The organism is Candidatus Omnitrophota bacterium (genome assembly GCA_028712255.1).
Classification (GTDB): Bacteria; Omnitrophota; Gorgyraeia; order Gygaellales; family Profunditerraquicolaceae; genus UBA6249.
In genome coordinates, this window is the sequence record JAQTQJ010000014.1 from 1 (window position 1) to 43,156 (window position 43,156).

Annotated in this window: 40 protein-coding genes; all 40 read right to left on the reverse strand. The window is 39.1% G+C overall.

Annotation, left to right across the window (positions count from 1 at the left end; genetic code table 11):
• On the reverse strand, positions 1–559 hold a 559-nt coding region (locus PHC29_06770), incomplete at its 3' end, for a Gfo/Idh/MocA family oxidoreductase (protein ID MDD5109187.1).
• On the reverse strand, positions 544–1,413 hold the full coding sequence (locus PHC29_06775; protein ID MDD5109188.1) for an SDR family NAD(P)-dependent oxidoreductase: 870 nt from the start codon (positions 1,411–1,413) through the stop codon (positions 544–546). The genes PHC29_06775 and PHC29_06770, both read right to left, overlap by 16 nt.
• Positions 1,410–1,907: a UDP binding domain-containing protein gene (locus PHC29_06780; protein MDD5109189.1), complete on the reverse strand. Its 498-nt coding sequence runs from the start codon at positions 1,905–1,907 to the stop codon at positions 1,410–1,412. Before PHC29_06780 ends, PHC29_06775 begins: the two co-directional genes overlap by 4 nt.
• A 36-nt stretch (positions 1,908–1,943) precedes the next feature.
• Entirely contained in the window at positions 1,944–2,717 is a 774-nt protein-coding gene (locus tag PHC29_06785; GenBank protein ID MDD5109190.1) for a nucleotide sugar dehydrogenase, read from the reverse strand.
• Complete coding sequence (locus PHC29_06790) at positions 2,714–3,670, reverse strand: NAD-dependent epimerase/dehydratase family protein (GenBank protein ID MDD5109191.1); 957 nt, start codon at positions 3,668–3,670, stop codon at positions 2,714–2,716. Before PHC29_06790 ends, PHC29_06785 begins: the two co-directional genes overlap by 4 nt.
• A 22-nt stretch (positions 3,671–3,692) precedes the next feature.
• Positions 3,693–5,228, reverse strand: coding sequence for a hypothetical protein (locus tag PHC29_06795; GenBank protein ID MDD5109192.1), 1,536 nt, complete (start codon positions 5,226–5,228; stop codon positions 3,693–3,695).
• A gap of 5 nt (positions 5,229–5,233) precedes the next feature.
• Positions 5,234–5,827: a hypothetical protein gene (locus PHC29_06800; protein ID MDD5109193.1), complete on the reverse strand. Its 594-nt coding sequence runs from the start codon at positions 5,825–5,827 to the stop codon at positions 5,234–5,236.
• A 17-nt stretch (positions 5,828–5,844) separates the two neighbouring features.
• Positions 5,845–6,336 carry a hypothetical protein gene (locus PHC29_06805; protein ID MDD5109194.1) on the reverse strand — a complete coding sequence of 164 codons (492 nt, stop codon included), beginning with the start codon at positions 6,334–6,336 and terminating at the stop codon, positions 5,845–5,847.
• Between the two features lie 31 nt (positions 6,337–6,367).
• Positions 6,368–7,351, reverse strand: coding sequence for an NAD-dependent epimerase/dehydratase family protein (locus PHC29_06810; protein ID MDD5109195.1), 984 nt, complete (start codon positions 7,349–7,351; stop codon positions 6,368–6,370).
• Positions 7,352–7,353: 2 nt separating this feature from the next.
• A complete protein-coding gene (locus PHC29_06815; protein MDD5109196.1) occupies positions 7,354–8,403 on the reverse strand; it encodes a radical SAM protein in 1,050 nt (349 codons plus the stop codon).
• 27 nt (positions 8,404–8,430) lie between these two features.
• Positions 8,431–9,354 carry a class I SAM-dependent methyltransferase gene (locus tag PHC29_06820; GenBank protein MDD5109197.1) on the reverse strand — a complete coding sequence of 308 codons (924 nt, stop codon included), beginning with the start codon at positions 9,352–9,354 and terminating at the stop codon, positions 8,431–8,433.
• On the reverse strand, positions 9,332–10,282 hold the full coding sequence (locus tag PHC29_06825; protein ID MDD5109198.1) for a glycosyltransferase family 2 protein: 951 nt from the start codon (positions 10,280–10,282) through the stop codon (positions 9,332–9,334). Before PHC29_06825 ends, PHC29_06820 begins: the two co-directional genes overlap by 23 nt.
• 17 nt (positions 10,283–10,299) lie before the next feature.
• Positions 10,300–11,367, reverse strand: a complete 1,068-nt coding sequence (locus PHC29_06830) for a glycosyltransferase family 39 protein (GenBank protein ID MDD5109199.1) — start codon at positions 11,365–11,367, stop codon at positions 10,300–10,302.
• A 215-nt stretch (positions 11,368–11,582) separates the two neighbouring features.
• A complete protein-coding gene (locus PHC29_06835) occupies positions 11,583–13,634 on the reverse strand; it encodes a glycosyltransferase (GenBank protein MDD5109200.1) in 2,052 nt (683 codons plus the stop codon).
• Positions 13,635–13,660: 26 nt separating this feature from the next.
• On the reverse strand, positions 13,661–14,572 hold the full coding sequence (locus PHC29_06840) for a glycosyltransferase family 2 protein (GenBank protein MDD5109201.1): 912 nt from the start codon (positions 14,570–14,572) through the stop codon (positions 13,661–13,663).
• Between the two features lie 115 nt (positions 14,573–14,687).
• Entirely contained in the window at positions 14,688–15,470 is a 783-nt protein-coding gene (locus PHC29_06845; protein ID MDD5109202.1) for a class I SAM-dependent methyltransferase, read from the reverse strand.
• Positions 15,471–15,556: 86 nt separating this feature from the next.
• Positions 15,557–16,609 (reverse strand): radical SAM protein, encoded by a 1,053-nt coding sequence (locus PHC29_06850; protein MDD5109203.1) that lies wholly within the window; start codon positions 16,607–16,609, stop codon positions 15,557–15,559.
• Positions 16,606–17,892 carry a radical SAM protein gene (locus tag PHC29_06855; GenBank protein ID MDD5109204.1) on the reverse strand — a complete coding sequence of 429 codons (1,287 nt, stop codon included), beginning with the start codon at positions 17,890–17,892 and terminating at the stop codon, positions 16,606–16,608. Before PHC29_06855 ends, PHC29_06850 begins: the two co-directional genes overlap by 4 nt.
• Positions 17,893–17,917: 25 nt before the next feature.
• Entirely contained in the window at positions 17,918–19,072 is a 1,155-nt protein-coding gene (locus PHC29_06860) for a radical SAM protein (GenBank protein MDD5109205.1), read from the reverse strand.
• A gap of 117 nt (positions 19,073–19,189) precedes the next feature.
• Positions 19,190–20,155: a glycosyltransferase gene (locus PHC29_06865; protein ID MDD5109206.1), complete on the reverse strand. Its 966-nt coding sequence runs from the start codon at positions 20,153–20,155 to the stop codon at positions 19,190–19,192.
• Between the two features lie 18 nt (positions 20,156–20,173).
• Positions 20,174–21,505 carry a flippase gene (locus PHC29_06870; GenBank protein ID MDD5109207.1) on the reverse strand — a complete coding sequence of 444 codons (1,332 nt, stop codon included), beginning with the start codon at positions 21,503–21,505 and terminating at the stop codon, positions 20,174–20,176.
• A 1-nt stretch (position 21,506) separates the two neighbouring features.
• Entirely contained in the window at positions 21,507–23,777 is a 2,271-nt protein-coding gene (locus tag PHC29_06875; protein MDD5109208.1) for a glycosyltransferase, read from the reverse strand.
• Positions 23,774–25,369, reverse strand: coding sequence for a hypothetical protein (locus tag PHC29_06880; GenBank protein MDD5109209.1), 1,596 nt, complete (start codon positions 25,367–25,369; stop codon positions 23,774–23,776). Before PHC29_06880 ends, PHC29_06875 begins: the two co-directional genes overlap by 4 nt.
• Positions 25,370–25,371: 2 nt before the next feature.
• Entirely contained in the window at positions 25,372–26,439 is a 1,068-nt protein-coding gene (locus PHC29_06885) for a glycosyltransferase (protein ID MDD5109210.1), read from the reverse strand.
• Positions 26,440–26,447: 8 nt separating this feature from the next.
• Entirely contained in the window at positions 26,448–27,605 is a 1,158-nt protein-coding gene (locus PHC29_06890; GenBank protein ID MDD5109211.1) for a class I SAM-dependent methyltransferase, read from the reverse strand.
• Position 27,606: 1 nt separating this feature from the next.
• Positions 27,607–28,503, reverse strand: a complete 897-nt coding sequence (locus PHC29_06895; protein ID MDD5109212.1) for an NAD(P)-dependent oxidoreductase — start codon at positions 28,501–28,503, stop codon at positions 27,607–27,609.
• A gap of 3 nt (positions 28,504–28,506) precedes the next feature.
• Positions 28,507–29,037 carry a dTDP-4-dehydrorhamnose 3,5-epimerase gene (rfbC, locus tag PHC29_06900; GenBank protein MDD5109213.1) on the reverse strand — a complete coding sequence of 177 codons (531 nt, stop codon included), beginning with the start codon at positions 29,035–29,037 and terminating at the stop codon, positions 28,507–28,509.
• Positions 29,034–30,260: a class I SAM-dependent methyltransferase gene (locus tag PHC29_06905; GenBank protein MDD5109214.1), complete on the reverse strand. Its 1,227-nt coding sequence runs from the start codon at positions 30,258–30,260 to the stop codon at positions 29,034–29,036. Before PHC29_06905 ends, rfbC begins: the two co-directional genes overlap by 4 nt.
• Positions 30,261–30,265: 5 nt before the next feature.
• Positions 30,266–31,822, reverse strand: coding sequence for a lipopolysaccharide biosynthesis protein (locus PHC29_06910; protein ID MDD5109215.1), 1,557 nt, complete (start codon positions 31,820–31,822; stop codon positions 30,266–30,268).
• A 2-nt stretch (positions 31,823–31,824) separates the two neighbouring features.
• A complete protein-coding gene (locus PHC29_06915) occupies positions 31,825–33,624 on the reverse strand; it encodes an LIC12162 family protein (protein ID MDD5109216.1) in 1,800 nt (599 codons plus the stop codon).
• A 1-nt stretch (position 33,625) separates the two neighbouring features.
• The gene (locus PHC29_06920) at positions 33,626–35,224 is read right to left on the reverse strand and encodes a radical SAM protein (protein ID MDD5109217.1); all 1,599 of its coding nucleotides are present in this window, start codon (positions 35,222–35,224) and stop codon (positions 33,626–33,628) included.
• Positions 35,221–36,507 (reverse strand): DUF4910 domain-containing protein, encoded by a 1,287-nt coding sequence (locus tag PHC29_06925; protein MDD5109218.1) that lies wholly within the window; start codon positions 36,505–36,507, stop codon positions 35,221–35,223. The genes PHC29_06920 and PHC29_06925 overlap by 4 nt, the downstream gene beginning before the upstream one ends.
• The gene (locus PHC29_06930; GenBank protein ID MDD5109219.1) at positions 36,504–37,298 is read right to left on the reverse strand and encodes an AAC(3) family N-acetyltransferase; all 795 of its coding nucleotides are present in this window, start codon (positions 37,296–37,298) and stop codon (positions 36,504–36,506) included. The genes PHC29_06925 and PHC29_06930 overlap by 4 nt, the downstream gene beginning before the upstream one ends.
• Before the next feature lie 59 nt (positions 37,299–37,357).
• Positions 37,358–38,560, reverse strand: coding sequence for a DegT/DnrJ/EryC1/StrS family aminotransferase (locus tag PHC29_06935; GenBank protein ID MDD5109220.1), 1,203 nt, complete (start codon positions 38,558–38,560; stop codon positions 37,358–37,360).
• Positions 38,544–39,314: a glycosyltransferase family protein gene (locus tag PHC29_06940; GenBank protein MDD5109221.1), complete on the reverse strand. Its 771-nt coding sequence runs from the start codon at positions 39,312–39,314 to the stop codon at positions 38,544–38,546. Before PHC29_06940 ends, PHC29_06935 begins: the two co-directional genes overlap by 17 nt.
• Entirely contained in the window at positions 39,311–40,318 is a 1,008-nt protein-coding gene (locus PHC29_06945) for an SPASM domain-containing protein (GenBank protein ID MDD5109222.1), read from the reverse strand. The genes PHC29_06940 and PHC29_06945 overlap by 4 nt, the downstream gene beginning before the upstream one ends.
• A 2-nt stretch (positions 40,319–40,320) precedes the next feature.
• A complete protein-coding gene (locus PHC29_06950; protein MDD5109223.1) occupies positions 40,321–41,034 on the reverse strand; it encodes an N-acetylneuraminate synthase family protein in 714 nt (237 codons plus the stop codon).
• Between the two features lie 11 nt (positions 41,035–41,045).
• The gene (locus tag PHC29_06955; protein MDD5109224.1) at positions 41,046–41,756 is read right to left on the reverse strand and encodes a glycosyltransferase family A protein; all 711 of its coding nucleotides are present in this window, start codon (positions 41,754–41,756) and stop codon (positions 41,046–41,048) included.
• A 6-nt stretch (positions 41,757–41,762) separates the two neighbouring features.
• Entirely contained in the window at positions 41,763–42,707 is a 945-nt protein-coding gene (locus tag PHC29_06960) for a GDP-L-fucose synthase (protein MDD5109225.1), read from the reverse strand.
• 1 nt (position 42,708) lies between these two features.
• Positions 42,709–43,156, reverse strand: a 448-nt coding sequence (locus PHC29_06965) for a GDP-mannose 4,6-dehydratase (GenBank protein MDD5109226.1), incomplete at its 5' end; no start/stop codon positions are given.

Here is a 43,156-nt window from a genome sequence, read left to right on the forward strand (position 1 = left end):
GCGCAAGATCAATCAGGTGTACTCCCTGGTCGATCAATTCCCCTCCACCGGAGATCTTAAAATTAGCCCTCCATTCTTTTTCGTAGCCTAATCTGCCTCCGTGGCCGTAACGGCCGCGCATAAACATGAGTTCACCTATCTTACCAGAATCTATGATTTCCCTGGCTTTTTTCACCGCCGGATGATAGCGTAGGTTAAAACCCACTTTAACCATAACTTTCTTCTTCTTAGCGGCTTTTATGACGCTTTCTACCTCTTTAAAATTTCTAGCTGCCGGCTTCTCAACCAATATATGCTTACCGGCCTCTGCTGCCATAAGGGCTATCGGAGAGAGCATATCATTAGTTGTAGAAATGATAATAATATCAATGCGGGGGTCCGTTATTGCATCATGAAAATCAGTAGAAACCTGCACTTGGCTTTTTAAAGCCGCCAGGGTTTCTGCGCGCTTAATATCAGAATCAACGGCCAGCAAAAGTTTATGCTGGCCAAGACCAAGCGCCCGTTTCTTACCAATCACACCGCAACCGATAATTCCAACGTTCATAGTGATTTCCATTCTTTCCCGCGGTCTCCGGGGACAATACGACGTAGCGTATAAATATCACTTTTTGTTAATTCCTTCCGCCGGTTGGGTAAAGACTCCCAGGGGTCCCATTTCGCGCTGATAAGACGCCCGCTAATCCCATCGCTCTCAGAAGAAGCCAGAAAAACAGCCAGCTTGACCCCCACTTCTAAAGGAACTCCTCCGCTTATCTTCTGTCTTTGGGCCTTTTCGTAAAAATCCTTTCCCACAACCTTAGGGCCGGCAGATAATACCTCGTCAAGTAATCTGGTATTAAGCGCACCGGGAGCCATAGAATTTACATCGATCTTAAAACCGGTACATTCAACCGCCAAGGTTTCAGTAAACCTGACCACCCCGGCTTTGGATGCCGCGTAAGCACTGACAAAAGGAAGCGGGGATGTTGCGCCTCCCCCGGAAAGATTTATTATCTTTCCGTAATTATTTTTTTTCATATGGCCAATAATGTGTTTGCAGCAATAAAATACCCCGAATAAATTAATTTCAACAGCCTTAACCCAATCTCCGGGCTTAACTTCTTCAATCGGGCCCAGCGGACCATAAATTCCGGCATTATTTACAAGAATGCCTACATGATTAAATTCAACTATGGCTGCATTGATTAATCTCTTGACCTGGGCTTCTTTGGAGACATCTGCTACCACAGCAAAAACCTTCTGGCCCTTGACGGCAACATGTTTTAACTTCTCCTTAACCATTAATAAACTTTCTTTTTCGCGAGCACAAATAAAAACGTCCGCGCCCTGCCTGACAAATTCCATGGCAATGGCTTTTCCCAATCCTTGGCTGGCTCCGGTAATTATAGCGGTGCGGCCTTTTAGCTTCAAACTCTGCTCCCTTCCTTGTAATTTCTTCCGACACAAATATAGTTAAACTTCTTAAATCCGGATAGGTTCGCAATAAAACCGTTTGGATCGATAATAAACTTCTTCTTTATTAAATTCATTATTTCTGAATCGAAATGCAGGAATTCCGGGCAATCAGCGGCAATTACAACTACTTCGGCATCAATTACGGCTTCTTTAACGCTCTTCTTTAACCCTATCACCTTAGAGATATCTCGCGGAACGCTTTTTATTATAGGATCAAATCCCTTCACCGTTGCCCCTTTGGCATGAAGTGATTTAGCCAACTCCAGAGCAGGAGACCTACGTAAAGTATCAATCCCGGGCTTATAAGCCAACCCAAGGATAGCTACATTCTTTTTTCTGAAGTTTTTCAAAACCTGATGGCATTTTTTCTCGGTCCATTTTTTATGAAAAGAATTACTGCTATTGACAGCCTTGATAAGGTAAGAAGGTAACTTAAATTTATTACTCAATCTTATCAAAAAGTTTATATCACGGGCAAGGGTACCTCAGGAAAAAGCCGTAACGGGACAAAGGTATGCTTTCGTGCCGATGCCTGATTCGGTCTTAAGGCCCCTCTCGACCTCTTTTGCGTCTGCGCCGGCCTGTTCGCAAATAGAGGCAATCTCATTAGCGAAAGAAACTGAAACCGCCAAAAATGAATTTATGGCATGCTTGACCATTTCAGCGGATTCAATCTTCATCCACTCCAGTCTCGTAGAAATTGAGGAGAATAAAAAGCTGAAGGCATCCTTCGATTCTTGATTCCTGACTCCGATTACAATTCGATCCGGATTTAAAAAGGCATCCATGGCTTTCCCCAATTTTAGATTCTCCGGAGAACAGGCAAAATAACAGTTTTTCTTGGGATAGCGTTTTGTAAAAATCTCTTCAATCCGGTTAACGAATCCTACCGGCGCCTGGGAAGAAACGACTATCCTAAGTCCAGTTTTAAAATAAGGCATAATCTTTTTAATATTATCCTCAAGAAATGATATATCGGCCACATCTTTATCGTCTATCGGAGTATCGAAAGCTATCCAGAGGACCTCTGCTTTTTTCAAGACTTCCCTGGCGTTGCACGTAAATGATAACTTTCCTGACCGGATTCCTTCTAGTATTGCTTTGTCCAATCCCGGCTCAAACAAAGGCGCCTTGGCCTTTTGCAGGCTGTTGATTATCTCTTTATTAAAATCGAGCCCGGAGACTCTATGTCCTAATTTTACCAGGCAAGCGCTGGTCACCGAACCCAGATGCCACAGGCCAAACACACAAATTTTCATCCTCTTTTCTCCAATATCCATTTATTACTCTTAAGATATTCTAAGGTCCTGATGATAGCTTCTTTAATAGTAAGCTTTGGTTTCCAGCCGGCATTATTAATTTTTGCCGTATCGAGGAATATGAAAGGATTATCACCAACCCATCCCCTATCGCCTCCCGTATATCTAAGTTTAGGGTGTAATCCAAGATGAGCGGTAATCCAACCGATAGAATCATTAACCTGGCAATATTCATTCGTCCCTAGATTAAGGATGTTCACATTACCTTTGAATGTATTAATAGCAAAAAGTATGGCATCCAAACAATCCTGCACATAAAGATAGGACTTTTTCTGGCCGCCGTTACCGAGAACAGTTAGTTCAGCAGGATTCTCTAAAAGCTTCTTATAAAAGTCAAGGACATGACCATGAGTATAACGCTCTCCCAGGATAGAAACAAACCTGAATATCCAGGCCTGGAAGCCAAAACCTTCACAATAGGCCTCTATTAATCCTTCACCGGCTAATTTGGTTGCGCCATATAGAGATGTCTGCGCCGGAAACGGCTCACTTTCAGGGGTCGGGATGATTTTAGCTTCTCCATAAATCGATCCTGTTGAAGGAAAAACGATCTTTTTAATGCCATTTGAGCGCATTGCCTCAAGCACATTAAAAGTAGCGATAATATTTTGTTGAAGGTCTTTTTCCGGATGCTTGAGGCCAAAACGCACATCGGCATTGGCAGCCAAGTGGAATACGAAATCACATTCCTTAGCGGCTTTTATGACTTTTACTGGTTCAAGCGTATCTCCTTCTACCAGTGTAAATCTTGGAGATTTATTGGCGTTAATTAAAAATTCTTTAAAACCGGTAGAAAAATTATCATATCCAATAACCTCGTGACCGTTTTCTAATAAACGATCCACTAAATTACTTCCTATAAATCCCGCCGCTCCAGTAACAAAAAAACGCATTTTTACTCCGTTCACCTATAAATTAATGCCGGCAGAAGCCGCGATATTGTTCAGGTAAATAAAACATACTGGCATTATTATTCCAAAAATAAGTTTTTACTTTTTTAAATAATTTCCCTCCGGAAGGCACAACTCCTGCGGAAACTCCGGCTTTAATAAGCAATTGCGGTGCATCGGTAAAAGGGAAAAAAGCATCGGCGGCGAAGACGGCCGATTTTAAACTTTTTCCAAGATATTCCGCCTTATGGATAGCTAATTGGACTGCCTCTAGAGTTGATGGACCGCCAGCGCAACTAATAAGGCTCCTTTTTGAGGCCAATGATACCTCATTACCTCCGTGATTAGAACTATAAGCAACTGACCAAGCCACTATAAGAGAATCTTTTTCTTGTTCTGACAATTTTTTACCTATAAATTCAGTATTCCTTAAATCCAAAACGTAATTGGCTGGAGGTTGACGCAAGAAACCTCCCCGCACAAAACGATAAACATATTTTTCTATAGAGATAGACGGATTGGCTAAATGCGGATTTTCAAAAAGTTTGCGCTGATTTCTTTTACCGAGTGTTTTTATCGCTTCGGGAGAAAATCCTGTAGCCATAATCACATCTAACATCCAAAAAGGACTACCCAATAACTTCTTACGCTCAGAACTTTCAAATAATAATTTAGCTATTTTTCCAGTTACCCTAAAATTTATCACTAATTCTCCTCCCCAAATAGCCCGGGGATTAGCAAACAAAGCTCTTCTAATGGTTTCTCCCGGATCATCCCAGCTTACAGCCAGGCCGCAAGGATTTCCGTGTTTAGCCGCCACGCAAATATAAGGGATCCGGTTACGGTTTAATTTAAACGCTTGAGAACAAAATACAATAGTCTGGATTAATGAGTCGCAATCAGCAAGATTGGTAAAACAAACAGACTCGCCGGATATATGCCTAAAATTCGGTAAAGCCAGTTGATCCTGGCTTTCGGTTTTAAACATATCAGCAGGAACCTGATAAGGATTCTCTCCGTTTACTAAACTCCTGACGACCTGGCCAAATATAGCGTCATATTGATCTTTCTGTTTAACCAGGGAAATATAGTGTTTAGAAATTAAAGCATTGGTTTTATCCAAAAGTTTCCGCCTCATGCAATCGGAGACTTCACCATTTTGCTTAATTTGCTTGACGACCTCAGCCATATCAACTAAAGACATAACTGGAAGACGCCCCCCCTTAGCTGCTAAAGCTAAAATCGTCCTACCGCCTACATCATTACCCAGAGATAAAGGATAATTGATAATATAAACTAAGTCTATCTTCTGATTCGGGTCATTTCCAGTAAGGCAATGTTCGATTCTGGGATGTAGGGTCGGGGGGAATCCATAGTCCTCTTTTACGCCGGTAAAATCAGCTATGTCCGTAACTGGTAAACCGCAAGAACTAAGAACAGCAATTGTTTCTTTAGAAGCAAGGATTTCCCAGCCGGCTTTTATTAAATCCCTTGCGAACTCTTCAACCCCATGCGTGTCATAAACAGAAAATAAAGCGCGTTTAGATCGTGTTCTACGCAATTCTTTTAACCTTTCTCAGCTATCTCAAAAGTGATAGATGTATAGTCAGCCGGACATTGCAACAATAATCCATCCTGCTTGTTATTTGAGATTAAAAACGGATACAGCGTATAAAAAACCGCGGGGCAGAAATATCTCCTTCCCCATAGATGTGAATACTGATTAAATGAAAACTTAACCTTACCGCTGTAGCCTGCCGGGCATATTCCTTCAACCCTAAGTAATTCGATTTCCACGCAACTATCAAACAAATCTTTAGGTCGGCCAATAAATCTGAATAATCCATCAGCAAGGTTAACCAAGGGCCAAAAGAATAGCTTCCTCGCCTTAATCACCCAAAAAGTTTTACCTTTTGTGCCTGGACAACTAAGGACCAACTGGCCTTTGGTCTTGGATTTTCCGCCGTAAAGCAAACTCAGATACTGCGGATATATTCCAAAAAATAAGTCCGGGCAAACACCTTCGGGCACCATATTTATAATATTGAATTCTTCTTGGCATTTACGGTAAAAAAAACAGGGGTTACGGAAATTCTTAACCCTGACCTTTAGCGTATCAACCCGTTGATTCAAAACTGAACAGCAAATATTTTGACCCATAAATAGCCTTATTGCGCTTAACGTTTAAAAACAAGGAGCCTGCTTTCGGATAAACAGCAGTTAATCATTATTTTACCGTCTGATATATTTTGAATCTCATCCAACTTACTCCATAATGATGGAAAAATTGCCGGACAAAATTTATCATGCTCGATTTTAAAAATCTGCCCTAAGCGGTGTTTATTTGGACAGGCATCGTTCCCGATCCCCACAACTTCGGCCTCAATTCCGGTTTTCCGGGATTTTCCTATGATTCTAACTAAAAATACTATTCCTTCGGTCCGGGGACATTGACAAAACACATCGCTTTTTTTGTTTCTCCATCTAAACCAAGCCCCTTCTTTAAACGAAACCCAGTAAGGTATTATTGAATAGTAAGCGAACGGACATAGCCCTGATGGTACAATATCACTAAGAGAATAACTCCCTTCACCGCTATATTCCCTACAACAGCTAGAGCATTTTCCTTTTAAGGAAAAAACTATTTCAGGAGCCTTACAGATTATCATATAATTTTTATATAATTATTACAAGATTTCTTTAATAGTTAGCTATCAGCCATTCTACAGCTTCCTTTAATGTCGTATCCGGATCGGTATAGGAAATTCCTAATTCTTTAATCTTGTCCCCTTTGAATACCGGATTCAAAGACGCAAATTCTACTGAAGCCCTGGTTACGGGTAATTTTAAATCCGGCTTAATATTTTGTATACATTCAAAAAATCCACCTAACATATAAGCCAATGGCAAAGGTATTTCCAGAATAGGTTTTCGCGTATGGGCAATGCCTTGAATTTTTCTAATAAATGTTCTCAAGGGCCAATTCGCTGAGCAAAGAACATATCTTTCCGCAGCCTTATTAACTTCTAATACTTTCAATATGGCCATAGATACATCGCGCACATCCACAAAACTATAATTACTCTTCACCGTAAACGACACTGGCGATTTAAGAAAACCTAAGATGAATTCCCCGTTGGGCGAAGGGCCTACATCTTCCGGGCCGATAATTGGAGTAGGATTAATTACGGTAAGCGGCAAACCATTTTTGCGGCTAAACTCAAAACAAACCTTTTCTGAAAAAAACTTGCTATAACCATATGGCGTGTCATGCTCCCGAAAATCATATTGGCTATCTTCGTTAAAGACTCCACCGGATTCACTATTAATTAACGCTCGCATTGAAGATACCATAATGAACTTTTCCGGTGCATCTAAACACTCCAAAAGCTTCTTTGTTCCATCAATGTTAAACTTAAGGATATCTTCTTTGTTATGTAATGTCCTTGCCGGATGAATTGCTGCACAATGAATTACCGCATCAGCCCCTTTAACTGCCCGACGCAGGGATTCATTTTTATTCCACTCAACTTCAATAATTTTAAGATTATCACTCTTGCAAAAATCAACCCGGCTACAATAGCGAGTCAAACACCTTACCATATACCCTTTTTTGAGAAGGTCTTTAACCAATCGGTGACCCAGGAATCCCGTACCTCCACTAACAGCAATTGTTTTTATCATAGCTAATACTTCATCCAGGTCTTTATATTATCAGTATCCAAGTTAAAACTGTAGCTTAAATCTCCCATCTGCCCGCACATATAACACTTTTTAAGCGCGGTCAGTTTTAAAAAAGCTTCCTTTACAGTTTGGTTTCCTATCCTGACATAATATTCCGGGCGATCATAAGCCCTGGGACAGATATATAAACAATCATCAACATTGAAGAAACAAGCCAGGTATCCCCAGAGACAGCGAGGTATCTTTAAAGCTTTCATCTGTTTTTTTTCTTCAGTTGTCATTTCATTTTCAATTAAAACATCCTGGGGAGGATATGGCCAATTTAAGAGCTGATGAATAGCGCCCCCCTTGGAAGTAATAGGCCCTCCTTTTTCTTTTATTCCCTTTATGTAGCTGACAATATTCTTTATTCGTTCAGAAAAAAAAGATGTCTCATTACCGTGTCCTTTTTTAACCCCCGTATCTAAGGCATAAACGAAATTTACGTTAGTCCTATATTTTTTAGCCAAATCTACCAAATGGTTAATATCCTTAATGGTTGTCCGATAAGTTAAAACTCCGTGGAGCCTAACATTAACCCTCCTGATTGACATAACTTCTAAAGCTTCTCTCGCAATTTCGTAAGCGCCTTGACCACGATGCATGTTAGTAGTCTCGGGTAAACCGTCAAGGCTAACACAAACCGAATAACATTTCTTAAGAGTCTCCAGATGCTTTTTAGCCTGGAATCCGTTAGTAGCCATTGAACATTGGCAACCCCTCCCTACGATTCTAGAAACAATAACATCTAAATCTGGATGCAGAGTCGGCTCACCACCTTGTAAATCAATTTGTTGTGTACCCAGTGCAATGAATTGATCAATATAACTAAGAAGTTTATCGGTAGGCATATCTTTCTGGCTACGGTTGTCTAAATTAACAAAACAATATTCGCACCTTAAGTTACACCTGTTAGTGATTCCAAACGTAACCAATATCGGCACGGATTTCTTAAAAAGTTTATATAATATCACCTTGGGATATATTCCGGTAGCCAGCCTAATTTTTGACAATAGCTTGTTACCCATCCTACCCTTGCCTCACTTTCTATAACCCATCTTTTGAGCGACTACGTAACCTCTAATACCAAAAGGGTATTTTATTATTTTTCCTAAAAAATGCTCGATGCCAAACAATTTTTCCATTAATATAAACCGCGAAGTTGCGCGAATCTGTTTGAAAACAACCTGTTTATTTTCATAATCAATAGACCGGGGGAATTTCCAACTATTGATTCGCTTTACTAGATAAAATCCCGGATAAACAAATGTTCCGAAATGGTTATGTTTTAGAATACTAAAACCGGCAGATTGAACTTTATCTATAAGTTCGTTAGCTTCATACCTGCGTATATGGTAATGCACCTGATCGTATATATCATAGAGACTGCGCCCCATCGGAACAGTCACTACTAATTTTCCTCCGGGCTTTACAATCCTGAACAATTGTTTTAAAGCTGCCTCGTCATCCTTAATGTGTTCTAATACATTAAGGCAAGTTACCGCATCAAACAAATTATCCGAAAACTTGCAATCTACCAAATCCATCTGGAACAGCGGAATATCCGGCAGGCGCTGGTGACAATACATCAGGCCTTCAGAAAAATAATCCGTGCCTACAGCATGTACATTTGGAAAGTCTTTTAGTATAATTTCCAGCATATGGCCGGAAGAACAACCGACATCCAGATAACAGCAATTTTCATTAGCCAGTTTGTCTTTAATTCCGTCTATGGCAAGCTTGCGGTTATAGCAATCAATGGGATGCTCCTTCGTAAAATCCTTTAATTGCCGGGTCAACTGATCTGACCAGCCATTTCCGGAATCGGGCTGACAAAAACTGAAAAACGGATAGCTCCTTCCGTCAATTTTAAAACTTCCTTCATAGACTGCTCCGGGCAGGATTTTTTCGACCATTTCTTTCATCATTCCGATATCGATATTATTTAATACCCTCGAAGCCAACAGCTTTATCTATTATATAAGCCGGCCTCTTTTGCATCTCATCGTATATACGCGCAAAATACTCACCCATTATCCCTAGGCTCAACAGTTGGAGCCCGCTTAAAAAAGAAATCAAGATAACCAGGGTAGGATTACCCCATTTAATATCAAAATTTAATAGTTTTAGTAACAAATATGTCATCCCAAACAAGAAGCTAAACAGAGAAATAATTACACCTAAGATAGATATCAAGTGCAAAGGATATTTAGAGAAACCGAAGACGCCATTTAATCCTATACGTATGGAGCCAAAAAGCCTATTATAGTTGCCCTTGCCTGCAAACCGCTTATCACGATGATAGGGTATGCCGATTTGGCTAAAACCTATGTACGCCACTAATCCGCGTAAGAACCCATCATGCTCTTTCAGTTCTTTCAAATGCCCGACCACTTCTTTGCTCATTAAGCGGAAATCCCCGGTATTAGCGGGAATTTTGACGTCTGCCATCTTATTAATTAAACGGTACCCTAGATAAGAAACTACCCTTTTTATGAGAGTCTCTCCCCTGCGGCTTACCCTTTGAGCATAAACTACGTGGTAGCCTTCCTTCCATTTTTTTACCATCTCTCCGATGACTTCCGGGGGGTCTTGAAGATCAACATCAATTACTACACAAGCATCGCCGGTGGCATAATGTATGCCTGCTATAGTGCAAGCCGGCTGTCCGAACCTGCGAGACATCTTCAAAAGCTTGACTGCGGGATAATTTCTACGCAAATTCATGATAATGTCTTCGGTGTTATCCGTGCACGGATCCGATACAAAGATAATTTCATAATCACACCGGAGATCATGAATAACCGTTAATATCCTCTCCATAAATGGCTTTATATTATTCTCTTCATTATAAACCGGTGCTATTATAGAAAGCTTATAATTAGAATTCATCTTGACCTTCCTCCCTATTATTTACGCTTAGCAATATAAGAAAAGAATCCATCCCAGGCCCACCCTAAAAAAAATGCAAATAACGGCATCGTCCAGGCAAATTGCCTCTGCAAAAACCAATATTTCCCGGCCAAATCAAAAAGAAAAATGCAAACAATGGGGATGACAACAGTAATAAAAAGGAACAATAATTGTTTGTATCTGCCTGCATAAGAGAAAACGACCGGTATAAATACGCCTATAAGTAAAAAATATAATGGCTTAAAACCGATAAGGTTACAAATTATGCCTTTTAAAAAACCCACGGCATTAAGGAAAGGGTTGGGAATATATTTAAAAGGATCCAGATTATTCTGGGCAACCACATAATGCGGCCCAAATACGGAATATATCCAAAGAGGCATAGAAAAACATAAAACGATAGCCGCAAAAGCAAGAGCACTTCTTAAATAAGTTTTAAAATCCTTCTCATCATATTTAGTTAAAAGAGTGAACAAAAGGCAGCTGGAGAACATTATGATCCCATAAACATGGAACCAGATCACCAGGATAGAAAATATAATCGCTCCGATTCTTTTTGGTATGCTTAGTTTAAAATTTAGATCGTTTATCCTTTGGAACAAATATAACATAGCCAAGGCAAGCGTAGGCAATATAGCGTAGGCCCTTATTTCAGTGGCATGTGTAATTAAGGTTGCATTAAAACAAACAATACTAAAAGTAATAAGATATGCCCAAATTGACTTAAAATACCGATTACAGATACGATATAATATATAAAAACCTATAATGCTGGCAATTATGCAAGGTATTGCTAGACCCCATTTATTATACGAAAAAATTTTGAAAAACGGAAAAAAGAGATAGGCATCACCAAATAAATATGAACAATAGCCGAATTTTGGTAACGCATTTAAAAGTTCTAAAAATGTCCCTTTCATATAACTTAACTCATACAATTCATCAGCCCATAACGTATGGTGATATAAAACCATAATTCTCAGGTATAGCGCATATATACAAACAATACTTACAAAAAGAGGAGTAAAATTTTTATGAATATATCTACTAATATTTTTCAACATCTCTACGAATCCTTTTTGTTAGTCAGTATACTAAACATTCTGCCTTAAGGCCTCTTTTTACTATGCTATAATCGATTCTCTTGACATATTATACCCTGAATGCTGATATAATTAGTGAATTAAGCGAGCGGAATCTTCAGCAATTTCCTAATCTCACTTAAAGCGATACCCAACTCTTGCTGTGTCATACCATAATAGTAAACTGGACAGTTTTTTCATAAACGCCCTGTAACCATCAAACTATAACTCAACCAGCAAAAATGCGTACAATAACACTCCCCGCGCTTGATACTACGTAGAATCCTCTTCCATTCCTCATAAGCTAAAAGATGATTAATATTATAATCCAGTTGACGTATATTGATTCCCGAATACGGAAGAATCTCACAGGAAGAAATGTTGCCGCAATAATCAATTGCTATAAATTCATTGCCTGCGCGACAAGGAACCGGCTGGCTTTGGTTTTGAAGCGCTTTAAGACTGTATTCAAATAGTGTGCTCAATATATTTCTTCTTGAAGGCGGATGCTGAATTAATAATTTACCGAGGCTTTCCTTTAATAATCGCCATTCGTCGAAAGAAAGAGCCTCGTTTTCATTTGGATCAGAAGAACCCCGAACAGGTTCAAGGAACCATTTAGCCTTTGGCATAAAGTCATGAATGAATGCTGCAAGTTTTCCGAGCTGGTCTATATTTTTTTTAGTCACACAGGTATTTACCTGTATCTGAAGTACTTCGGGATAAAAAAAACAAAGTTTCTCAAGTTCTTCATAACTTTGGTGTACTTTTTTAAACAACCCCTCGACCCCCCGATTCTGATCATGATATTCTTCCATCCCGTCTAAAGAAAGGCTAATTATTAAATCCCGGCTGCCGTAAGCAAGAATACCTTTAACTTTTTCATAGATACGTCTGGGGTCATATCCGTTTGTGGGGATCGTAATACAGACATCTGACCTATTATCGATAAAACACCGGCAGATTTTATCTATATCCTCCCTGAGAAAAGGTTCACCGCCTCCTAAAACAACATTATTTACATCACTTAATGATACCGTAAATAGACGAATCTCTTCTAAAGTGAGAAATTTTGCGGGTTTGTTAAGTTCTTGCCGTAGAAAACACATCTTGCAGGTAGCATTGCATTTATTGGTAATCTGAAAAACTAAACTTTTCACCGGTAAAGAAAGTGCTAATCTATCTTCCATTTCTTTATTGAGCTCGAGTAGGTATCGACGTGGCCTTTTCCTAAAACAATCTACCCTCCATCGCTTAAACATAATCCTCGGGAAGTTAAAGAATATGGAAGCCGACATTCTAAAAAATACGAAAATCTTCCAACTCTTAGAGTTTACCTCTTTCCGGACTCTTTCATCAAAAACTATCGGACGTTTCTGAAAGAATTTCTTCGCCCTCAACCAGAACTCTGATCTAAAGAAATAGAAATTCTGCCATCGGAAAATTTTGTTTAAAATATGGCTCAGGGGATAATGCTCTAATAAGACAAAAAAATTATTACGAAAGTATAAGTACCGCTTCTCCCGGGCCCTCTTACTCATCGCCTGGCTCTCCAAGTGATACGTAATCATATCAGGTAAATAAACTACATCATAACCGGTTAAATGCACCCGAATACTTAAATCTAAGTCCTCACTAATGTAATAATATTTTGCATCAAAGCCACCGATCAACTCAAAGATATTCCTCCGGATAACAGTGCCCGCAGAACAAGCGCCCAAAACTTTACCGGAAATTTTATGATTATTCAAGACAAGATCTTGATGCTTTTTATAGAACGCTCCTGCGAATGTAGGGCCTTCCCCTTTAATTCCGCAATCCAGTATAATATCCGAGTCGAAACCACTCACAACCATAGTCGCAATTTGCCCGATTTTAGGATCACCCTGCAGATAAGCAATACCCTTTTTAATCCAATCCTGATCCTTAAGAATAACATCGTCATCTAAAAAGACAAGATATGCACTGTTACCCATACGCGCCGCAATATTCCTGTTATACGCCGGTCCGCGATTGCGAGACTGCTCTATAACTTTAACCCCCGGGAATCTATCACGGATAACCCTGACTGTCCGGTCGATAGAATGGTCGTCAATTATAATGTAATTGAAATTCTGAAAAGATTGTTTTGCGAGCGAATCTAAAAGTTGCAAGATATGCTTCTCGCCGTTATAGGTCGTAATAATAACATCTACGCGCTCGTCTTTAGTAATTCCGCTGCCCGGCTTCTCATCAGTGTAGGAACTCACTATTTATCTCCTATTTTTAAAATCACTTAACGGCCATAAATTATATTGATTATTTTTTTATAGAGTCTCGGAGAACTATACTGATATTTTTCAATCAATCTGTCCGCTATCATATCTCGAAATATATAAGGTGGATGCAACAAAGGAAATTCAACATGTTTTTTTTCCAGGTTAGCCACTATACTCTTGGCCATAGTATGCGTACCGCTACTCCCAAAACCAATGTTTGACACTAAATTCACATCCGGAACAATAGCGATACCGTTCTGCAACCAGCAGGCAAACAACCATTGGTAATCCCATGTATCGATCTTCCTCTGATATACTTTTTCAAAAATATTACTCCAGTAGGAAACCTCTTTTCTATCTTCAAGGATATTAAGAAGTAATCGTTTCTCGCTGACTTCAGGCCATAATTTCATATCCACATCATAATATTTCCATGCCCTTCTCCAGGATGCCCAACCCCATATAATGGTATATCTTGAAAAATAATAGCTGTATTCCGTAAACTTCCTGCCAAATTGGAAATTACTTCCGCTTATCATCGTAATCCGTTTATCATTTCTGTAATACTCTAAAAGTTCTTTGCAAAATCTAAAAAAAGTAAAGTCCGGCAAGCAATCATCCTCAAGAATAATTCCTTCTTCAACATTTTCAAAGAACCAGTTAACGGCACTACTAAGAGCAGTCCTGCAACCTGAATTCCTTTCCCTGAAAAAGGTCTTCGTCTCGCAATCCCAGTCAATTTGTTCAATAATTTTTCGAGCTTGGTCACACTTCTCTTTATCTTTTGCTACTCCTTCTCTAGGCCCATCTGCGGAAATGAAAAGCTTAGAAGGCTTACATTTTTTGATCTGTTCAAAAACCTTAAATGTCGTATCAGGCCTATTAAAAATTAATAGCAACACGGGAATATCAAATTTATCCTTATTCACTTTATAACCTTTCTATTTTTTCTAAGAGAACATCGTAATCAAACCGTGATTGACACATTCACAATAAATTCGGTTTAGTAAGAGTTCAACTATGCTACAAGGCAATTTTCCCTAATTAAAGAAAAGAGTCTTTTTTGATACCAAGCCCAATCAGTATATTTATAATCATACTTTTTATAGTGCTTAAGTCACACTTCAAAAATGCCGCTATCCTGCTGTTAGGCCTTGAACAAGTTAGTAATCTTTTAGAATAGCCACTTTTTGTAAGAAAAAGTACGCCCCATGTTTTTCCGGATATTTCCCCAAACCAAGCGTTTTCCAGATAATCGCTATTCTCAAGGATATTCAGCCCCGAAGGAATAACTACACGCTCATTTAATCTACGGATATCCTCGTATTTCCCTCCATGGGCAAAAGGGCCGTAATCAAATGTAAGAGCCATAATCCCTCCCGGCTTAAGCACCCGGGACATCTCTTTAATCGCTTTATCCTGTTCTTTATACGACAAGTGCTCAAGGACGCATACGCTAAAAACTCTGTCAAAAAAATTATTTTCATAAGGCATCTGAGTCATATTCCCCTTTAGATTATGCATTCCCAGCCCCATCGTTTGAGATACAAAATCAGCATTTTCTACTATTCCTTGTTTGCGCCAATCAATGTCTATTGTGTATACGTGGCACCCTTTTGACGCCAGGTAAAAGCTAAAGATCGTACTGGCTCCTCCGCAATCTAAAACTTTCATATCTCTTAGCGGAGCACTGTTTACTACTATGGTAGAAATTTCCCAGAGCTTGCGCTTAAACCAGATATCATCTTTTCCCCATCCGGAATCAAATTCAGCCTGATAAGTCGTAAACTTAAGCCCCTTACTTTCAAAAATGTGTATTAACCCCATAATCTCTCCTATGATCCTAGATTGAGGGTCCAACTTCAATTCTTCAAGGTTCAGGGTTTTATTAATTATTTTCATCGCATAAAATATCAAATAAAGTTCAGTTGACCTATATCGTCGATGACTAATTTTTGCATAAGTTCATTATAGTAATGGAAACGACAGTCGTATTTATTACAATCCTCTTTTTTGATATTTCTTATCTTTGACCAGTGCTTATGGGAATACCAGATATCCCTTAAAGGAGTTTTGAGCATATTCCCCAAACAGTGCTCTTTGGCGCGGTGGCGATAGTAACAGCATATATAAACATTACCAAATGGATCTACAACCAGCTGAAGAGGCGAAAGCCAGCAATTGATTTTGAGCGCCGTTTTATCAAAATCAGGTATGATCGTCACCCTTGGATATTTAGACCTTAAGCTCTCAATCTTATTCAGCAGCGCGGATAAAATTCTTTTATTTTTAAGTTCAGAGGGCATGTTTCTTACCAGTTTAAACTGCAGGGAATCAACCTTTATCTTGCCTGCAAGAGCCACGGCACTAACCACATCCTTGTAATTATTGGAATCAATACTATACTTCATGGATATCTGTAGCTTGCTTTCCTTTTTATGTTCGTCTCTAAGTTTTATAAGGTTTTCTAAATTTGCAATTACTTTTTTAAAACCAACTTTTTCATTAACGGGGCGCTTATAGGCATTAAAAACTTTTTCCGAAGCTGACTCAAGGCTTACTCTACAATAGGAACCGTATTTCACCAGCTTTTCCCGAAGTTCAGGTGTAAGATTGGTACCATTGGTCAAGATGCCGAAAGAGACATTAGAGCTGATAAGCCTATCTAATACCTTTGGAAGTGAAGAATTAAGCGTCGGTTCACCTCCTCCGCAAAATTCAATACCTTTAATACCAATATCAATAAGTTGATCAATAACGCTCATAAATTCTGTTTCTCCAAGGGAATGTTTAGTCTCATTTAATTCTGTGTAATCGCAACCGATACATCGGTGATTGCAAAGATAGGTTGGGTAAAGAATCGCCATGCGCGGAGGGGGCATCTTGCCTTTTTTAAGCATCTCCGCTTCATGATGATAGGATAATACCCTGAGTTTCAGATAATCTAGCACACTTATACGTTTCATTTGGCTTCCCCCCATCCTGAGAAGTAGCCTTGTGACTTATAGAATTTATTTAAATCCCTACGAAGCGTTTCCATTCTTTTATTTCCGATATAGTCGTATTCCACAGCAAAATCTGGAGTATCAAAATACCAGTGTTCGCTGAAATTCTCCTTAATCCTAACTCTGTATTTTTGCGGATGCTTCCAGACATCCGATCCAGGAACAGGTATGAATTGACTCAGGCGGCTTTTATCCGGCTTAGCCTTAAGCAGAAAATCCTTGGTCTCCCTGACAGTTTCCTCATCTTCCCCTGGAAAACCAAACATCATATACGCACAGCTAAGGATCCCTGCTTGCTGACACATTTTAATCGCCCGTATATTATCATCCACAGAAATCTTCTTCTGCATCAGATCCAGTAACTTCTGGGAACCGGTCTCAAAACCAAAAAATATCTCTCTGCACCCGGCAGCTTTCATTCTTTTCAGCATCTCCGGATCTAAGACATCTGCCCTTGAAAGCATTGTCCAATTTATTCCAGAGGACGTTATTTTATCACAAAAATCAAAAAACCACTTTCTATTCAAGTTTAAACAGTCGTCTGGGAAACGAAACCAACGAATCCCATATTCTCTTTTGATCAATTCGATCTCCTCAACCATATTTTCTGGACTCCTGCTTCGCCATTGCCTACGCCAAAGTTCTGTATCGCAAAAACCACAGTTAAACAAACACCCACGTGTACCGAAAATGGTAGTTGCCGGCTGATCACTATGATGAACCTTGCCCTCATGCCTGATCATTTCTTTGGGTAGGAGATGTCGCGACGGAAACTTAATCGTATCCAGATTATCTATCAACGGTTCAAGTTCATTGCGGATAATTTCAGTACCTTTCTTAAAAGCGATACCTTTTACTTTTGAAAAATCCTGCTCTCTACATAAATTAGCAAACACCCGTTCTCCTTCACCAATTACTACAACATCAGCTTCAGTATTGTTTAAAGTATACTCTGCCATGCTCGTAGGGAATGCACCACCTACAACTATTAACGCAGACTTATTATCAATGCGAATGCGCCGCATAATCTCTCTAGCGGAACCATAACTTGCACTACTGTGGATTGAGACACCAAAAATGTCAAAACCATTTTCTAAAAGCTCATTTTCAGAGAGCATATTTTTTATTCGGATATCCTGAAACTTCCCTATATTGGAAGCAAGATATAAAAGTCCTAAAGGAGGATACGCTAATTTATCCTTGAGCCCATATGCTGGAGGGCTAATAAGTTGTATCTTTTTCATAACTCTATCCTTTTACAATGTACTTTTACGAAAACATAGAAGATACAATCCGTTCTAAATGTAATCCAATATTCCCGCCATCATATTCTTGCCAACGCACCTTCTGGATATCTCTACATTTCCTGAGCATCTCTGTATAATAAGGAGTCCCGGGAAAAGGAATACAGGGAGGATTTTGATGCTTAAAACCCAATTCTCTTATCTTATGAGCCTGCTCCCTCCTGTCCTCTTTCGTCTCTCCCGGCATATAATGCATAAAACACAAGTATACACTAACATCTAAACTCTTAAGATAATTCAATACATCCATTACTTGAGTTACTTTTAATTTCTTATTCGTTTTATCCAAAAGTGGTTGAGAAAGACTTTCTACTCCTAAACGGATTCCCACACATCCTCTGTCCACGAGATATTTAAAAAGTTCTTTATCACAAGTATCCATACGGCCCAAAATAGACCACGGGAGCCCAATCTTCTGCAACCCATTAGCGAGTTTTATCACACGATCATCACCGCCTAAATTCCAACAGTCGTCATCAAACATAAGATATTTGAAATCAAACCGCGCCACGCTATCTTCAACTTCGGTAATAATCTTATCCGGATCACGTAAAAGCAATTTTTTGTTGTACATCGTATGTACCCATAAGCAAAAGTTACACTGATATGCACATCCCCGGCTTCCATAAACCCACATCTGAGGATAGGCTATTTTTTTTCTACAACAAGGCTCATTATATAGCCCTACAATATGCGCATCTCGATACGGATATGGTAAATCATCAAGATTTAGTACCCTCTGCGTCTCGTATATTCCTTTCCTTCTCGTAGCAATCATTTCATATGATGAATATTCATACTCTCCCTTGAGAATATAGGAAATGAAAGGCATTTTTATCAATTCATCAGCAAAAAAAGACGCATGCGGGCCTGTTAAACAAACCTCATATTTTTTACCAAGCTCTTCTGCGATACGGATATCAGTCTCAAAGCTCGGTGTCGCAGTTTCTTGAATTACGATCTCGGGCCGGTAATAATCTATCCTTTTATAAAAATCCTTGTATTGGTGGTGCTCAGCGACAGCATCGTAAAAGATAGCTTCAACTCCTTTAGACCTTAGATAGCTTACGGTGTATCCCATAAACATTGGATAAGGAACATAATTGTACTTACGATTCATACCGGAACCGGGCCAGCGTGACCCCGCTCTAACACCATAGCGTTTTCGGAATAAATTATCCCTGTAAATCCAGGGAGGATTTGTTACCACAATTTTTATCATATAGTTTTCCCATAATCAGTAACTTGTACATAGGAGTTCTTTGAAATAAATAAGCATATCTTTAACCCTGAAAGCGTAGGATTCGGATTTAAGAATAAGGTCTCGGCCTTTCTGAGCCCTTTCTAGCCTTTCGTCTTCATGTTTCAAATAATACTTAATTTTATTGACTAAATCTCTTCCTCCTTGTGAAAACTCAATAATATCGCCAAACTTATTTTTAGCCGATGGGATTGGATCGGAAATTAAAAAACCGTTACATGCCATTACATCATAAATACGGCCTATTACCGTATCCCAGTCCGCATGTTGCTGAATAGAACAGTTTAAAATAATCTTAGCTGAGGAATAAAGAATCAGCAGCTCATCCATACTTATCTGACCCAAAGAATGCGGTCTAAAAATCATCCTGGGTAATGGCCAGCCTTTAAAAGTTTTTAATCCCCAATTACCAAATAAGCCGAAGTTAAAATTAAAAGCTGGATAGATATACTTAATTGTTCGTTCTGGACCCTTAATATTATTCCCAACATAAGCAACTTCAAATTTGTATTTATCCTGCGATAATACAGGTTTAAAAAAATCTGGATCCGTAGCAAACGGGAGGTAAATACCTTCATAACCCAACTGTTGATGATAATCCAACAACTTTTTTGATGCAAACATATATCCATCGAAATTATAACTTTGGAATTCTTTTAAGGCGTTGTCATTACCTTCGGGGTATGCATTTTGAAAGAAGACAACGTGTTTCTTTGCTTTTTTGAGATCCGGTTTTTCTTTATTAAGATATACAAGAATATCTAATTTAACCTCCGGATATTTATTAAAAAGTTCACAATACTCAACCTCCGCGAATTTTAATAGTTCCTTACGAATAAATAAGGCCATATATTCATCGCCAATAAAATTCCTTCCCTGCCCAGGGTTTAATGATCCCAGCCCCCAGCTTTCACTATCAAGCAATTTAAAGCCAACTTTCATAATTTTGGGAATACAGTTTTATTTTCTAACATACTTAAGAAGGTTAAACAAGGAAAGTTGCATCCTTACTTGCTGCCTTGTTTTTTTAAAAAATGCAAGGCAAACTACTGACATTCCATAAGATATAGCCGCTGATAGAGCAGCTCCCTTTACTCCATAAAGCGGGATTAATACTAAATTCAATAGAATATTACTTGTCCCTGCAAAAATTGCTCTATATAGAATATACCTTTGTAGATTTTCCGCCATCAACCAAATATCGCTGGCTGAACCTAAACAAACAAATAAAGCACACCATATATGAATAGATAAAACGGTAGCTGCCCCCAGATATTGCTTCCCATATAAAAAATTGATAATAGCCCTAGACAAAATAATGTTAAAAATTACTATAGTTACTCCAGACAAAGCCGCACGATTATAATATTTTTGTATTTTCCGTAGATACGACTCTTCATCCACTTGTTTGTATTTAATAATATACGGGAAAATTGAACTTTTGATTGCTAAAGGAAAAAAATAAAACATTTCGGAAACCCTCACCGTAGCCGCATAGATACCGACTGCCTTATTATCAAGTATTTGACCAATCATTATTTGATCGATGCGGGTAAGAATCAAAGTAAAAATAGAAACGATGAATAAATACCAGCCATCATTTATTAAATTCCTAAGTATCTCAATTCTAAACAACCATGATATCAAAGATAATCTTTTCCATTGGTACATAATGACAATGACAATACTGCCTAAAATAATTTCTATTAAACTCGCCCAAGCAAATGCAATCAAAGGAGCGCATCGCATAATTAAAAATACTCTTACGAGACTAATAACTATGAGCGCAAAGCCTCTAGCCCAAACGGAATATTTTGATTGAATCTCAGCCTGAAAGTATAAATTTATTACATCAAAGGCCTGAAAAACCATCGCTGCTGCAGTAATACCAACTAGCCAACGGCTGAGTTGGTCATTTGGTTTAAACCAAAAAATAAAAACTATCGTCAGGCATAAAGCAAAAAACCCTCCAAATAACTTTAATAAAAATGCAGTACCCAAGATTTTATTTTTATCTAAAGGTTTTACCGTAATGTTGCGAACAATAATGGGATCAAGGCCAAACGTAGCGAAAGTACTGAATAGGGTGGCAAAAGCTACAGCAAAACTTAACATCCCAAACTGTTCAGGGCCTAAATACCGCGCAATCCATGAACCAATAAAAATTCCTAATCCTATACGTAATGCATTTTCGCTAAGAAGCCATCCAGTATTTTTAACTATTTTCTGAGAATCAGGGGATTGCTTTAATCCAGCTATCCTTAAAATTCCGGCTATTAAGTTATCGAACATACTATTTTTTAAACTGTGTAAATCCGTTTATAATCTTTTCAACTACCTTATTCCAATTATGGCGTTCAAGTAATTGTTCAGCCCAAAGCTGTATTTGAGTTGTCGATGCATTTAAAGCGTCATCCATAGCTTGAGCAAATGATTCATATGAATCATTTGAAAATGAAAAACCCCCTCCGCTCATTATTTCCCGAGTAGCAGGAAGATCTGAAAAAACTGGACATGCTCCGGCAATCATTGCTTCAACCGGCGGCATTCCAAAACCTTCATATTTCGAAAAGAATAACAATATTTTTGCTTTTGCTAAAAAATGCCTATACGCTGATTCAGATAGCCTTTGATGGTGCCGCCAACTCTCAAAATGAGGTAAATGTAAACCAGCCGGGATACTTCCTACTAGTTCTATGTTCCCTGAAAAACCACTCTCTTTTTGCCAGCGTTCGATAAATCCTACAGCTTGCTTGGTAAGCTTATGCGGCCAAGCGCTGGTCAACAATAACAAAGAATTACGTTCCGTAGAAAATGCGTCTTTTGAGCGGGTAAATCCGATACCAGCAACTATTACCGGTGGTAATTCTAATCTAAAATCGTAAGCTAGGCGTTTCAATTCACCTTTAGAAAAATCACTATTAGTGAAAATTAAATCGGAATTTTTAAGCGTCGCTTTTATACATTTAATAAAATAGATAATCTCGAACCAAGACATAGCCCCCGGATAGTTATTTCGGTAAAAATCATGCATTGCATCATGTATATAAACAGCTAGCTTAAAGCCGCGCGGTTTTAGCAAAGATGAAAATCCTTTAGGCAAAAAAAGCCATTGGCTGCCATTATTCCTTACCGCTCCATACGCTCCCCATTGATCCCAGATAATTCTTCCAATCTTGTTACCAATAGCTTTATTATAGTGCTGAGCAGATGCCTGGCCAGACAATTGCAACGTATCATCCAAAGTTGAATTAGTTAAAACGTCCAACCGGGTAAAACAAGAACGTAACGCTAGATTCTCTAAAAGCTGCCTGGATACGTTAAAAACTCCTAGTGATTTAGCTTGTCTAAAATTTTGGTCAGCAAGCGAGTAGGTTAAGGTTAAAGAATTTAATTTATTCTTATTTATTTCTATCGTTCTTCTATAAATAACCTCTAGGTCCCGATAGTTATTTTCCTTATTAAACTTCTCTCGGTAAATTAGATTTGCGTTTTCCCCCATTTGTATCCGTTCTTCATTATGGGAAAACAGATAAGAAATCTTTGCGGCTAAATCTTCTGCGTTTCCAGGCTCAAATAAAACACCGTTCACCCCATCGATAACAAACTCTTTAATAGATCCTAATTTACTCGCTAAAACCGGCTTAGAAGAAGCAAAACTTTCTAATATTACCATCGGCATATTTTCGTAACATTCCGAAGGGAAAATTATAAAAGATGAGTTGTTTATTACTTTAAAAACAGAATCCCTGTTTAATTGCCCCAAACATTCAACATTATCGTATGTAGCGGCACAATCACGTACTTCATTATTCAACGGACCGTCACCAATAATTTTTAAATTAAAAGTAGGATTGATCTTAAAAGCCTTCATTAGTGTCCCAATCCCCTTATAATCAACAATCCTACCGATGAAAACAGCATAATTACGGTCTTGCTTGATACCAGTAGGCTCGGTCGTTAAGAAATTTGTTTTTAAATACATTCTTTGCCCATCTAGTCCTAATTCAACGAATTTATCTCTGCTAAATTTACTCAACACTATGTATGAATCTATATTTTTAAAAAAAGAACCCCATTTATCAAGAAGTCTTGCCGAAAAAAAAGAGAGGAAAAAAGAATTCCTCCAGCATTTCCTCACTACTCCGTTAAAGAAATTCCTGTTTTTACATCTTTCACAGATCACCCCGTTGTTGAAGAAGGTGCCTTTAGAGCAGAAAAATCTATAATTATGGAGGGTTTGAACGATCGGGATACCTTCTTCTTTTAAGGCAGCATATACCGAAGTAGTAATACAAATAAAAATATTATGTACGTGCGCAATATCGGGTTTTTCCTTTTTTACAATTTCTTTTATTTCTTCATAAACAGTCTTGGAAAAACTTGGTTCCGTAAAAGCAAAAATAAACTTTTTAAGGAATGGAAGGCTTTTGATATACTCATTCGTTTTTTCATAAAGAATTACCTTGTGGCCGTGTTCTTCTAATAATTTTACTTCCGCATTGAATACCTCGTCTTCTCCGCCCTTTTCCAGATAATGATTGTGAATAACTAGGATTTTCATTGGTTTTTATTCTTTAATAAATAAGCTGAAGTTAACCCGAATAGACTCCATAGGGGGATCGCGCTATACGGCATTTCTAAAATCTCCAGAAAGTTGGCCGCAAAAAACCAATTTATTACTATGCCGATTAACAATACTCCGTTTACAGAATGCCTCTGGAAAGAAATCTTAACCAGAAAAAAGGCGAAAACCAGGAGACAGGTAATCATTAATATCCCCGGGATCCCGCCGCGATAGAGAATGTCGATATATGAATTATGCAGGCAGACCCATCCGTCCCTGCTCCATTCTCCCTGCCCCCAACCTAAAATTTCCAACGTCCGAGACCTAAAAGGTTTACCAAAATCAAATCCCCATACAGGCAACTTACTCCTTAATTCCTTCAAAGCCTCCTCCCAAATAAAGATTCTAAATAAGCTATTTTCATAAGGAGTATCGATGCTTCTTACCGGTGTAACCGGCTTTTCTGGCCTTATAACGGTAAGTTTATCTTGAAACTTTACAGAGCTCTTGGCACTTCCAACCCGGATGTCAGCTTTATCTATTTTTTTAGGACTGGTTTCTGGCAGCACAGTTGGAACATTTCCTTTATCAGGTATAATAATTAAAGGAGATGGACTTTTACTGGGAATCTTAGCTATAGGAGCAGTATTTTTTTCTTTAAAATAACTGGTTAAGGCTTTAATCCATTGTCTAATTTTGTTCTGGTCAATTTTTTTAAATTCATCGCTTTCTTCATTATATAACTTTATGTTAAATCTTGGCTCGATAAAGACAGGTTCTTTAATGCGTAAGAGTTCCATTGAATTGTTATATTTTTTAATAAGGACTTTATACTTTACCAAAGATCCTAACTCATTGGGATTAGAACTTCTTGTTACAGCATAAAAAATAAAGAAAATAAAAAACAAATAAAAAACAATTTTTTTCAGGTTATTTATCTTCGAAATATACAATAAACCGAAACCTATATACATAATCGCCAATAGATTACTAGTTATAAATGTACGCGAGGTATTAAATAATAGTTCATAAGGAAATACAGCCAAGAGTAAAATATACAAAATATATTTAAATTTTCCTTGCGGGCAAGAATTTATCAAAACCAGCGTTATTACCAGGCAGGTCAGAGAAAAATATGGATGGAATACCGAAAATTTAAAGATTAAAATAAATAGAAAAATCAAAAATAGTCTTCTCCTTGTTCCAAAGAAATCTTTTCTATAAAAACTGTAGCAAAAAACCGCGAAAAGTGGATAAAAGAATAAAACAGAATGTCTTAAGGCTAGCGAGCCCCAGAAAGAATAGCCCAGGAATGTTTTTACGCCAACGAAAATACAATATAGTAAAAGCAGGATGGAAAACATGCTTATCCTTTTACGGCTTAACAACCATTTCAGAACAAACAAAGAAAAGCAAATTGTAAAAATTATATCCCCTATAAAAAATGGCGCACCTATAATAGATAAATTAATATGTAATTTGGCAAAATTCCTATAATACAGCAGGTATCCTAACGAAAGAAAACCAACAAAAAACAGCCCGGCATAATCAATGATCTTACTTTTACCTTTTGCTTCCATTATATCCATCCCTAAGCCTCATTTTCCAGTTCTCTAACATACCTAAAAATAGAAGGAGCGATCTTGCTTCTCCGCAAACAGAGCGATCTTTTCGTTAAAGAAACCTTACGGATTACCTTCATAAGAATATCGAAATTAAAAGTCTTGGGCAGACAATTACCAATTTTTGCTATTACCGAAAAAAAACTACCCATTATATTTAAATGGCAATTGTTGCGCAGAACCCCAGATATTTTATAGACATCCTCAAAATTCCTGCATGAAATAGACTTATACCCGACATAATACAGCGATTTTTTAAGCCGTTTTGTTAACATTTGGACAGCCTGGCTACGGACCTCCGGAGAGAGATGCCTATTACCCTCCAGATTGCGAACCATCTTAAGCCAGCCCGGCCAGATAAAAGAAAAATCCCCCCGGCGGCTGGTTGACGAAGCATGGAATAAAAAAACAGCTCCCGGTTTTAATGAAACAACAAAGGGAAAATGAGCGGCTGCCCGTAGCATAAAATCCAGGTCTATAGCTGCGCCTACCTCCGTATCCAACATGCCGATTCGTTCAATAATCCTTTTGCAGAAAACAATCCCTGTCCAGGCAGGAGGGCCATTTTTCAATATTGCCAGTAATCCCTCCGGAGGTTGATATAATCCTGAAATCCATTTGAGTCCAAAAGAATCCCATATATTGCATTTATTATCCCTGAATAAAGTAGCTGTGACCAAGAAAGCTGCCCCAGGGTGGCTTTGAAAGCTCTCCACTGCAGTTTGGTAAAACTCCGGCAAAAGAATATCATCATCAGAAAGAAACGAAAAAAAAGGAGTTTCGACATGTTCCATTCCGTAATTGAAGTTTGGCAAAACTCCAATATTTTCGGGGTGACAATAATATTTTACCCGGTGATCATTCTTTGCTATTTCAGCAACTATCTCTTGAGTCTGATCCCCGGAAGCATTATCATAAACGTAAACCTGAAAATGCGGATAAGTTTGATTTAGCGCGCTCTTTATCGCGCGCCGTAATAATGTTGGCCTGCGGAAGGTAGGAATAATTGTTGTAATCAAAGGTGTTATTTTATTCATCCTTTTTGTTAATGCAATAAATTAACGTTTATATTATTGTTATGCAACAGCATCTTTACTTCAGAATAGTAATTCGGATTCATTAATACAACATCGGTAATCCCCCGCTCAGGCAAATTCCGATAAGAAATGATAGGGTGACCGGTCCCGGGGATAAATTTACCTTGCTTACGGGAGTTAAGATCGACAACTGAATCAATTAATTTTCGTTCAAAATCGACAAGGTTTATGAAAGTTACGCCTTTAGAACCACCCCCCCAAATTGCCACTTTCCCTTTTTCCGATAATTGCTTTAGGGAATTCTTCCATTTCTTGATTAGAATATCTTCGGCGGGCGTAAATTGCTCAGCTAATTGAGGAATATTACCGGGAGATCTCTTACTAGGTTTTTTCCCTTGCCCCAAATGCGCCTCTAACCATAGATATTGTCCGTTAAAAACATGCTCTATATCAATCACCTCAAACCCTGAAACGTCAAACAGCGTGGTTAGCGAATGAATAGTAAATAAAGAACAATGTTCATAAAAAAAATCCCAAATTACTTTATTCCGTAATATCCATTCCGCACATGGAGTCTCAAAGAAAACCCTAGCCTGAGGTGAATTCTTTAAAGCCGACTTTATCCGGCTAAGCAGCATTAAAGGATCGGTAATATGTTCGACAACATGCCTGCAAATTACGGCATCCGCCTTAACCTCAACGCAATCCGTTCCGTACAGTCGCTTTTCAAACCTTAACCTGCCGTCAAACAGGGTCGTTTCCCCTACATAGCTCGGATCAAATCCATAGCCGACATTCCCGTTTGATTCTTCGACAGTCAGTAATTTCAAAAACTCTCCTTTTCCGCATCCGACCTCCACAATTACACTATCACGCAGCACCTTTTCTGAAATTAAATAATTTGCGCGCTCTTTTAAATATTCTTGAAAAAATCCCGAATAGGTCTGCGCATTATCATAATTTTCCCCGTATTTTAACTTTGAAACATCAAAGGCAGCATTAAAAATAAAACCGCATTCGCGGCAGCATGATAGGTTCAGGTCGCCGCGCTCTACTTCAAGAGCCGACTCCTGGTCAAGGCTCACCAAGTTCTGGTGGACTGGAACCTGTTTACGCGATAAAAACACAAAAGTCTGGTTAGATCTACAAATAGGACAAGAAATCATATTATTTTTGGTTAATCAATTGATCCAATCCTGAAAAGATATCATACTTCGGTTTCCACCTCACTTCTTTAGTCAAACGGGCAATGTCCGCTAAAATCAATGGCGCTTCTTCAATCAAGCCGGGCTTAGTGCCAAAGCTGATTAAATCCCGACAACCCATCTTTTCCGCAATTATGGAAACAACTTCCTTTACCGTAATAGGCTGTCCTGAAGCGATATTTATAGGGCCGCAGATATCGCTGTTTAAAAGTTTAACAAATACCTCTGCCGCGTCTCCAACATAAAGAAAATCGCGGATTTGATTACCATGACTGCACCGCATAATCTCTTTTTTTCGTAAAGTGTGAATAACCGAAGGAACCAACCGTCTAGGGTTTTCGTAGGGTCCGTATAAATAAAACAACCTGCCCCAGGCATAGCTCAAACCTAACTGCGAAGAAAATTTCCTTAAGATATTTTCCAGGCTATTTTTGCATGCCCCGTAAAGGGTAGCCGGTTTTAAGGGAGTAACTTTTTCAGAACAATAGCCGTAATTCCAATCATATTCAGCGCAAGTACCGGCAAATACCGCCCTCCTCCCTCCATTCTTCACAAAATTCAGTAAAAGATCTAAACTTGCCTGCACCCAGCGGATATTTTCCAAAGAAACCCAATATTTTTCCGGCTCGGTATACCAGGCGAAATGAAGCAGGTAGCTCGCCTTTATTCTAGCGCACAATTTTCTTTGCGCAGCAAAATCTAGAAGATCGCATTTATGCCAGAAGAGTCTCGGATGCCCTTTAAATTTCGTTTTCCATTTACAAAAAACAGCATGCACTTCATAATTGCTTTTTATCAGGAACGGGATAGCTTGTCTTCCTATGAAACCACTTGCCCCGGTTAAAATAACCTTTTTCATAATTTAACCTTTAAAATCCGGATAACCTGAATCTTTTTTTGATAAAATACAGGGCGATATGGGCCAGCTGATCTTGAACTCCGGGTCATCCCATCTTAATCCCCGCGCTGATTCCGGATGATAGAATTCCGACATCTGATACAACACAACCGTATCATCAGTCAAAGATTGAAAACCGTGCGCAAAGCCTCCCGGAATATAAACCGATGCGTAATCCCGGTCAACCAACTTGATCGCCAGCCATTTACAATATGTCCGGGAACCCGGACGTAAATCAATTACTACATCATATATTGCTCCCCGGATACAACTTACCAGCTTTCTCTCTTTATGCGGAGCGATCTGATAATGCATACCGCGTAAGGTCCCTCTTTTTTTGTTATACGAAATATTGGATTGCCTAACCCGAAATTTCAAATTACGCTCCCCAAACTCCTTCTCGCAAAATGAGCGCGCAAAAAAACCTCTTGCGTCCTTTTTAAATTCCGGATTGATGACATAGAGTCTTTTTAGTTTTGTCTTTTTGAATTTCATTTTAAAATCCTCACTTCAGGGATTAACGTTACGAATTTACCTCCCCATCCCCTTACGGAACTGTTTTGAGCTATAATCTCTTCTTTAAGATTCCAGGGAAGAATTAATAAATAATCGGGTTTGGTTTTCAGTATTTTTTTGGGTGATTCAATGAGAATATGGCTTCCCGGCAGATATTTACTTTGTTTATGCGGGTTCTTGTCTACCGTATACTCTATAAAATTCGTCCCGATACCGCAATAATTAAGCAAAGTATTGCCTTTGGCAGGAGCGCCATAACCAACAATGGTTTTACCTTCTTTCTTTGCCTGATTAAAGAATTTCAGTATATCATTTTTCAGGGATCTGATTTTTTCTTCAAAAGTTAAATAAAAACGGATATCTGTATACCGGGCTTCCGTTTCCTTCTCTATCAATCCGGTAACCCGGTTCGAAATACTCCTGGAATTGTCCTCCCGGTGTTTGGCGTAGATACGTAAAGAACCCCCATGCGTAGGCAGCGTCTCCACATCAAAAATAGTAAATCCATGACCTGTAAATATTTTTTCAGCAGTTATAAGCGAAAAATAAGAAAAGTGTTCATGGTAAATCGTATCGAATTGCTTTTCCTCAATTAAATTCATAAGGTGAGGGAATTCCAGGGTAATTGTTCCCTGGGGCTTTAAAAGGATCTTTAAGCCCTTTACGAAATCGTTAAGATCGGGAACATGGGCTAAAACGTTATTCCCTACAATAAGGTCCGCAGATTTGCCTTGAGCGGCCAATTGCTTTGCCAGTTCAACCCCAAAGAACGCTACCTCCGTAGGAATACCTTTTTGTCTGGCGATATCCGCCACATTCTGGGCAGGCTCGACTCCCAATACGGGTATACCTTTTTTAACGAAATACTGCAGTAAATAACCGTCATTACTGGCAATCTCTACCACGAAAGAATTTTTACTAATTTTTAAAAAAGGGATAATCTTTTCAACATAATCCTCGGCATGTTTAAGCCAGGTCTCTGAATAGGAAGAAAAATATAAATAATTATCAAAAATATTTTCTGGGCTCTCAAACTCAGGCACCTGAACCAGGAAACAATTCTCGCATACATAGGCCTTCAGCGGATATACGGCCTCTGCTCTGCCTAACTGCCCCTCTGATAACAAGGCATTTGACAAAGGGGTTGAGCCGAGGCTTATAAATTCATGCTTCAGGAACGATGAGCAAAATCTACAATTCATATTCGCTATTGCTCCAGTAAAATTTCATTTCTTTTAATAAATTTCCCGTATAAATTATTCAGCAGCTCCCGGTGCTCTTTGGAAAAAAGACAATACAACAATATCGAAAAAAACGAAATTATACAAATTGTCGAAGCGGAAATAAAAAAATTAAAATTGCCTTTTTCGACAGGCAGGAATCTGAATATTTTCGAAGCGGAATAAAATAAGAAAACGCTGGGGATAATTGCCGGGAGCATAATCTTCTTCAGGAAACAAAGAGTTGTCATTTTTAAGAAGTTCTTTGAAAAAATGAAAAATATTACCCCCAAGATGCTAAAGGTAACAAATTTGAACAGGGAAAATGCTGCAATACCCAAGTGTGAAATAGTTAATATTATCCCTGTCCAATAAATAAGGGGAAGAATTGCGTTGACTATATACAGCATTCGTATTTTCTCTTGCGCAAGCATCAGGATTGAAGCCGGATAGGATAAAAATCCATAAATGAAGCAGGCAACCAGGAACTGTGAAACTACAACCGAAGGGCTATAGCCATTGCCAACCCAGGAATAAACAAATGGCTTCATTAAGGCAAGAATGGTAAGAATAGGAAAAATAACAATCGGGGCAATCAATATAATTGTGCTTTTATAAATCTTGCGCAGCCCAGGCTCATCTTTGAGACCAACAAAATGATTGAACCTTGCCAGAAAAGGACCATAGAGCATGCCAAACAGGGCCCTAAAGTAAGAAAGTAAGGTTAATCCAATAGCGTACAAAGCTACCTGTTCCGCGCCCAAAATCCTGGCTATGACAAAAGGGTCGATCTCATAGTATAAGATCGCCGTGGCTGTAATAAATAAAGAACCGAATGCAATATTTTTCGTTTTTAAGAAAATTTCCTTGGAGAATCGAAAAGACCTTAATAATAAATTAAAATCGTATTTATATCTTTTTATCGCAAAAGAGGCGGAAACAATACCCGCTACTACAGTCATTAACTGGCAAAAGAAAAAATATCCGACTATATCATATTTTGTATTGTTGAAGAAATAAATAACCGACGCTATCTTGGCCAGGTTAAAGATGATCAGAACCTTCTGAAAAAGAAAATCTTCCAATCTTATCCCATAAACAATCTGCATGAATCTATTCAACAGTATGGCCGGCGAGCTCAAGGCTAAAATAAACAAAAGACGGGAAGCGATCTTTAGTTCTTCCTGGCCAATAAGCTTTTTTATTAAAAATTGAGGATGGAATGAAAAAAATAACATTACAATACTGTAAAAAACTACAAAGACAAACAGGATAAAACCTACAAATCCGACTATCCTGATCTCTTCATCGAGGTCTTCTCTGGCGAAACTCTCACTGGCGAATTTGTACCCCGCATTGATAAATCCAAAATCCGCATAAATTAAGAAAATAGATACGGCGATACATAAGGAATAGATACCGTAAATTGAAGGAGTATGGCTAAGGCGTGGAATAACAATAAACATTGAAAGTAAATTTAACGCAATTGCCAGAATTTGCCAGAAATAAATCCTGATATAGTTGGAAAAATATACTTTTCTCATCCCTAAACTATGGCCCGCTTATTCTGGGTTACTATACAATTTGACATTTCTCGGGACCAATCCCTTAACCAGTTGGAAGAAGATTTTCCGAACCTATTCAAAAAATTACTTACGGCTTTTTGGCGCTTTGGTTCATTCCACCAGATTTCTATAGAACCATATACCGAATTCAACTGGTTAGCAGCTTTTACTGGGTCATCAAAAATTACAGAATTATTCTTCAGCTCAGCAATAAGTTCCCTGGCCTCATCCCTTATCATATTAGCTGCAAAACCAGGATTATAAAATATAACTGTAGGCTTCTTACAACTTAAGGCCTCCATAAAAGTGGTGCCCTGCAGTGGATGATCGGATATATATATAGAGCACTCATTCAAACTCCTGGAGAAAGGAATACCCCAGTCTTCAATTTTCACTTGGGGGAACTGATCCCTTATCCTCTCGCGAACATCCCAGCCCAAATCTTCCCTGTGAGGCCTAACCCTTAGTTGACGCTGCACTGTACCCGCGAGGCTTGATATAAATAGCCCTTGATTCAAAAAATAATCCTCCCAAAAACTTACTGACCAGGGAAATTGGACCAAATATCTGGGGTAACTGCCGGTAACATATAATAGCTTAAGGCTGTTTGACCTTAATTTTCTTTTTTTCTTTTCTATCAACTTAGGGGCAGGCATCGGCAGAACTTCCGCATAAGCATCATAACGCTCCCAACCCCAGGAATAAAATTTATCAACTAGCCCTAATTCGAAATCTTCGCCTAATAAATTTTTTGCAATACCATAATTACCGCCATGCTGGACTCCTAACAACAATGTCCCCTTTTCCGCAGATCCAGCGGCCCATAACTGAAAGGCGTTATCAAACCACCAGGAAATTGCGCTCATTATAGCTTTAGGCGCAGGTACGAATCTCTCTTCTGATTTTTCTTTCAGAATACTAAATCCCTCGACCATGTATTGAGGCATATCATAAGAGATAAGTGCAGCAAGCATCTTTTCAAATTTATTATCTCCGAAATCACAACTACCCAAGATCTTTCTTTTTGCATGATCAACAGGGAAAACAGGCAGAGGCTGATAACCCTGATTAACCGGCCAGGCAGAAGCTTTTGTATTAAATGACAATTTGAATAATGATAAATAAGGAAAATAAGTATTGCTTAAAAGGACTTGATTCTTATTTTGAAATATTTTACAGTTTTTTTCATAAGTACATCTCAAAGCCTTCTTAATCCATCCTCTCTTTCCCCCAAAATAGACAGCGACATCGGGCGTTGAAACCTTGAATTCTTTCGTGGGTAATTTATAACCCATCCAGGCCAAAATATTACTGTAAATCTGGAGGTTGTAATCGTCATTTTTAATATGGTTTATAAAATGGACTGTATCTTTAGGAATAATAAAACATCTTCTTTCCAGGCCGATGCTAGTGAAATCAGGATAAAGTTTGATAAAATGCTCGAGGTTGCTAAATCTGTCGAACATGACATGGATATAGAAAATAAGCCAGGACCCGAGAATTATGCGCCAGTAGCGCACGCTAAAATCCGTTCCGTGTATGCGGTTCATCTGCTTATGCAGAATTAAAAGAATACGCTCATAAACAATGTTCAAATAGCAGTATATCTGACCTGCTTCTTTTTCTTCAAAATAAACCGGTAGCGTTTCTGATACAATATTCCTCCAAAAGTTTCTCCGGCTGTATCTTTTACAGCCAAGACTTAAGAAAACAATCCGGTGAGAAGTATCCCAGAACTCTTCAATTGCGGTTGTCGCTAAAAAAGGTATATTTGTCTTCATTTTAACGGATAAATTCCAGTTTATTTTTAAAAAGTAGAATTCTCCAGAAGAAATCTCCCATTAGATATATAAACCTGTAGGAAAAAGCTTTATTTTTAAGGAATCCTCTTATATTAAAAGCTGGAAAAACTTTCAAGTTGGCCTTGATTTCAACTCCTTTTTGCTTTTTCGGAAGTTTCCAATTGTGGTTCTTCAGCCAGTTAATCCGACATTGTAAATTGATTTTTTCCTTCCAGAGCTTCACTTTTGCTAAGGGCTCCTGCGAAACATTAATATACTGGCTGAATTCTGTGGCATTTGTATCTGCAACCTTCAGAAGATAATCCTCCTGGCCCTCTAAGGTACTCACCAGAAAACCTTCCCGGAGCAGAAACTCATACGCAGGAGTCCCCGGGAGAGCCTGAAGATAATTAATACTTAAATCGGGCATATACGGCAAATCGCCGGTAGCCTCTTTTATAAAATCAATAGTCTCTTCTATTGTCTGGTCATTCTCTCCGGGCATACCAAGAACCAGCTGAATTACCGTATAAACACCGGCTTCAGCGCAAATCCTAGCTGCTTCTAAATTTTCCTTGCGAGTTGTATTTTTATCCATCATTTTCAGGATCCTATCGCTTCCGCTTTCCATTCCAAAATATATCGCCGTAAGCCCCGCGTTCTTGAGACGATGGATTATTGATGGGTCTTTCTTGATAATCGATACCCTTGCTCCTCCGATTTGGAATAATACATCTAAAGGTTTTAGCAATCTTATATATTCCTCTAACCATTCTTTGTTTTCCCCAAAGCATTCGTCGCTAATACAAAAGAAGCCGACGTTATATTTTTCCATTAGCTCCTTAATAGTGTTGATCACTTTTTGGACCGGCATGACTCGGTATCCTTTTATCCAGCGATGGCAAAATGTGCACCTGTTTATACATCCTTTCTCCGTAAAAATTGTGGCCATCTTCTTCCCTGACCTCTTAGCTTCATAAGAACGACTGTCATATATAAAATCACACCGGGACATAGGATCTATTATGTATTTCCCGATAAGGGAAAACTGTCTGATGACCCCATAATCCGGCTGTTCTATCTCTTCGGCATCCAACAGGATTTCAGGCTCAGTGACCTTACATTTATTGTCAGGCCCTAAAAAAGCAATACCTTTTATTTGATAGAGGTCGGCATTAGGCAAGAAATCTTTATACTTTTCCCAGTGTTTAACGAGTTGTAGAATAACCTTTTCACCTTCTCCCATTGCGCAAATGTCAACTTTGCATTTCTTCAGGATCACTTCGTAGGCTGCCGCCAAATTCCCTCCGAGGATGATTTTAGTATGCGGAGAAACAGCCTTGATTATCTTAACCAGTTCTTTAGAGTATTTATACCCGGTTGAGACAACCGCGCTTATACCTACAATATTGAACTGACCATCCTTAAAGAACTGCCATATTTTTGCTCTATCCGGTCTTTGAGCGTCAATATCATAAAACAAGGGGCTATATCCGGCTTTCTTTAAGATATTGAATAAGCTTGTGCAGGCTACCGGAGGAAAGGGATCAGGAGTGGCTCTCAGCGCTATATTACAAAGCACGATTTTTGCTTCGCTCATTTCTTGACTTCCTCAACAAGTCTATACTCTTTTAATTTCTTAATGATAGGGGAAAGTTCCCAAATAGGCAGATTGATTTCTTCAGCCACCTCTAAGAGGGATTTCTTTCCGTCTGTATAGGCTAACAAATCCATCATGGCGTTTACCTGTTTTTCGCTGCCTTTCCTGCTTAAGGTCGCATACAACCGTCTCCTGCCTAATTGAGGCTCGCATAAAACCGTTGTTCTAAAGATGTCATCATTTTCCAGGCACTCCAGGCATTTCTTAAGCGATCCGTAGCCGCCTGATAAACCTACGGGAGTTACCAACTCAAGATTATCCAAAGAAGTATGGTACTGTGGATACTCACCGTATTTTGTCCGCATCAGAGAACAAACAGGCAGATCAATACTCGGGCTACAATATTGCCTTTCATCAGAACCCCTATCCAGGTAGCTATACGAAATGTAATCACGATGCATATGCTTGAGAACATGCAAAGCGATCCGGTCTGCCTTAGTATTCCCTTTCCTGGATGGTAGATAAGAATATGAATTATCATCCCCTACGCAAGTAATATTAAAGCCGGCAATAACATTCCTCTTCATGATTTTCATGTTACGGCTGAGGTACACAATCGATCCGATTGTCTCGGGAATGAAAATAATCCTGTATGTATATTCCCGCTGGCTTAAACTCATTAGCCACTTTGCCAGAAACGTGGTAACGACAAAACCGGATAAGTTATCATTAGCCAGAGAAGGATGGCAAATATACGTAGAAAGGAGGACTTCTTTTTTGCTGCGTCCCGGCAGAATCAACTCTCCGTAGGTAAGATTACCTTTTTTTAAATCTGAATCAATATATGCCTGGTATATCCCGGGCTTAAGTAGTAATCTTTGCTCTTGAGATATACAAAAACCCCATCTCTCTTCATAATAGGAAGTCACATAGGGAACTGCGGTCGGCTGAGTTGGAAGGGAATAGAGGTGATCATTTAATTCCGCCAAAGATATCTTTTTATTGACCGGCATAGAATAACCCGAGACGCAAAGGTTGGATTTCTGAAAATCCAGGATCTTATTGCCATCAGGATCAATAAGATAGGCATCCCGGATATTCCATTCCTTAGGGACAATCCAATCAAAGCATTTCTTCCCGCTAGGAACCTCAAATATTTTAATCCCAGGAAGATGCTTTTGGATTATAGCTAAAGTCAGGCGCACGCCATTGCCTGTAATGCTCCTGCAGATAGGGAACAACTTAACGCATAAAGCATGCATTTCCTGGCCTAAACTTATCATTCTGAAGCTTCCCCTTCTAGGATATAAAGCAGGCCCCTGGCCTTATTCGAGTCAATAGCCTTAGAAACAAAATCATAAACTGAGTTTGCCGAAACTACCCTTAAGCCCGGGCCTTGATTCGGTCGACAACCAGTATACAAACCCTGTTGCCATAATAATTCGCCCATTGGGTTAACATGGGTGAGTACGCCTTTCTTAAGATCCCTGACAAACAGGCCGTAAGTTCTGAATTCCTTCAGGCCATCAATGTCTATATACCCTCCCGAGAATGTTTTATGATAGCGGTAAGAGACATTGCGCATTTCTTCAATATAATGATAAAAAGTCATACTGAGCTGCTCGGATAAATCTAAAACTGCTATTTTGCCTCCCAACTCATGGAGAATAGCAAAGGGGGAGTCTTTACCGTAACCACTAAAGTTATTTACATTCTTGAACCTATCGGAATCTTTACCAATTGCCGCAAAAGAATAAATTGGATGACCGGTCCTAACCGCTGCCAGATGCCTCCTCCCGGCTTCTGTCAATGCCCCCATTTGAGATACGGTATTCCGGATATCAAAAGTAATACCATTAGCAAAATTGAAATTAAAAAGCGGCAATAACAAAGTACCGCCGGAGCCTACGGTATCCAAAAAAGATTCAAGAATAATCTGTGGCGATATAACCTGCGATTTAAGCAGATACCGCCTAAGGGTCCTTTTGGTATCACTGTGAATTAATACAATATCCCCTTCTTTAATACCGCAATCGAACCATTCTTTTGCTAATTGCTGCCTTACACTAAGCATACCTTATCCATATTTACAGGTACCTTGTACCAATTGATTTAATTCAAAGACATACTAAACTATTTAAAATAGGCAATGGTCTTGGCTAATGCTTGAGCCTTGCGTCGCGCTACACCCTTATCTAGGTAATTAGTTTTAAACTGAAATAGTTTAGGCTGTACTGCCTCGGCATTCGGACAAAGGCCTGATTGGTATTCTTGAACCTTACCTTTGTAATATGGACAGGTAAGCGGACAACCTTTTTGGTAAAATACTTTTTTCTGGAAAACAGGCTCAAGGTAAGTTAACTTCCAGGCAGAATATATACCATCGCCGCCCAATTCAATATATTTCTTGCGAAAATCATACCAGTTCACGCCGGCATCCTCACTGAGCTTTAAGACATACGTCCAGTATGAATGTTTGTAACCTGCGGGGACTTTCTGCGGCTTGAGCCAAGCGCAATCCTTAACAGCTTCGGAATAAAAATAAGCTGACTCAATGCGTTTTTCGACCATATCTTCAAGGCGTTCAACCTGCGCTAAGACAACAGCTGAACAAAGCTCCGAGAGCCGGTAATTAAATCCTACTTCCATATGCCTATCGTAAAGCGGATCCTGTATATCGTCCCTCGTGATCTTCCCTTTAGTCGCACTGACACCAGCGTAACCCAAGCTATTAAATCTCCTTACCTTATCTGCCAATTTTTCGCTGTTTGTAACAACCATTCCACCTTCCCCGCTGGTAATATGTTTTGAACTTTGGAAGCTAAAGCTTGAAAGGTGGCCTAAGCTCCCCACAATCCTGGCTTTGTAATACCCAAGCAAACATTGTGCATCATCTTCAACAACAGTCAAATTATGTTCCGCTGCAATTTTCATTATCTCATCCATATCCGGAGATAATCCATAAAGCGCAACCGGTATAATAGCTTTCGTCCTTTCGGTAATCTTCTTCCTGATGTTTTCGGGGGAGATAGTAAAAGTGTCCGGGTCGATATCGGCGAAGACGGGGATCGCGTTAGCATGAATAACGCCAAAAGCAGTGCTCGCCATAGTTAAGGGCGGAACGATAACTTCATCACCCGGACCAATACCTGCCGCCACAAGGGCTGCATGTAATGTTGCCGTTCCGTTGACGAAAGCGATTGCGTGCTTCATCCCGATTTTTTTAGCAAAAGCTTCCTCAAGGAGCTTGGTCATTTGGTTGCCTGAAGAGGACCTGAACTGATTATCCAAGACTTTCAGGACATATTTACGTTCTAAACTACCTATTCTCTTCATTAATTTTCTCCTCCGATACGGATTTTTTGTACCCGAGATTTCTTTCGATCCCTTCATTTATCTGTTTAAGTTGAGGTTCTCTTTCAAGAAGGCGTAGTATGTCTACGATTAAAAAAATACGACCCGGGGTATATAATCGCGAATATACTTCACGCGCAAACTCTAAATCTTTCTCCGTATCAAGCGTCCACCTAAGACCTGAAAGGTCTTCCTCGCATTCAAAATTCAGAATCGAGAACAAATTTGGGTGGTTCCATATATATGGAGTTACATGCTCCCTATCCGCCGAACCTTTCGCTTCTTTCCATGCCTTCTCCAAAGCAGAAAAAGTGAATGCTTCTATGTCAACGCCTTCGGGATACGTCGGTTTAATAAAATTACTGACGTAATCGAGGTTTTTATTAGAAATAAGTATTCCTACAGCCTTATCAATTACTGCGGGCTCTTTAAATGGGTCATCCGCCGTTATGCGGACAATAATATCTGCGGAGAATAATTTAGCACATTTATAAAACCTATCCAGAACGTCTAATTCATTTCCCCGGAAAACATCAATACCGATTGATTCACAATACCCGGCTATCGCATCATCTTCTTTTCTTTTTGTTGTGGCTACTACAATCTTATCAGTAAGCTTGCTATGTCGCGCCCTATCTACGACATGGAATAAAAGCGGCTTTCCGCCTACTTCCATTAAGGCCTTACCGGGCAACCGGGTTGATAACATTCTTGCCTGAATAATACCCAGAATCATGAAGTATAAGATTCCTTCCTTTGAGTAAACCACTGTGTGAGGTCGGCTCCGCCTGCCCAGACTATACATTCTTTACAGACTTTGGCAGGCTTTTCTTCACCGGAAACTTCGGCGCGCCTTAATCTCTTAATCTCAGCACCATTCCATATATCATGCAGCGTACTCTTAGAAACATCCCCGACAACGGCTGAAAGATCCCAATCAACGTTACAAGCAGAAACCTTTCCGCTCCAATTAACGGCGAGCATATACCATAACAAAACACACGGATATCTTTGTGGTTTTACCTCATCTGTGACTTTCACCTCTTTAATAGCACCGCTCCAATGATGGATACCGGTGACCTGGACGTTATCGGCTAAACCCTGCCACTTATCCATAAATTCGTTTATTTCGCTGCTTGTAACATCGGCAAACTCCATTATCTTCACCCTTATAAAAGGCCTACTCAATCCTTTTTCCTTCTTATAGCTTAATAAACCCCGTATATTTGACTCGATCTTAGCCAGAAGATCGGCTCCCTTCAATTTTTTAAAGGTACCCGCCCTGGCAGCATCTATACTTATCGTAACATCATCAATGCCTGAATTTAAAAAAACCCCCCAATGTTTCTGGTCCAGTAAAAGGCCATTTGTATTCATATGAAGCGTTTCTGCGATGCCGCTCTCATCTGCATATTTAATCATATCGTATATTTTTGGATGAAGAAGCGGCTCACCATCTTTGTGAAAATTTATCATCTTTAGCTTTTTATATTCTTTACACTCTTCGGCTAACTTTTTAAAAAGTTTAAAATCCATGTAGCCGACTTTTCTGATATCCTTGCTTCTGGGACAGTAATAACAACTAAGATTACAATTATTGGTAGGTTCTATGTTAAGCACAAGCGGGAAATCATTATTCACATGTTTCTTTATATAATCAGCTGTCAGACAAGTCAGTGTCCCTTTAACATAGCCGTCCATCATCTCTTTATGATATTCTGCGGTTGGCCCCCGGCCCATAGTTATCCTTTCGCGGAGATTATCTCTTCTGCTAATTTTGAAAAATACGCTATTTTCTTTAATTCATCAGGATCCATGCTGCAGCGATGGTCCGGACCGTGCATATTTTTATCGAGAGTAAAATGTTTTTCGATAATCCGGGCTCCTCTTGCCATGGCAACCATACTGGCTTCTATGCCGATAGTATGATCACTGAACCCCGCGTATTTTAAAAAATCTACCTTTGAAAATTTTAAGTCCTTAAGAGGCGTGGGGTATTTTGCTATACAATATAGAAAATCAACTTTTCCTTTAGTATCTATTTTGGGGAATTTTTTGCCTTTATACATACCGAGTGAAATTATCATATCTTTGCCGCTTCGCGCTGCGGCAGCCATAAGGCCTTTATTATAAATTGACCTGCTGGCGATTTTAATTTTTTCTATCCCCAGTTCTAAAATCCAGTTAAGCCTTGTGGTGTCAAAAATCGAAGCTAAAAACTCAATGCCAACCCTGTCGCATTCTTGCTTCAGTTCTATAACCTGTTGATGATCAAGTTGTGCTTGTTTTGCTTCTTTATACCACTCAAAATCCTTGTTAAATATCAAATCAACATCGTAAAGCTGGAACTTAGCCACATCCGCTCCGCATTCTTTAGTTACAGAAATCATTCGTTTAGCCAAGCCCATATCGCCATTATGATTCTGCCCTATCTCCGCAATAATAGTAGTATGCATTGTAATACTCCCTATGCCCTATGCTTATCTTTTAATTTTTTCATATGTTTGCTGCTATTGGCCCTGTCACAAGACAGGCTATACGGATGCTGCCTGTATCTATAAAGCGGAAAGCTTATGTGGGAAATTTTACAATCCTTGCAAAATCTGATCTGTAGGTCCTTTTCTTCATGCATCCTGAATTTTTCATCGTACATTCCTACCTTGATCAGCTTATTCCTTCTAAACATTATTCCGCAGGCAATCGGCAATTTTTTGCATGAATTTCTTCCAATGATTCTTTCCTTGTCATCAATTAAATAATAATCGCAGGCAACAGCCGCATATTGACGGTTAAAATCCAAAAACTCCGTCATAATAAAAATAGCTTCTCTGTTTAGATAATCATCCGCATCTAAAAAAATTATATACTTCCCCCTAGCTTTCTTAATCCCGGCATTCCTGGCTACGGCTAAACCTGAATTTTTTCTTAAATATATTTTTTTAATTAGTGTCCCGTAAGACTCTATTATTTCCCTAGACCAATCCGTGCTCCAATCATCTACTACAATTATTTCATATTTCTCATGTGGATAATTTTGAACAAAAGCGCTTCGCAATGAGCGGTTAAGATACCTAGAATAATTGTAGCTCGTTATTATTATGCTTACCTTGATCATCTTCTCCTGCCTTTCAAAAATTACAGGTTTTAAATGGCGAACCGCTAATAGCAATATCTGCAAATTCCATCAATTATTTACCTTCTTTTTTTCATAACAGGAAATCGTATTCTTTAATCCTTCTTCAAACGAAACCCGTGCCTTAAAACCGAATTCCCGTTTTGCTCTGTTGATATTCAGGCTCCTTCTGGGCTGGCCGTCAGGTTTTGTTTTATTCCAAACAATTTTTCCCTTAAAATTAGTAAACTTGGCGATTAATTCGGCTAGATCTCTAATTGACATCTCAAAACCCGCGCCTAAATTCACAGGGTCGGATTTATTATACTTTTCAGTAGCCAGAATTATCCCTTCTGCGGCGTCTTCTACATATAAAAATTCGCGTGTGGGTTTACCTGTGCCCCAGACAGTGACAGAGTTTTTCCTCTGCCTGATTGCGTCAACGCATTTTTTGATCAAAGCGGGAATAACGTGTGAAGATCCCGGGTTAAAATTATCTCCGGGGCCGTATAAATTTACCGGGAGCAGGAATATTGAATTGAATCCGTATTGTTGGCGATACGCCTGGGATTGCACCAAAAGCATTTTTTTGGCTAGGCCGTAGGGCGCGTTGGTTTCTTCGGGGTATCCATCCCAAAGGTTCTTTTCCTTAAACGGAAGCGGGGTAAATTTGGGATAACAGCAAATAGTCCCGATTGCCACAAATTTCTCAATCTTCCGCTGCCTCCCCATTTCCATCATTTGGACTCCCATCATTAAATTATCATAAAAGAATTTCCCGGGATTCTGCTTATTTGCGCCGATGCCGCCTACAACCGCCGCTAAGTGGATAACCACATCCGGCCGGGCATCCCGGTAAACCTTCCTTACTGAATCCATCTGTACCAAATCGTAATCTTTGAGCTTAGGGACAAAAACCTTCCGGCAGCCGCGTTTCTTCAACTTATCCACAACATAACAACCAAGAAAACCGTCCCCGCCAGTGACCAGGATACGCTTATTCTTTACTTTAATCATCTTAATCCGCTCTCCACCATCTATGCGGGAACTTTTCTTTCAAGATCCTATCGCCGACACCAATGGGCTCAAGGCCGGCAAACCGCATATCAGCATCCACCATAATCTTTACTAAATCATCAAAAGTGGCCCTTGGTTTCCACCCCAGGATCTTTTTGGCCTTAGCGGGATTTGCTCTAAGTATTTTTACTTCCGTAGGACGAAAATACCTCTTATCAATTAATACATATTTTTTCCAATTTATTCCCGCGTAGGAAAATGCCGCCCGCACAAATTCTCTTACTGAATGCGTTTGGCCAGTGCCTAAAACAAAATCATCCGCTTTTTTCTGCTGCAGGATTTTCCACATACCTTCAGCATACTCCGGAGCAAAACCCCAATCGCGCTTTGCCTCCAGGTTACCCAAATAAAGCTTCTTTTGCCTGCCAGCAATAATATCTGCTACTGCG

Bases quoted from the DNA above. Each gene is read 5' to 3' on its own strand.
- PHC29_06785 (MDD5109190.1), bottom strand. From the start codon at position 2,717: ATGAAAATTTGTGTGTTTGGCCTGTGGCATCTGGGTTCGGTGACCAGC.
- PHC29_06790 (MDD5109191.1), bottom strand. From the start codon at position 3,670: ATGCGTTTTTTTGTTACTGGAGCGGCGGGATTTATAGGAAGTAATTTA.
- PHC29_06800 (MDD5109193.1), bottom strand. From the start codon at position 5,827: ATGGGTCAAAATATTTGCTGTTCAGTTTTGAATCAACGGGTTGATACG.
- PHC29_06805 (MDD5109194.1), bottom strand. From the start codon at position 6,336: ATGATAATCTGTAAGGCTCCTGAAATAGTTTTTTCCTTAAAAGGAAAA.
- PHC29_06810 (MDD5109195.1), bottom strand. From the start codon at position 7,351: ATGATAAAAACAATTGCTGTTAGTGGAGGTACGGGATTCCTGGGTCAC.
- PHC29_06825 (MDD5109198.1), bottom strand. From the start codon at position 10,282: ATGAATTCTAATTATAAGCTTTCTATAATAGCACCGGTTTATAATGAA.
- PHC29_06830 (MDD5109199.1), bottom strand. From the start codon at position 11,367: ATGTTGAAAAATATTAGTAGATATATTCATAAAAATTTTACTCCTCTT.
- PHC29_06845 (MDD5109202.1), bottom strand. From the start codon at position 15,470: ATGGGGTTAATACACATTTTTGAAAGTAAGGGGCTTAAGTTTACGACT.
- PHC29_06850 (MDD5109203.1), bottom strand. From the start codon at position 16,609: ATGAAACGTATAAGTGTGCTAGATTATCTGAAACTCAGGGTATTATCC.
- PHC29_06855 (MDD5109204.1), bottom strand. From the start codon at position 17,892: ATGAAAAAGATACAACTTATTAGCCCTCCAGCATATGGGCTCAAGGAT.
- PHC29_06860 (MDD5109205.1), bottom strand. From the start codon at position 19,072: ATGAATCGTAAGTACAATTATGTTCCTTATCCAATGTTTATGGGATAC.
- PHC29_06865 (MDD5109206.1), bottom strand. From the start codon at position 20,155: ATGAAAGTTGGCTTTAAATTGCTTGATAGTGAAAGCTGGGGGCTGGGA.
- PHC29_06870 (MDD5109207.1), bottom strand. From the start codon at position 21,505: ATGTTCGATAACTTAATAGCCGGAATTTTAAGGATAGCTGGATTAAAG.
- PHC29_06875 (MDD5109208.1), bottom strand. From the start codon at position 23,777: ATGAAAATCCTAGTTATTCACAATCATTATCTGGAAAAGGGCGGAGAA.
- PHC29_06880 (MDD5109209.1), bottom strand. From the start codon at position 25,369: ATGGATATAATGGAAGCAAAAGGTAAAAGTAAGATCATTGATTATGCC.
- PHC29_06885 (MDD5109210.1), bottom strand. From the start codon at position 26,439: ATGAATAAAATAACACCTTTGATTACAACAATTATTCCTACCTTCCGC.
- PHC29_06890 (MDD5109211.1), bottom strand. From the start codon at position 27,605: ATGATTTCTTGTCCTATTTGTAGATCTAACCAGACTTTTGTGTTTTTA.
- PHC29_06895 (MDD5109212.1), bottom strand. From the start codon at position 28,503: ATGAAAAAGGTTATTTTAACCGGGGCAAGTGGTTTCATAGGAAGACAA.
- rfbC (MDD5109213.1), bottom strand. From the start codon at position 29,037: ATGAAATTCAAAAAGACAAAACTAAAAAGACTCTATGTCATCAATCCG.
- PHC29_06905 (MDD5109214.1), bottom strand. From the start codon at position 30,260: ATGAATTGTAGATTTTGCTCATCGTTCCTGAAGCATGAATTTATAAGC.
- PHC29_06910 (MDD5109215.1), bottom strand. From the start codon at position 31,822: ATGAGAAAAGTATATTTTTCCAACTATATCAGGATTTATTTCTGGCAA.
- PHC29_06915 (MDD5109216.1), bottom strand. From the start codon at position 33,624: ATGAAGACAAATATACCTTTTTTAGCGACAACCGCAATTGAAGAGTTC.
- PHC29_06920 (MDD5109217.1), bottom strand. From the start codon at position 35,224: ATGAGCGAAGCAAAAATCGTGCTTTGTAATATAGCGCTGAGAGCCACT.
- PHC29_06925 (MDD5109218.1), bottom strand. From the start codon at position 36,507: ATGATAAGTTTAGGCCAGGAAATGCATGCTTTATGCGTTAAGTTGTTC.
- PHC29_06930 (MDD5109219.1), bottom strand. From the start codon at position 37,298: ATGCTTAGTGTAAGGCAGCAATTAGCAAAAGAATGGTTCGATTGCGGT.
- PHC29_06935 (MDD5109220.1), bottom strand. From the start codon at position 38,560: ATGAAGAGAATAGGTAGTTTAGAACGTAAATATGTCCTGAAAGTCTTG.
- PHC29_06940 (MDD5109221.1), bottom strand. From the start codon at position 39,314: ATGATTCTGGGTATTATTCAGGCAAGAATGTTATCAACCCGGTTGCCC.
- PHC29_06945 (MDD5109222.1), bottom strand. From the start codon at position 40,318: ATGGGCCGGGGGCCAACCGCAGAATATCATAAAGAGATGATGGACGGC.
- PHC29_06950 (MDD5109223.1), bottom strand. From the start codon at position 41,034: ATGCATACTACTATTATTGCGGAGATAGGGCAGAATCATAATGGCGAT.
- PHC29_06960 (MDD5109225.1), bottom strand. From the start codon at position 42,707: ATGATTAAAGTAAAGAATAAGCGTATCCTGGTCACTGGCGGGGACGGT.